Source organism: Streptomyces sp. NPDC052101 (assembly GCF_040680235.1).
Lineage (GTDB): Bacteria > Actinomycetota > Actinomycetes > Streptomycetales > Streptomycetaceae > Streptomyces.
In genome coordinates this window covers 103984-158732 of the sequence record NZ_JBFAWH010000010.1, presented here as the reverse complement: position 1 = coordinate 158732, position 54749 = coordinate 103984, and the positions used below count along the sequence as shown (strand labels likewise).

Annotated in this window: 58 protein-coding genes and 1 pseudogene (2 of these 59 only partly in view); 29 read left to right on the top strand and 30 right to left on the bottom strand. The window is 72.5% G+C overall.

Features of this window, described 5'->3' with window-relative positions; all coding sequences use genetic code 11:
* Window positions 1-844, bottom strand: partial view of an FAD-dependent monooxygenase gene (locus tag AB0L75_RS19690; RefSeq protein ID WP_365182387.1) — the 5' portion only. Its footprint begins 314 nt before the window's first position; 844 of the gene's 1158 nt are visible here — the first part of the coding sequence; the start codon lies at window positions 842-844; the stop codon falls past the left edge of the window.
* 84 nt (window positions 845-928) lie between these two features.
* Between AB0L75_RS19690 and AB0L75_RS19685 the strand changes: the two genes are divergently transcribed.
* Window positions 929-1486 (top strand): TetR family transcriptional regulator C-terminal domain-containing protein, encoded by a 558-nt coding sequence (locus tag AB0L75_RS19685; RefSeq protein ID WP_365182385.1) that lies wholly within the window; start codon window positions 929-931, stop codon window positions 1484-1486.
* A gap of 93 nt (window positions 1487-1579) precedes the next feature.
* On the opposite strand, the gene AB0L75_RS19680 is transcribed toward AB0L75_RS19685, so the two are convergent.
* The 3 genes from AB0L75_RS19680 to AB0L75_RS19670 form a co-directional block, all read right to left on the bottom strand.
* Window positions 1580-2653, bottom strand: coding sequence for an AI-2E family transporter (locus tag AB0L75_RS19680; RefSeq protein WP_365182580.1), 1074 nt, complete (start codon window positions 2651-2653; stop codon window positions 1580-1582).
* A 311-nt stretch (window positions 2654-2964) separates the two neighbouring features.
* On the bottom strand, window positions 2965-3639 hold the full coding sequence (locus AB0L75_RS19675; RefSeq protein ID WP_365182384.1) for a response regulator transcription factor: 675 nt from the start codon (window positions 3637-3639) through the stop codon (window positions 2965-2967).
* Window positions 3636-4862, bottom strand: a complete 1227-nt coding sequence (locus AB0L75_RS19670) for a sensor histidine kinase (RefSeq protein WP_365182383.1) — start codon at window positions 4860-4862, stop codon at window positions 3636-3638. Before AB0L75_RS19670 ends, AB0L75_RS19675 begins: the two co-directional genes overlap by 4 nt.
* Window positions 4863-5145: 283 nt before the next feature.
* Between AB0L75_RS19670 and AB0L75_RS19665 the strand changes: the two genes are divergently transcribed.
* Together AB0L75_RS19665 and AB0L75_RS19660 are read left to right on the top strand one after the other, a co-directional pair.
* Complete coding sequence (locus AB0L75_RS19665) at window positions 5146-5901, top strand: ATP-binding cassette domain-containing protein (protein ID WP_365182381.1); 756 nt, start codon at window positions 5146-5148, stop codon at window positions 5899-5901.
* Between the two features lie 18 nt (window positions 5902-5919).
* Window positions 5920-6660: an ABC transporter permease subunit gene (locus AB0L75_RS19660; RefSeq protein ID WP_365182379.1), complete on the top strand. Its 741-nt coding sequence runs from the start codon at window positions 5920-5922 to the stop codon at window positions 6658-6660.
* Window positions 6661-6764: 104 nt separating this feature from the next.
* Here AB0L75_RS19660 and AB0L75_RS19655 read toward each other — a convergent pair whose 3' ends face one another.
* The 3 genes from AB0L75_RS19655 to AB0L75_RS19645 form a co-directional block, all read right to left on the bottom strand.
* Window positions 6765-7073 (bottom strand): hypothetical protein, encoded by a 309-nt coding sequence (locus tag AB0L75_RS19655; RefSeq protein WP_365182377.1) that lies wholly within the window; start codon window positions 7071-7073, stop codon window positions 6765-6767.
* A 5-nt stretch (window positions 7074-7078) separates the two neighbouring features.
* Window positions 7079-7453: a metalloregulator ArsR/SmtB family transcription factor gene (locus AB0L75_RS19650; RefSeq protein ID WP_365182375.1), complete on the bottom strand. Its 375-nt coding sequence runs from the start codon at window positions 7451-7453 to the stop codon at window positions 7079-7081.
* 321 nt (window positions 7454-7774) lie between these two features.
* Window positions 7775-7918: a hypothetical protein gene (locus AB0L75_RS19645; RefSeq protein WP_365182373.1), complete on the bottom strand. Its 144-nt coding sequence runs from the start codon at window positions 7916-7918 to the stop codon at window positions 7775-7777.
* A gap of 414 nt (window positions 7919-8332) precedes the next feature.
* Between AB0L75_RS19645 and fabV the strand changes: the two genes are divergently transcribed.
* Window positions 8333-9544, top strand: coding sequence for an enoyl-[acyl-carrier-protein] reductase FabV (gene fabV / locus AB0L75_RS19640; RefSeq protein ID WP_365182372.1), 1212 nt, complete (start codon window positions 8333-8335; stop codon window positions 9542-9544).
* A 77-nt stretch (window positions 9545-9621) separates the two neighbouring features.
* Here fabV and AB0L75_RS19635 read toward each other — a convergent pair whose 3' ends face one another.
* Window positions 9622-10074 (bottom strand): DUF2267 domain-containing protein, encoded by a 453-nt coding sequence (locus AB0L75_RS19635; RefSeq protein WP_365182370.1) that lies wholly within the window; start codon window positions 10072-10074, stop codon window positions 9622-9624.
* A gap of 265 nt (window positions 10075-10339) precedes the next feature.
* Between AB0L75_RS19635 and AB0L75_RS19630 the strand changes: the two genes are divergently transcribed.
* From AB0L75_RS19630 to hypE, 8 genes are all read left to right on the top strand, one after another.
* Window positions 10340-11077: an MgtC/SapB family protein gene (locus tag AB0L75_RS19630; RefSeq protein ID WP_365182368.1), complete on the top strand. Its 738-nt coding sequence runs from the start codon at window positions 10340-10342 to the stop codon at window positions 11075-11077.
* A 132-nt stretch (window positions 11078-11209) separates the two neighbouring features.
* Window positions 11210-12919: an enoyl-CoA hydratase-related protein gene (locus AB0L75_RS19625; RefSeq protein ID WP_365182366.1), complete on the top strand. Its 1710-nt coding sequence runs from the start codon at window positions 11210-11212 to the stop codon at window positions 12917-12919.
* The gene (locus AB0L75_RS19620) at window positions 12916-13485 is read left to right on the top strand and encodes a hydrogenase maturation protease (RefSeq protein ID WP_365182364.1); all 570 of its coding nucleotides are present in this window, start codon (window positions 12916-12918) and stop codon (window positions 13483-13485) included. The genes AB0L75_RS19625 and AB0L75_RS19620 overlap by 4 nt, the downstream gene beginning before the upstream one ends.
* Before the next feature lie 73 nt (window positions 13486-13558).
* On the top strand, window positions 13559-14281 hold the full coding sequence (gene hypB, locus AB0L75_RS19615; RefSeq protein WP_365182363.1) for a hydrogenase nickel incorporation protein HypB: 723 nt from the start codon (window positions 13559-13561) through the stop codon (window positions 14279-14281).
* Window positions 14278-16620, top strand: a complete 2343-nt coding sequence (gene hypF / locus AB0L75_RS19610) for a carbamoyltransferase HypF (RefSeq protein WP_365182361.1) — start codon at window positions 14278-14280, stop codon at window positions 16618-16620. The genes hypB and hypF overlap by 4 nt, the downstream gene beginning before the upstream one ends.
* Window positions 16621-16623: 3 nt before the next feature.
* Window positions 16624-16914: a HypC/HybG/HupF family hydrogenase formation chaperone gene (locus tag AB0L75_RS19605; protein WP_365182360.1), complete on the top strand. Its 291-nt coding sequence runs from the start codon at window positions 16624-16626 to the stop codon at window positions 16912-16914.
* On the top strand, window positions 16911-18056 hold the full coding sequence (gene hypD / locus AB0L75_RS19600) for a hydrogenase formation protein HypD (protein ID WP_365182358.1): 1146 nt from the start codon (window positions 16911-16913) through the stop codon (window positions 18054-18056). Before AB0L75_RS19605 ends, hypD begins: the two co-directional genes overlap by 4 nt.
* Complete coding sequence (gene hypE / locus AB0L75_RS19595; RefSeq protein ID WP_365182356.1) at window positions 18049-19122, top strand: hydrogenase expression/formation protein HypE; 1074 nt, start codon at window positions 18049-18051, stop codon at window positions 19120-19122. The genes hypD and hypE overlap by 8 nt, the downstream gene beginning before the upstream one ends.
* A 39-nt stretch (window positions 19123-19161) precedes the next feature.
* On the opposite strand, the gene hypA is transcribed toward hypE, so the two are convergent.
* The 8 genes from hypA to AB0L75_RS19555 all read right to left on the bottom strand — a co-directional run bounded on the left by hypA (window position 19162) and on the right by AB0L75_RS19555 (window position 25488).
* Window positions 19162-19503 carry a hydrogenase maturation nickel metallochaperone HypA gene (gene hypA / locus AB0L75_RS19590; RefSeq protein WP_365182355.1) on the bottom strand — a complete coding sequence of 114 codons (342 nt, stop codon included), beginning with the start codon at window positions 19501-19503 and terminating at the stop codon, window positions 19162-19164.
* 7 nt (window positions 19504-19510) lie between these two features.
* Complete coding sequence (locus AB0L75_RS19585; RefSeq protein ID WP_365182353.1) at window positions 19511-19699, bottom strand: hypothetical protein; 189 nt, start codon at window positions 19697-19699, stop codon at window positions 19511-19513.
* A gap of 19 nt (window positions 19700-19718) precedes the next feature.
* On the bottom strand, window positions 19719-19925 hold the full coding sequence (locus AB0L75_RS19580) for a hypothetical protein (RefSeq protein WP_365182352.1): 207 nt from the start codon (window positions 19923-19925) through the stop codon (window positions 19719-19721).
* A 20-nt stretch (window positions 19926-19945) separates the two neighbouring features.
* Complete coding sequence (locus tag AB0L75_RS19575) at window positions 19946-20536, bottom strand: DUF5947 family protein (RefSeq protein WP_365182350.1); 591 nt, start codon at window positions 20534-20536, stop codon at window positions 19946-19948.
* Window positions 20533-21084 (bottom strand): NifU family protein, encoded by a 552-nt coding sequence (locus AB0L75_RS19570; RefSeq protein ID WP_365182348.1) that lies wholly within the window; start codon window positions 21082-21084, stop codon window positions 20533-20535. Before AB0L75_RS19570 ends, AB0L75_RS19575 begins: the two co-directional genes overlap by 4 nt.
* On the bottom strand, window positions 21077-22870 hold the full coding sequence (locus tag AB0L75_RS19565; protein ID WP_365182347.1) for a nickel-dependent hydrogenase large subunit: 1794 nt from the start codon (window positions 22868-22870) through the stop codon (window positions 21077-21079). The genes AB0L75_RS19570 and AB0L75_RS19565 overlap by 8 nt, the downstream gene beginning before the upstream one ends.
* A gap of 63 nt (window positions 22871-22933) precedes the next feature.
* Window positions 22934-24022 carry a hydrogenase expression protein HypE gene (locus AB0L75_RS19560; protein ID WP_365182345.1) on the bottom strand — a complete coding sequence of 363 codons (1089 nt, stop codon included), beginning with the start codon at window positions 24020-24022 and terminating at the stop codon, window positions 22934-22936.
* A complete protein-coding gene (locus tag AB0L75_RS19555) occupies window positions 24019-25488 on the bottom strand; it encodes a hypothetical protein (protein WP_365182579.1) in 1470 nt (489 codons plus the stop codon). The genes AB0L75_RS19560 and AB0L75_RS19555 overlap by 4 nt, the downstream gene beginning before the upstream one ends.
* A 302-nt stretch (window positions 25489-25790) precedes the next feature.
* Here AB0L75_RS19555 and AB0L75_RS19550 point away from each other — a divergent pair, with 302 nt between their 5' ends.
* Window positions 25791-25994: an antitoxin gene (locus AB0L75_RS19550; RefSeq protein WP_365182343.1), complete on the top strand. Its 204-nt coding sequence runs from the start codon at window positions 25791-25793 to the stop codon at window positions 25992-25994.
* Between the two features lie 46 nt (window positions 25995-26040).
* On the opposite strand, the gene AB0L75_RS19545 is transcribed toward AB0L75_RS19550, so the two are convergent.
* Window positions 26041-26937 (bottom strand): LysR family transcriptional regulator, encoded by an 897-nt coding sequence (locus tag AB0L75_RS19545; RefSeq protein ID WP_365182342.1) that lies wholly within the window; start codon window positions 26935-26937, stop codon window positions 26041-26043.
* 134 nt (window positions 26938-27071) lie between these two features.
* On the opposite strand from AB0L75_RS19545, the gene AB0L75_RS19540 reads away from it, so the two are divergent.
* Window positions 27072-27422 (top strand): DoxX family protein, encoded by a 351-nt coding sequence (locus tag AB0L75_RS19540; RefSeq protein ID WP_365182340.1) that lies wholly within the window; start codon window positions 27072-27074, stop codon window positions 27420-27422.
* 37 nt (window positions 27423-27459) lie between these two features.
* Here the strand turns inward: AB0L75_RS19540 and AB0L75_RS19535 are convergent, their stop codons facing one another.
* Together AB0L75_RS19535 and AB0L75_RS19530 are read right to left on the bottom strand one after the other, a co-directional pair.
* A complete protein-coding gene (locus AB0L75_RS19535; RefSeq protein WP_365182338.1) occupies window positions 27460-28662 on the bottom strand; it encodes a PP2C family protein-serine/threonine phosphatase in 1203 nt (400 codons plus the stop codon).
* Window positions 28659-29774 (bottom strand): FUSC family protein, encoded by a 1116-nt coding sequence (locus AB0L75_RS19530; RefSeq protein WP_365182336.1) that lies wholly within the window; start codon window positions 29772-29774, stop codon window positions 28659-28661. The genes AB0L75_RS19535 and AB0L75_RS19530 overlap by 4 nt, the downstream gene beginning before the upstream one ends.
* Before the next feature lie 331 nt (window positions 29775-30105).
* On the opposite strand from AB0L75_RS19530, the gene AB0L75_RS19525 reads away from it, so the two are divergent.
* Complete coding sequence (locus AB0L75_RS19525; RefSeq protein ID WP_365182334.1) at window positions 30106-31911, top strand: alkaline phosphatase family protein; 1806 nt, start codon at window positions 30106-30108, stop codon at window positions 31909-31911.
* Between the two features lie 174 nt (window positions 31912-32085).
* Here AB0L75_RS19525 and AB0L75_RS19520 read toward each other — a convergent pair whose 3' ends face one another.
* The 3 genes from AB0L75_RS19520 to AB0L75_RS19510 all read right to left on the bottom strand — a co-directional run bounded on the left by AB0L75_RS19520 (window position 32086) and on the right by AB0L75_RS19510 (window position 34360).
* Window positions 32086-32316, bottom strand: coding sequence for a helix-turn-helix transcriptional regulator (locus tag AB0L75_RS19520; protein WP_365182333.1), 231 nt, complete (start codon window positions 32314-32316; stop codon window positions 32086-32088).
* Window positions 32317-32444: 128 nt separating this feature from the next.
* Window positions 32445-33137 carry a response regulator transcription factor gene (locus tag AB0L75_RS19515; RefSeq protein ID WP_365182332.1) on the bottom strand — a complete coding sequence of 231 codons (693 nt, stop codon included), beginning with the start codon at window positions 33135-33137 and terminating at the stop codon, window positions 32445-32447.
* A complete protein-coding gene (locus tag AB0L75_RS19510; RefSeq protein ID WP_365182330.1) occupies window positions 33134-34360 on the bottom strand; it encodes a histidine kinase in 1227 nt (408 codons plus the stop codon). Before AB0L75_RS19510 ends, AB0L75_RS19515 begins: the two co-directional genes overlap by 4 nt.
* Window positions 34361-34497: 137 nt before the next feature.
* On the opposite strand from AB0L75_RS19510, the gene AB0L75_RS19505 reads away from it, so the two are divergent.
* Window positions 34498-36039, top strand: coding sequence for a nitrilase-related carbon-nitrogen hydrolase (locus AB0L75_RS19505; protein WP_365182329.1), 1542 nt, complete (start codon window positions 34498-34500; stop codon window positions 36037-36039).
* Between the two features lie 217 nt (window positions 36040-36256).
* Here the strand turns inward: AB0L75_RS19505 and AB0L75_RS19500 are convergent, their stop codons facing one another.
* A complete protein-coding gene (locus AB0L75_RS19500; RefSeq protein WP_365182327.1) occupies window positions 36257-37054 on the bottom strand; it encodes a serine hydrolase in 798 nt (265 codons plus the stop codon).
* Window positions 37055-37255: 201 nt separating this feature from the next.
* Between AB0L75_RS19500 and AB0L75_RS19495 the strand changes: the two genes are divergently transcribed.
* Both AB0L75_RS19495 and AB0L75_RS19490 read left to right on the top strand, forming a co-directional pair.
* Window positions 37256-38299, top strand: a complete 1044-nt coding sequence (locus tag AB0L75_RS19495) for a permease (RefSeq protein WP_365182325.1) — start codon at window positions 37256-37258, stop codon at window positions 38297-38299.
* Window positions 38296-39057, top strand: coding sequence for a TIGR03943 family protein (locus AB0L75_RS19490; protein WP_365182323.1), 762 nt, complete (start codon window positions 38296-38298; stop codon window positions 39055-39057). Before AB0L75_RS19495 ends, AB0L75_RS19490 begins: the two co-directional genes overlap by 4 nt.
* Here AB0L75_RS19490 and AB0L75_RS19485 read toward each other — a convergent pair.
* Window positions 39044-39535: a pyridoxamine 5'-phosphate oxidase family protein gene (locus AB0L75_RS19485; RefSeq protein WP_365182321.1), complete on the bottom strand. Its 492-nt coding sequence runs from the start codon at window positions 39533-39535 to the stop codon at window positions 39044-39046. The genes AB0L75_RS19490 and AB0L75_RS19485 overlap by 14 nt on opposite strands.
* A gap of 435 nt (window positions 39536-39970) precedes the next feature.
* Here AB0L75_RS19485 and AB0L75_RS19480 point away from each other — a divergent pair, with 435 nt between their 5' ends.
* Entirely contained in the window at window positions 39971-40573 is a 603-nt protein-coding gene (locus tag AB0L75_RS19480; protein WP_365182320.1) for a hypothetical protein, read from the top strand.
* A gap of 503 nt (window positions 40574-41076) precedes the next feature.
* Here AB0L75_RS19480 and AB0L75_RS19475 read toward each other — a convergent pair.
* Window positions 41077-42009 carry a M56 family metallopeptidase gene (locus AB0L75_RS19475; RefSeq protein WP_365182318.1) on the bottom strand — a complete coding sequence of 311 codons (933 nt, stop codon included), beginning with the start codon at window positions 42007-42009 and terminating at the stop codon, window positions 41077-41079.
* A gap of 6 nt (window positions 42010-42015) precedes the next feature.
* Window positions 42016-42399, bottom strand: coding sequence for a BlaI/MecI/CopY family transcriptional regulator (locus AB0L75_RS19470; RefSeq protein ID WP_365182316.1), 384 nt, complete (start codon window positions 42397-42399; stop codon window positions 42016-42018).
* A gap of 172 nt (window positions 42400-42571) precedes the next feature.
* Between AB0L75_RS19470 and AB0L75_RS19465 the strand changes: the two genes are divergently transcribed.
* Entirely contained in the window at window positions 42572-43147 is a 576-nt protein-coding gene (locus AB0L75_RS19465) for a TerD family protein (protein ID WP_365182314.1), read from the top strand.
* Between the two features lie 134 nt (window positions 43148-43281).
* On the opposite strand, the gene AB0L75_RS19460 is transcribed toward AB0L75_RS19465, so the two are convergent.
* Window positions 43282-43548: a GlsB/YeaQ/YmgE family stress response membrane protein gene (locus AB0L75_RS19460; protein ID WP_365182577.1), complete on the bottom strand. Its 267-nt coding sequence runs from the start codon at window positions 43546-43548 to the stop codon at window positions 43282-43284.
* Window positions 43549-43791: 243 nt separating this feature from the next.
* On the opposite strand from AB0L75_RS19460, the pseudogene AB0L75_RS19455 reads away from it, so the two are divergent.
* The 3 genes and pseudogenes from AB0L75_RS19455 to AB0L75_RS19445 all read left to right on the top strand — a co-directional run.
* A pseudogene (locus tag AB0L75_RS19455) lies at window positions 43792-44349 on the top strand (TerD family protein); the annotation flags it as partial.
* Window positions 44350-45080: 731 nt separating this feature from the next.
* The gene (locus tag AB0L75_RS19450; protein ID WP_365182313.1) at window positions 45081-45443 is read left to right on the top strand and encodes a metalloregulator ArsR/SmtB family transcription factor; all 363 of its coding nucleotides are present in this window, start codon (window positions 45081-45083) and stop codon (window positions 45441-45443) included.
* A 266-nt stretch (window positions 45444-45709) separates the two neighbouring features.
* A complete protein-coding gene (locus AB0L75_RS19445; RefSeq protein WP_365182311.1) occupies window positions 45710-47416 on the top strand; it encodes an LCP family protein in 1707 nt (568 codons plus the stop codon).
* Between the two features lie 64 nt (window positions 47417-47480).
* Here AB0L75_RS19445 and AB0L75_RS19440 read toward each other — a convergent pair whose 3' ends face one another.
* The 3 genes from AB0L75_RS19440 to AB0L75_RS19430 all read right to left on the bottom strand — a co-directional run bounded on the left by AB0L75_RS19440 (window position 47481) and on the right by AB0L75_RS19430 (window position 49798).
* The gene (locus tag AB0L75_RS19440; RefSeq protein WP_365182309.1) at window positions 47481-47714 is read right to left on the bottom strand and encodes a hypothetical protein; all 234 of its coding nucleotides are present in this window, start codon (window positions 47712-47714) and stop codon (window positions 47481-47483) included.
* A gap of 143 nt (window positions 47715-47857) precedes the next feature.
* A complete protein-coding gene (locus AB0L75_RS19435; RefSeq protein ID WP_365182307.1) occupies window positions 47858-48727 on the bottom strand; it encodes a class II glutamine amidotransferase in 870 nt (289 codons plus the stop codon).
* A 156-nt stretch (window positions 48728-48883) separates the two neighbouring features.
* Window positions 48884-49798, bottom strand: coding sequence for a TIGR01777 family oxidoreductase (locus AB0L75_RS19430; RefSeq protein ID WP_365182305.1), 915 nt, complete (start codon window positions 49796-49798; stop codon window positions 48884-48886).
* A gap of 140 nt (window positions 49799-49938) precedes the next feature.
* On the opposite strand from AB0L75_RS19430, the gene AB0L75_RS19425 reads away from it, so the two are divergent.
* The 6 genes from AB0L75_RS19425 to asnB form a co-directional block, all read left to right on the top strand.
* Window positions 49939-50640 carry a hypothetical protein gene (locus tag AB0L75_RS19425; RefSeq protein WP_365182303.1) on the top strand — a complete coding sequence of 234 codons (702 nt, stop codon included), beginning with the start codon at window positions 49939-49941 and terminating at the stop codon, window positions 50638-50640.
* Between the two features lie 272 nt (window positions 50641-50912).
* Window positions 50913-51521, top strand: a complete 609-nt coding sequence (locus AB0L75_RS19420; RefSeq protein ID WP_365182301.1) for a sigma-70 family RNA polymerase sigma factor — start codon at window positions 50913-50915, stop codon at window positions 51519-51521.
* A gap of 193 nt (window positions 51522-51714) precedes the next feature.
* Entirely contained in the window at window positions 51715-52788 is a 1074-nt protein-coding gene (locus AB0L75_RS19415; protein ID WP_365182299.1) for an ABC transporter substrate-binding protein, read from the top strand.
* Window positions 52789-52790: 2 nt separating this feature from the next.
* Window positions 52791-53867, top strand: a complete 1077-nt coding sequence (locus AB0L75_RS19410; protein WP_365182297.1) for an iron ABC transporter permease — start codon at window positions 52791-52793, stop codon at window positions 53865-53867.
* Window positions 53864-54667 (top strand): ABC transporter ATP-binding protein, encoded by an 804-nt coding sequence (locus tag AB0L75_RS19405; RefSeq protein WP_365182295.1) that lies wholly within the window; start codon window positions 53864-53866, stop codon window positions 54665-54667. The genes AB0L75_RS19410 and AB0L75_RS19405 overlap by 4 nt, the downstream gene beginning before the upstream one ends.
* Before the next feature lie 42 nt (window positions 54668-54709).
* Window positions 54710-54749: the beginning of an asparagine synthase (glutamine-hydrolyzing) gene (gene asnB, locus AB0L75_RS19400; protein WP_365182293.1), read on the top strand. The gene runs 1787 nt beyond the window's last position; only the first 40 of its 1827 coding nucleotides appear in the window; its start codon is at window positions 54710-54712; the stop codon falls past the right edge of the window.

The following is a 54749-nucleotide window of genomic DNA, read 5'->3' as shown; positions in this document are numbered from 1 at the left end:
CGAGGAGCGCCACCCGCCCCGCGACGAACGACCGCAAGGGGGTGGCCAGTTCATTGATGTCGTGGTGGAGCACGGCTTCCGGCCGGGTGGCGTCCAGCAGCTCGGGGATCGGGTCGTGCCAGCCGCCGAAGCGCCGGCGCAGCATGCCGAGCGGGTCGGCGTGGCGGACGCCGGCCGGCGCGGTGAGCACCGCGTGCCACTCGGCCCGGCCGTCGGCGAAGCCGATGTGCCCGAACTCCGCACCCCCGCCCCAGGTCAGCTCGAAGTCACCACGCAGCCGCAACGGCGATTCGGTGATGGCCCGCAGCACCGTCGAGCCCGCGTACACCGGGCCGGGATGGTCAGGGAAGAGCAGACCGCGCAGTCGACTGCCCACGCCGTCGGCCGCGACGACCAGGTCCGCGTCCAGCACGTCGTCCCCGACCGGTACCCCCACCCGGTCGGGGGTCGTACGGTCCAGTCCCGGCACCGTGACGCCGATGAGCAGGCACTTGGCCGGCAGGGCCTCGCGCAGCAACCGGTGCAGGACCGCCCGCCGGATGCCGACGATCGGTGTACCCAGGGCGCGTTCGAGGGCGGCGCCGTCCATCCGGCCCAGCCAGCCGCCCTCCGGGGTGCGGGTGCCGCCGGTGTACTGCGGACGTGCCGCCGCGCGCACCGCCGCTCCGACGCCGAGTGCATCCAGGGCGCGCAGCCCGTTGGCGTGCAGCGAGATGCCCGCGCCCGCGTCGGCCAGGGTGCCGGCCCGCTCCACCACCCGTACGTCCCAGCCGATCCGGTGCAGCCCGATCGCCGCCGCCAGACCGCCGATGCCACCCCCGACGACCACCGCCGTACCGCCCATTCCGGCCCCCCTTCGAGTCTTCTACATCTGTAGAAGACTCTACAACGAGTTCTCTACAGATGTAGAAGGGGGTAAAAAGAAGGGGTGTCCACAGATCGACGTACTCTCCTCGCCGACGCGGCCATCGTCGTGCTCGCCGACGCCGGGATGCGGGGGCTGACCCATCGCGCGGTGGACCGGGCGGCGCAGCTGCCTCCCGGCACCACGTCCGCCTACTTCCGCACCCGCCAGGCCCTGCTCACCGCTCTGGTCCGGCGGCTGGTGCAGCTCGACCAGGCCGAGCTGCAGGAGATGGGGGGCAGGGTGCCCGTGCCGCGGACGGTGGGTGAACTGGTCGTGGGAATCATTGAGTTGGCCGATGAGCGGCTCACCGGGGACGGTCGGACGCGGTCGCTGGCGCGCTATGCGTGTGCCGTGGAGAGCGTGCGTCATCCCGAGCTGCGCGAGATCCTGGTGCCGCGCGAGAACGTGGGGCGGCGGGCGGTGTGCGACTTCCTCGCCGGGCAGGGCGTCGCCGACGCCGAGGAGCGTACGGTCACGCTGCTGACCTGTGTGGACGGCCTGGTCTTCGACCGGCTCGTGAACGGCGGGGGCGTTCAGGAAGAAGAGGTCCGGGGGCTGGTGGCGGCGGCTCTGCGGTGAGCGGTACGACGGCTGCGGCGGTGCCGCTTCTTGCGGTGCGGCTGTGAGTGGGACCTGTGCGTCAACCCGCTAGCCCGTCAACCGGTCAGCCCGTCACGGAGGCACCGCGCGCAAGGCCCTCAGCACCGCCCAGACGACCGAGACCAGCGGCACGGCCACCACGGCACCGATCACCCCGGCGATGATGCTGCCGGCGATCACCGACACGGCGACGACGAGCGGGTGGAGTCGTACCGCCCAGCTCATCACCAGCGGATGCAGCACATGGCCTTCCAACTGGCCGATCACGACGATCAACGCCAGCACGGCCGCGGCCGTGAGCGGCCCGCGTCCGGCCAGTGCGATGACCGTGGCGACGCCGAGCGCGACCGGCGAGCCCACCAGCGGGACGAACGCGGCGAAGAACTCCAGCAGCGTCAGCGGCAGCGCGAGCGGCACCCGCAGCACGAGCAGGGCGATACCGACGAGCACGGCATTGGTGGCGGCCACGATGATGATGCCGCGCGTGTACCCGGCGAAGGCCCGCCACGCCGCCCGCCCCGCCCGGTCCCACGCCGGACGGGCGCCGCTCGGCAGCAGATCGTCGCGCATCCAGCCCCACAGGCGCTCGCCGGAATGGATGAAGAACACCGAGGAGAACAGCGCGAGCGCGATCCCGGTGACCACCTCTACGACCCGGCTCAGCCCGCTCACGGCGCGGCTGAGCAGGCTGGACCGGTGCGTGGAGAAGTAGTGCGTCACCTGGTTCTCCAGCTCGGACAGCCGGCTCGGGCTCAGCCGGAGCGGCGGCCGCCGCAGCCACTGCTCGATCTGGTGCACCCCGCCGCGGAACTCGCCCGCCAGCCGGGCCGACTCGCCGGCCACCGCGTTGCCCACCAGGGCGAGCAGGGCCAGCAGGAGCAGCAGGCTGCCCACCAGCGTCACGGCGACGCACAGCGGCCGCGGCAGGACCCGGGCGAGCAGGTCCGTCAGCGGGCGCAGTACGGAGGTGACGACCAGCGCGAGGAAGAGCGCCACGGCGATGAGCTGGAAGCTGCCGAGGACGCTGAACACGCCGTAGACGACGATGCCGATGAGGATGAGCCGCCAGGCGTAGGCCGCCCCGACACGCAGCCAGGGCACCACCCACACGGCCGCCGGCACCAGCTCGGGGTGGGGGGCGGCCATGCGTCGTACGGGGTAGGCGGGCCGTCTGCCCGGCATCCGCCCCCGGCGGCCCCGGCCGCCCGGCCCCGCCGTCCGCCGACGCGCATCGCCCACCACCGCTTCCGGCTCCTCTCCGTCACCCCGATGACGGTCGGTCACATGTGAGAACCGTAAGCGCACCTGTCGGTAGGGGCGCGCCGAACGCACCCGCGCGCGGCGTCCCCCGGACGGCGGCGTTTCGGCCCGGGCTCAGCGGCGCCGTTCCGGGCAGGTCGGTTCCGGCTCAGCATGCTTGCGGCGGAAGCCCGCCAGGCGCCCGCCCGGAAGTCTGCTCACAGCGATTCGGCCAGGCCGCTGCGGTGGGCGAAGACGACGAGCTGGGCGCGGTCGCGTGCGCCGACCTTCACCATGGCGCGGTTCACGTGGGTCTTGACGGTGGCGGGGCTGAGCACGAGCTGGGTGGCGATCTCGTCGTTGGACAGGCCGGTCGCCACGAGCGTGGTGATCTGCCGTTCGCGCTCGGTCAGTGCCTCCAGGCCGCGGCGGGCGGCCTCGTCCATCGGCTGCGGCGGGGCGGGGGTGTCGAGGAAGCGGCTGATGAGGGTTCTGGTCGCGGCGGGGGACAGCAGTGCGTCGCCGCGACTGACCGTGCGCACCGCCTGGAGCAGTTCGTCCGCGTCGGCGCTCTTGCCCAGGAAGCCGCTGGCTCCGGCGCGCAGCGCCTCGAAGACGTACTCGTCGATCTCGAAGGTGGTGAGGATCAGGACCTTCACTCCGGCGAGGTCCTCGTCTTCGGTGATCAGGCGGGTCGCCGCGAGGCCGTCCAGGACGGGCATGCGGATGTCCATCAGGACCAGGTCCGCCTGCGCGACTTTGGCCAGTCGTACCGCCTCGCGTCCGTCGCCGGCCTCGCCGACCACCTCCAGGTCCGGCGCCGGTTCGATCAGGGCCTTGAAACCGGTGCGCACCAGGGGCTGGTCGTCGGCGATGACTACGCGGATGGTCACGGGGCGGACTCCTGGGCGAGGTCGAGGGGCTGGTAGGGCAGGTCCGCGGTCACCCGGAAGGCTCCGTCCGTGCGTGGTCCGGCGGTGAAGCGCCCGCCGAGGGCGAGGACCCGCTCGCGCATGCCGACGATGCCGTGCCGACCAGGTGGGAGGGCGCCTGAGGCATGGGTATGCCCGCCAGCTGTGGGCTTGCCTCCCGGGTCGTCGACGGTGATGCGCAGCTCATGGCGGTCGTAGCTCAGCGTCAGGCGTGCCTGCCGTCGGCTGGAGTGCTTGTAGACGTTGGTCAGTGACTCCTGGATCACGCGGTACGCGGTGAGATCGGCCGCGGGTGCCAGGGGTACCGCCGTGCCGTCGACACGGAAGTCGATGTGCAGGCCGGAGGTGTGCAGTGCGGCAAGGAGTTCGTCGAGTCCGTCCAGACCGGGCGCCGGGATCGCGGTGGGGGCGACGGGGTCTCCGGGCTGGCGTAGCAGACTGACCGTGTCGCGCAGTTCCCCCAGAGCCTTGCGGCCGGCGGACCTCACGTGGGCGAGCGCCTCGCTCGCCGCCGCCGTGTCGTTGTGGAGCGCCTGCCCGGCGACGTTGGACTGCACGCTGATGACGGCGAGTTGGTGTCCGACGGCGTCGTGCAGGTCGCGTGCGATGCGCAGCCGTTCCTCGGCGATCCGGCGCCGTGCGTCCTGCTCGCGCTCGCGTTCCGCGCGTACGGCTCGCTGCTCGACCTCGGCGAGGTAGGCGCGGCGATTGCGGGAGGAGTCGCCGGCCGCGATCGCCAGGCCGCCGAGCGCGATGAACGCCAGGTTCTGCGGTCCCAGCAGCGCCGGCCTGTGCACCGCGTGGATGAGAGCGAGCGCGCCCACCGCCGAGGCGCCGAGAACCAGGCCACGCCGACGTTCGACCAGGTCGGCGACTGTGTAGAGGGCGATCAGCGGGGCGAGCAGGATCAGTGCTCCGCTGGTGCCGCCGCTCTCGGCGAGGAACACCTCCGCGGTCGCCGCGCTGACCGCCAGGGTCACCAGCGGGCGACGGCGTCGTCCGGCCAGCACACCGCAGGCGAGCGCGGCGGCGACGAGCGCCACGGTGCGGTTGCCGCCGGGGGCGCCGGAATGCCCGGCGAAGGCAGTCAGCACGGTGGCGGCGAAGACGGCCAGGGCGATCGCCGCGTCCTCCAGATGCGCATGGCGGCGAGCGGCGCGACGCAGGTGGCCGATGGCGTTCATGCCTTCACGATAGGCATGCGCGGCCGGGCTGCCGTCGGCTGTGCGTGGCAGCGGGCACTACCGCGGGTGCGGTACACGGCCGTGCGGGCACCGCGGGCGCGGTAGTCGGGGTTGCCGTGCCGGGGCGACGACACGCGGCGGCCGGGTCGGGAGGGTGGTTGCGGCGCCCGGATGCCGGGCTCCGGCGGCCGACGCATCGATGTCCGGCCGACTCATCGCTGTCAGGAAACGGAGAACCCCCGATGCACCCGACCCATGTGCCCGTCCTTCGCCGGAGGACGCGATGAACGGCGGCATCACGATCGACGGATTGACCAAGCGGTACGGCGCGGTGACCGCCGTCGACCGGCTGACCTTCGACGTGGAGCCCGGGGTGGTCACCGGGTTCCTCGGCCCGAACGGGGCCGGCAAGACCACCACACTGCGCATGCTGCTGGGTTTGGTCACGCCCACCGCGGGCCGGGCCCTGATCGACGGCCGCCGCTACGCCGACCTGAGGGATCCGAGGCGGGTCGTGGGCGCCGTACTGGAGGCGACCGGCTTCCACCCCGGCCGGCGCGGCCTCGACCACCTGCGCATCCTCGCTGGGACCGGCGGCATCTCGCGCTCACGCGTCGAGGAGGTGCTGGAGCGGGTCGGCCTGGCCGACGCGGCGCACCGGCGGGTGGGCGGCTACTCGCTCGGCATGCGTCAGCGGCTGGGCCTGGCATCCGCCCTGCTCGGCGACCCGAAGGTGCTCATCCTCGACGAACCCGCCAACGGCCTGGACCCGGCCGGCATGGCCGACCTGCGGGACCTGTTGCGCGATCTGGCCGGCGAAGGGCGAACGGTGCTCATGTCCAGCCACGTGCTGAGCGAAGTTGCCCAGACCGTGGACCGCGTGGTCATCGTCGCCGGCGGCACGCTGCGCCACGCGGGCCCGCTGAGCGAGCTGACCGGGGCGCAGGGCGAGACGCTCGAAGCCGCCTTCCTCCGGCTCACGTCCGCCCCCGACACCGACCCAGCGACCGGCGCCGGCACGGCGTCCGCCCGACACTGACCGCGAGGAACGAACGCCATGCACACCCTGATCCGCACCGAGGTACTGAAACTGCGCACCGTCCGCAGTCCGTGGCTGCTCCTGGCCGCATCACCCGTGCTGGTGACCGCCGGCGTCAGCGGTCTGGTGGTCTCCGGCACGAAGCCGCTCGACACGGCCGCACAGAGCGGCGCGCTCGCACACGTGGGCCTGACCTCGATCCTCACGCTGGTCTTCGGGATCCTCGCGGTCGCGGGGGAGTACCGGCACAAGACCATCACCGACACCTATCTGAGCACCCCCGCACGCGGCCGCGTCATCGGCACGAAGCTTGTGGTCCACGCCGTGTTCGGCGTGGTGTCCGGGGTGGTGAGCAGCCTCGTCGGCCTCGGTGTCGCAGCCGCTTGGTGGGCGGACAAGGGTGTGTCCTTCGCGTGGACCGACTCGCAGATGTGGACCACGATCGGTGGCGGCATCGCCTGGAACGCGGCCTTCGCGGCCATCGGAGTGGGAGTCGGCGCCTTGGTCCGCAGCCTCGTCGGCGCGGTCGCCGTCGCCCTGGCGTGGGTCGCCCTGGTCGAGGGCATCGTCGGGCAGCTGATCGGCGGCCTCGCCCGCTGGCTGCCGTTCAACGCCGGCCAGGCGCTCGGCGCCGGGGCCAAGGCTATGACGACCGGGAGCCTGCTGCCACGCTGGGGCGGCGGCGCCGTCCTCGCCGTCTACACGCTCGTCTTCGCGGTGCTCGCCGTCACCACGTCCATGCGCCGCGACGTGTCCTGACCTCCCGTCCTGTTTGCCCCGCCCCTGGTGCACCGGGGGGAGCGACCGGCTGTCGCCGAGCGGGGCGGTGGCCGTCTCGCGGTTCCGTTCAGGCAGGCTTCGGGTCAATTGGGTCGATGCCTCTGCCCGGGGCCGTGCGGTCGCTCCTCGTCCGCACGGCCTCCAGCAGGTGGGCGGCATGACGTGTTGCCGCGGTGGCGGTGGATCGCGGTGATGACAGCGGTGGCCAACAGCACCGCGGCGGCAGCGATCAGCCACGGACTGGACAGCCAGGCGCCGAGACCGGCAAGCGCACCGGCGGCGACAAGCGTGGGCCCCGCGCAGCAGAGGACCACCAGCAGGGCGGCGCCGATCCAGGCGACGGTTGCGCGACTGCCGGAGCGCCGCTGGTGCGGGGAGTGGGTGATGGGCATGCTGCTCAGCCCTGGCTGTCGGGGATGCGTGGGCAGCAGTCGAGGGCGGCGGCGTTGTCCGCTGCCAGGGAGCGGGCCAGGACGACGAGGTCGGCCACGCGTGGGTCGCCGACGGAGTAGCGCAGTTTGCGGCCGTCGCGTCGGGCAGTGACGTAGCCGCAGTCGACCAGGCAGGACAGATGGACCGAGATCCGCGGCTGGGAGATGCCGGCGTGCGCGACGCACTCGGCGGAGGTGCGCTCCCCGGCCAGGATGAACTCCAGCAGCTTCAGCCGCGTGGGGTCGCCGAGGGCGCGGAAGAACCGGGCGGTGGTCTCCAGGTGCGTGCATGAGACGGCCGCAGCGGTCTCCTGTGCGACAGGAACAGAGCTTTGGGGCACCGGGATCCTCCTCACCTCTGGAGCTATTCGCCTACCCGCATAGCATGGACTGCGCTGACCTATTCGGCAATACGAATAGCTGGTCCGGGCGAGACCGACATGCGGTGAGGAGGCGGCACATGAGGACGGAATCGGGTTTTGACCTGGCAGTCGTCGGTTCAGCAACTCGGTGAGAGGTTCCAGTTCCGCGATGGCCTTGGCGGAGACGGACGCGGCGACGACCGGCTGCGGGGAGTTGACCGCCGTACAAAGGGCTCCGTGAACACGCCGGCCGGGTTCAAGTCGAACCGGGCCGCCCAGGCCGGGACGTGAACGTCCCTCCTACAGCAGGCCGACGTTGGTGAGTGGGACGTTCCAGTCGTCGCTCCCCATATGGCCATGGCCGTCCTGAGCTGCGGCCGGTACCACGAACTGCATCAGCCCGGCGACGACAACGGCCAAGACGGCGACGACACGACGCTTCACAGTTCCTCCTCGTGGACGACGGTACCGACCACCCTGCTCCGAGCCGGCAGCTCCCGACCACCCAGCCACGCCGCCCATCCTCTGGATTCAGCCGCTCGGTGGTGGTGCCGGGTGATCTCGACGCCGGTGGAGCCGGCCGCTTCCAGGCCCGTGCGGTATGCGGCCGGTCCCGGCGACCTCGACCGACGACAACACCATGTTCCAACCGCGGACTCACAGTGCGTGGCGTCGAATAGGCCCCGGCCCCACAGTGCATCGGCCGCAGGCGGCACGTGGTGGGAAGTACCAAGATCGCGACGGCATTGTTGTGCCGGACGAGACCGCTGTCCGCGCCTGCGGCCTTGAAGACTTGCAGGACACGACGGACCCCGGTGGTCGTCGTGTCCTGCTCGGGCCAGCCAAAGGATCTTTCTCGTGGACCAGCGCGTGATCTCGCCCCGAAACCGTGGTTTCCTCTTTCTCGACTCCCATCCGGCCGGCTGCCGCGAGCTGGTGAACGCCATGTGGCGGGACATCCCGGCTCCCAGGGCGGAACCCGAAGGCGACGGACCGGTTGCCGTGGTCATCGGCTCGTCGGCCGGGTACGGCCTGGCCGCCACGCTCGCCGGGCTCAAGCGCGCGGGCATCCGCGGTATCGGAGTCTGCTTCGAAAAGGCACCCAGTGCGCGGCGCACGGCCACCGCCGGCTGGTACCGCACCGCGGCCATCGCGGAGCTTGCCCGCGCGGCAGGCCGGGACATGGTCTTCCTCAACGGGGACGCGTTCTCCGACGCGATGAAGAACCAGGTCGCCGACCTGCTCCAGAAGCGCTTCCAGGGGCGCCTGGACTACCTCATCTACTCGGTCGCCGCTCCCCGCCGCACCGATCCCGACACCGGAGTCACCTACGCCTCGGCCCTCAAGCCCATCGGCATGGCCAATCGCACCAAGACGCTCGTCTTCGACGCGGACGGCAGCCCCGATGTCCGTGAGGTCGAGACGGAACCCGCCGCAGGAGACGACATCGAACAGACCGTGGCAGTGATGGGCGGCACCGACTGGGAGCGCTGGATCGATCACCTCGCGGCACGCGACCTGCTCGCCGACGGATTCACCACCGCCGCCCTCAGCTACATCGGTTCACCTCTGACCGCTGCGATCTACCGCCAGGGCACCATCGGCGCAGCCAAAGCCCACGTGGAAGCCACTGCTCGCGCTCTCGACGAACGCCTGGCCCACCTCGTCGGCGGACGTGCCGTGACCTCGGTCAACGGCGCCGCCGTCACCCAGTCCTCCACCGCCGTCCCCGGCATCGCCCTCTACACCGGACTGCTGCGCGGCGTGCTCGGCGACAGCCTCGTCCCTGCGACGGATCAGTCGGCCGATCTATGGGACCAACTCACCGGCACCACCGCGCTGATGCTCGACGACGAGGGCCGTGTGCGCCTCGACCGCTGGGAAATCGCCGATGAGGTGCAGCAAGCCGTCGCCGAACGCTGGGACAGGGCGACCACCGACACCATCGGCGACCTCGCCGATCTCGACTGGTTCCGAGGCGAGGTGCAGCGCCTGTACGGCTTTGCCGTGCCCGCCGTCGACTACACCGCCCCGATCGACACCGACACGCCGTGGCCCGACACAGCCTGAGCACTCGCCGGTCGGGCCCGGCCGTAGGCGCGTCCCAGCGGCCCGTCCGCCCCCGGCCTCGGCTCCCCGTCCGCCGCTCAGACCTGTCGGCCCCCGCCGCGCGGGCCCTCGGCGTTCTCGGTCGCCCGGCCCACCGGCAGCAGGTCTCGGATGTCCGCGGGCAGGGCCTCGGCCATCCGCTCGGTCAGCTCCGGGGCGAGCGCGGCGTCGAGCACCTCCAGTACGGCCGCGGCCTCCCGCAGGGCGGTGTCCTCGTCGGTGCCCACCCGGCCGGCGATGCGCCCGGCGAAGACGGTCAGCCCGAACCGCTCGCCCGAGGTGCCGGAATCGACCGCGGTCGACGCGTCCGCCGCCTCCCGCATCGCCGCCGCCATGTCCGGCGGCAGCTGGGCGGCCACATGCCGGGCCAGCCCGGACGGCAGCCGCTCCGACAGGGTGCTCACGACCGCGTGTGCGGCCCGTTCGGCCGAAACCCGGTCCGGCAGTTGGGCCAGCGCCTGCACCTTTCCGATCATCTCGTCGTGCCGCATGAGGCCGCTCCCTTCCTCACGAAGTCCTGACGGTGGGAGACGGTGGGACACGTCCCTCGCCGCGAGCAGGTGCGCGCCTCGGACCCGCCGACGACGCCGGCTCCGGTATCAGCATCGGCCATGGCCTCCCCCGGCGCCCGCCGAGTACCCCATCGCCCCTGCCGGTACCGGGCTCCGGGGGGAATCGCCGTCCCGTCGCGGGGTAGGCGTGGGCAGCGGAATCATGGAACGACCCGGACCGGGCGGAGCGACATGCGAGGTGTGCATGACAGGAGCGGGGTTCGCGGCACCGTTGTGGGACGTGCACAACGGCCAGGGAGTGCGGCAGCTGGCCGAGCTGGGGCTGGCGCTGCTGCTGTCCAGCCTGATCGGCTGGGAGCGTGCGGCCCAGCAGAAGAGCGCCGGACTGCGCACGCACACGCTGGTCGGCATCGCGAGCGCGCTGATGATGGAGGTGTCCCAGCACGGGTTCACGGCGGTGCTCGGGCTGGAGAACGTCTCCTTCGACCCCTCCCGGGTGGCGGCGCAGATCGTGTCCGGCATCGGCTTCATCGGCGGCGGTCTGATCTTCGTACGGCGGGATGTCGTACGGGGTCTGACGACGGCCGCCACCATCTGGCTGACCTGCGCGGTCGGCATGGCCTGCGGTGGCGGGCTGCCGATCCTCGCGCTGGCGGTGACCGCCCTGCACTTCCTCGTGGTGCGGGGCTATCCGCTCTTCACGTCCCGGCTGATCCCCGAAACGGCCGCCGCCGGCTTCGAGGCCCGGCTGACCTACCGCACCGGGGCGGCGCTGCTGCCCCGCCTGATGGAGACGTGCACCCGGCGCGGCTTCCGGATCGTGCAGGTCAGGGTCGAACGGCTGCCCGGCCGCGCGGACGACGCGGCCCGGGTGCTGCTCGGGCTGGAGGGTGCCGAGGATCCGACGGCGCTGGCATCGGAGCTGTTCCAGGAGGACGGTGTCCTCGACGTCGAGGTGAGCGCCGCGGCGGACGACGAATGACGAAGAGCGGCGACTTACGGTATGAGGGCCCCGTGCCATGCGATTCGGATGGCGGACGGGACTTCACGGACGCGGCCGAATCGGCGCGGCGGTGCTTCACGCCACCCCGGCCAGCGACGACGATGCCGTGTCATGGACATTTTGCTCGTCGCCAGTGCGTTCAACAGCCTCTCCCAGCGTGTGTACGCCGAACTGTCGGACCTGGGGCACCGCGTGGACGTCGTGCTCGCCTCGCAGGGCGATGACCGGATCCGGGCCGCCGTACACGAGGTGCGGCCGGAACTGGTCATCGCGCCGATGCTCAGGACGGCTCTGCCCGAGGACGTGTGGCGCGCACACACCTGCCTGATCGTGCATCCGGGGCCGCCCGGTGACCGCGGGCCGTCCTCGCTGGACTGGGCCGTCGCCGAACGGGCACCGCAGTGGGGTGTGACGGTCCTGCAGGCGGAGGCGGCGATGGACGCGGGCGCGATCTGGGCGGCGGAGCCGTTCCCCGTGCCGGCCGTCGGCAAGAGCGACCTGTACCGCAACGAGGTCTCCGACGCCGCGGTCGCGGCCGTCCGCACCGCCGTACGGCGCTATGCCGAAGGCGCCTACAAACCCCGGCCGCAGACCGACGCATCGATCAGCGTGGTCTGGCGGGACGCCTTCCGGCAGGAGCGGCGGCGTATCGACTGGCAGCGGGACGACACCGAAACGGTCCTGCGAAAGCTCCGCGGCGCCGACTCGCAGCCGGGTGTCCGGGACGAACTCCTCGGCCGGGAGGTGTTCCTGCACGGCGGACACCCCGAGGACCGGCTGCGCGGCCGCCCCGGCGAACTCCTCGCCCGGCGGGCGGGCGGCGTCTGCCGGGCCACCCGCGACGGCGCCATCTGGATCCCGGAACTGCGCCCCCGCAAGAACTCCGGCGACCCCGCGCCGTTCCGCCGCCCGGCCGCGTCCGTGCTCGCCGCCTGGGAACCCGGGCTCGAACTCCCGGAATCCGAAGCCCCGTTGGAACTGCCGGCCGACCGGCACACCTGGACCGACATCCGCTACCGGCAGCACGGCGACACCGGCTTCCTCGGCTTCTCCTTCCCCGGTGGCGCCATGAGCACCGACCAGTGCCGCCGGCTGCTCGCCGCGTACCAGTACGCGCTCTCCCGGCCCACCCGTGTCCTCGTGCTCGGCGGGGCCCGCGACTTCTTCTCCAACGGCATCCACCTGAACGTCATCGAGGCGGCCGCCGATCCGGCCCAGGAGTCGTGGATCAACCTGGACGCCATGGACGACCTGGTGGAGGCAGTGCTGCGCACCACCGACCGGCTGGTGGTGGCCGCGCTCGCCGGCAACGCGGCGGCCGGCGGCGCCATGCTCGCCCTCGCCGCCGACGAGGTGTGGTGCCGCACCGGTGCTGTCCTCAACCCGCACTACCGGCGCATGGGCCTGTACGGCTCGGAGTTCTGGACGTACAGCCTGCCCCGCCGTGTCGGACCGGAGCACGGCCACCGGCTGACCACCGAGGCCCTTCCCCTGAGCGCCGCCTCCGCCGAGCGGCTGGGGCTCGTGGACCGGCTCGTACCGGCCACGACCGGCGGTTTCCCGGCCCGGGTCGAGCGGCTGGCGGCCGAACTCGCCGCCGCACCCGGTCTGGACCGGCGGATCGCCGACAAGGCCGCCGCCCGCGCCGCGGACGAACGCGAACGGCCCCTCGCCGCCTACCGCGAGGCCGAACTGGCCCGTATGCACGCCATCTTCTTCGACCCGCGGGCCTCCTACCACGCCCTGCGCTCGGCGTTCGTGCGCAAGACACCGTCCGGTTCGGCCCGGCCCCTGACCATGCCCGAGGGAGACCTCCGTTGACGCCCCGCCTGCTGGTGGCCGGCGTCGGCAACATCTTCCTCGCCGACGACGCCTTCGGCCCCGAGGTGATCCGCGCCCTCGACCGGCGCCCGCTGCCGCCCGAGGTGCGCGTCCACGACTACGGCATCCGGGGCATGGACCTCGCCTACGCCCTGCTCGACGGATACGACACCGTCGTCCTGGTCGACACCGCGCGACGCGGCCACCGCCCCGGCACCCTCTGCCTGATCGAGGCCGAACCGCCGGACGCCGGCGTGGTGCCCGAGGCCCACGGCATGGACCCGGCGAAGGTGCTCGCCCTGGCCGCACACCTCGGCGAGGACGAGCCCCTGCCCCACGTCCTCGTCCTGGCCTGCGAGCCGGAGGTGCTGCCGGCCGGCGACGAGGACCTGCTGCCGGGGCTCAGCACACCGGTCCGGGAGGCCGTCGGCCGGGCCGTGGACGCGCTGCACACGCTGATCCCGGCTCTGCTCGCCGACCCGGCCGCGGCCGCACCCCCGTTGGGCCACCCGATGGAATCCGGGCCCGCGCACCCGGCTGCGCTGCCCGGTACGGCGGCCCGCTGAGCGGAAGATCGGTGGGGCCCGGGCCCGGGCGACCCGCCCCGGACCCCATCGCCGTATCCGAGGAGCAGCGCCCATGTGCCGGTCCGACGTCAAGCAGGCCGTCCTGGCCAAGAACGACGATCTGGCCGCGGAGCTGCGCGGCGACCTCGCGCGGCAGGGCGTGACCGTGGTCAACCTGCTGTCCAGCCCCGGCAGCGGAAAGACCGAACTGCTCGGCCGGGTCCTGGCCCGCGCGGTGGAACAGGGCGTCCCGGTGGCCGCGCTCACCGCGGACCTGGCCACCGAGAACGACGCCGTACGACTCGCCCGCTCCGGCGCCCCCGTCCAGCAGCTGCTCACCGACGGGCTGTGCCACCTGGAGGCCCGGCAGGTCCGGGCCCGGCTGATCGGCTGGCTGCCGGTGGAGACCCGCGTGCTCTTCGTGGAGAACGTCGGCAATCTCGTCTGCCCGGCCGCGTACGACCTCGGCGAGACCCTGCGGGTCGTGCTCATGGCGGTCACCGAGGGCGAGGACAAACCGCTGAAGTACCCGACCGCGTTCGGCTCCGCCCATCTGGTCGTGATCACCAAGTCCGACCTCGCCGATCCGGCCGGTTTCGACGAGAGCGCCTTCCGGACGAACGTGCACCGGGTCAATCCGGGCGTGCGGATCGTACGGTCCTGCGCCCGCACCGGCTCCGGCGTCGGCACCCTCCTGGACCGCGCCCTCGCCGCCCGGGACGGCACCCTCCACCGGCCGCCCCTCGCACCGCATCCGCACGGCCACCACCACACCGCCGGCGCTCCCGCCGTATGACCGCCCCCGCCACCGGCCTGGTGCGCCGTCGGCTGACCGTACGGGGGACCGTGCAGGGAGTCGGATTCCGGCCGTATGTGCACCGCCTGGCCGCCGGGCTGGGCCTGGCCGGGTTCGTCGGCAACACCGGCGACGGCGTGATCGTCGAGGTCGAGGGCCCGGCGGACGAGGTAGGCCGCTTCTGCGACGCATTGACCGAACAGGCGCCGCCGCTGGCCGTCGTGCACGGCGTCACCGGCGAGTACCTGCCCGCCACCGGCGACACCGGCCCCTTCGTGATCCGCTCCACGGAGCGGGCCGAGGGCCGCACCCAGCTTCCGCCGGACACCGCGACCTGCGCCGACTGCCTGCGCGACCTGTCCGATCCGACCGACCGCCGGCACCGCCACCCCTTCGTCACCTGCACCCACTGCGGCCCGCGCTTCACCATCGCCACCGGGATGCCGTACGACCGCGAGGCCACCACCATGGCCGCCTTCCCGATGTGTCCGTCCTGCTCCCGGGAGTACGGCGACCCCGTCGACCGGCGCTTCCACGCCCAGCCGGTCGCCTGCCCCGACTGCGGCCCCCGGCTCACCCTGATCCCCGCCCTGGGCGGCCTCCGCGCGGCACGGGACGCGAACGCCCTCGCCACGGCCCGGGCACTGCTGGCCGCCGGCCGGATCGTCGCCGTCAAGGGCGTCGGCGGCTACCACCTGGCCTGCGACGCCACTGATGCCCAGGCCGTCGCCACGCTGCGCGAGCGCAAGGAACGCGGCGGCAAGGCCTTCGCGGTGATGTGCGCGGACCTCTCCACCGCCGAGCGGATCGCGCTCCTCTCCGCCGCCGAACGGGCCGCGCTGACCAGCGCCCGGCGCCCCATCGTGCTGCTCCGCAGACGCACCCCGGCCGACGGCCCGCGCCTCGCCGACCAGGTCTGCCCGGGCAGCCCGCATGTGGGCCTCATGCTGCCCTACACGCCGGTGCACACCCTGCTGTTCGGGCTGCCCGGCGATCCGCCCGGCCCCCGGCTGCTGGTGATGACGAGCGGCAACCGCTCCGGCGAACCCATCGTCACCGACGACGCCGAGGCCCTGACCCGGCTCGCCGGACTGGCCGACGCCTGGCTCGCCCACGACCGGCCCATCGCCTCACCGTGCGACGACTCCCTGCTGCGGATCCGCCCGGACGGCACCGAGCAGGTCCTCAGACGTTCCCGCGGCTACGTCCCCCGCCCGCTGCGGCTCCCGGTCGCGGTGCCGCCGGTGCTCGCGGCCGGCGGCGACCTGAAGAACGTCCTGTGCCTGGCCGAGGGCGACCAGGCCTGGTTCGGGCCGCACATCGGTGACATGGGAGACCTGACGGCCCTGCGGGCCGCGGAGCGGGCCGAACGGCACCTGACGCGGCTGACCGGGGTCAGCCCCCGGCTGGTGGCCGCCGACCGGCACCCCGGCTACCACTCGACGCGCTGGGCCCGCCGCCGGGCCGCGCGGATCCCCCTGCGGCTGGTCCAGCACCACCACGCCCACATCGCCTCCGCGATGGCCGAGCACGGCCTCGACGGCACCACCCCGGTGATCGGCGTCGCCTTCGACGGCACCGGACACGGTGACGATGCCACCGTGTGGGGCGGCGAGATCCTGCTCGCCGACTACACCGGCTACCGCCGCTTCGCCCATCTGACCCCCGCCCCGCTGCCCGGCGCGGACGCCGGAGTGGCCAACCCCTGCCGGCTGGCGCTGGCCCGGCTGTGGGCGGCCGGACTGCCCTGGGAGCCGGACCTGCCGAGCGTCATGGCCTGCACGGAGACCGAACGCGCCGTGCTGCGGCAACAGCTGACCCGGCAGGTGGCCTGCGTCCCGACCTCCAGCATGGGGCGCCTCTTCGACGCCGTGTCGTCGCTGGCCGGGGTGTGCCATCGCGCCGGGTACGAGGCGCAGGCCGCGATGGAGCTGGAGGCGGCGGCGCTGCAGGCCGGGGACGCGGACACCACGGCGTACCCCTTCGGCCTCACCGGCGCGGGCACTGCCGGCTGCGACCCCGCGCCGATGCTGAGCGCCCTGCTCGCGGACCGGCGGCGCGGCACCCCCGCACCTGTGCTGGCCGCCCGCTTCCACCGGGGCGTCGCCCGGGCCGTCGCCGAGATCTGCGGGCGCGCCCGCACGCAGACCGGCCTGACCACCGTCGCGCTCACCGGAGGCGTCTTCGCCAACGCCCTGCTGGAGGAGGAGACCTCCGCGCTGCTCACCGGAGCGGGGTTCACGGTCCTGAGGCACCGCGAAGTCCCCCCGAACGACGGAGGGTTGGCGCTCGGTCAGCTCATGGTCGCGGGATCAGCGAACAACCACGAGACGGAGTGACCCATGTGTCTGGCAGTGCCCGGCAAGGTCGTGTCCATCGACCATCGCGCCGACCCCATGACCGGGCTGATCGACTTCGGCGGAGTGCGCAAACAGGCGTGCTTGGAGTATCTGCCCGACGTCCGGGTGGGGGAGTACGTCATCGTCCACGTCGGCTTCGCCCTGCAGCGCCTGGACGAGGAGTCGGCCCGGGCGTCCCTGGAGCTGTTCGGGCAACTGGGGCTGCTGGAAGAGGAGTTCGGGGACGCCTGGGAGCAGGCGGCCCGGCAGGAGAACGGGAGTGAGGCCCGGTGAAGTACATCGACGAGTTCAACGACCCGGACCTGGCGCACCGGCTGCTGGACGAGATCCGCGCCACGGTCACCCGCCCCTGGGCGCTGATGGAGGTGTGCGGCGGCCAGACCCACTCCATCATCCGTCACGGCATCGACCAACTCCTGCCGGACGAGGTCGAGTTGATCCACGGCCCCGGCTGCCCCGTGTGTGTCACCCCGCTCGACGTCATCGACAAGGCCCTGGAGATCGCCGCCCGCCCCGAGGTGGTCTTCTGTTCCTTCGGGGACATGCTGCGGGTGCCCGGCACCGACCGTGACCTGTTCCGGGTCAAGGGCGAGGGCGGTGATGTGCGCGTGGTGTACTCACCGCTGGACGCGCTCGACCTCGCCCGCAAGAACCCGGACCGCCAGGTCGTGTTCTTCGCCATCGGCTTCGAGACGACCGCCCCCGCCAACGCCATGGCCGTCCACCAGGCCCGCCGACTGGGCCTGGACAACTTCAGCCTGCTGGTCTCCCACGTCCGGGTCCCACCCGCGATCGATGCCATCATGACGGCGCCGGAATGCCGGGTGCAGGGCTTCCTCGCCGCCGGGCACGTGTGCAGCGTGATGGGCACCGCCGAGTACCCGGAGCTGGCGGAGAGGCACCGGGTGCCCATCGTCGTGACCGGGTTCGAGCCACTGGACATCCTGGAAGGCATCCGGCGCGCCGTCCACCAGCTGGAGCGCGGCGAGCACCGGGTGGAGAACGCCTACCCGCGCGCCGTACGCGAGCAGGGCAACCCGGCGGCCCTGAGCATGCTGGAGGAGGTCTTCGAGGTCACCGACCGCAACTGGCGCGGCATCGGCCGCATCCCCGCCAGCGGCTGGCGGCTGTCCGAGGCCTACCGGGCCCACGACGCCGAACACCGCTTCGACGTCACCGGCATCCGCACCGAGGAGCCCGCCGTGTGCCGGGCCGGCGAGGTGCTGCAGGGGCTGATCAAGCCGACCGAGTGCGAGGCCTTCGGGAGTGCCTGCACCCCGCGCACCCCGCTCGGCGCCACCATGGTCTCCAGCGAGGGCGCCTGCGCCGCCTACTACCTGTACCGCCGGATGACCGACGACCCGGCACAGCGTGGATCGCGCATCCCGCGGGAGGAGCTGAACTCCGTTGGCTGACCTGGCAACCGAAGCGGCCGTGGACCCCGCGAACTGGACCTGCCCCGCCCCCCTGCGCGACCAGCCGGTCGTCGTCATGGGCCACGGCGGGGGCGGCGCCCTGTCCGCGGAACTGATCGAGCAGGTCTTCGCCCCCGCCTACGGCAACCCCACCCTGGCCGCCCTCACCGACTCGGCCGTCCTCGACCTCGGCGGCGCCCGGCTGGCCTTCTCCACCGACTCCTACGTCGTACGGCCGCTGTTCTTCCCCGGCGGCAGCCTCGGCGACCTCGCCGTCAACGGCACCGTGAACGACCTGGCGATGAGCGGCGCCCGGCCCGCCTACCTGTCCACCGCCTTCGTCCTGGAGGAGGGCGTGGCGCTGGACGTCGTCGGCCGGGTCGCCCACGCCATCGGCGCGGCGGCCGAAGCCGCAGGCGTCACCATCGTCACCGGCGACACCAAGGTGGTCGAGTCCGGACACGGCGACGGCATCTACGTCACCACCGCCGGCGTCGGCCTGGTGCCCGACGGCGTCGACATCCGCCCGCAGCGCGCCCGGCCGGGCGACACCGTCATCGTCAGCGGACCCATCGGGCTGCACGGCGTGGCCGTCATGAGCGTCCGCGAGGGCCTGGAGTTCGGCGTCGAGATCACCTCCGACACCGCCCCCCTGGCGAACCTCGTGGCGGCCATGCTGGCGGTCACCCGGGACATCCATGTCCTGCGCGACCCGACCCGGGGCGGGCTCGGCGCCTCCCTGAACGAGATCGCCCGCGCCTCCGGCACCGGAGTCCGGCTGCGCGAGCGGGCCGTCCCGGTCCCCGACGAGGTCGCGAACGCCTGCGGCTTCCTCGGCCTGGACCCGCTGTACGTCGCCAACGAGGGCCGGCTCGTCGCCTTCGTACCCCCGCGGCACGCCGAGGCGGTGCTGGCGGCGATGCGCGCCCACCCGCAGGGCGGCGGGGCGGCGATCATCGGGGAGTGCGTCGAGGACCACCCGGGCATGGTGGTAGTCGCCACCGCACTCGGCGGCACCCGGGTGGTGGACCTGCCGCTCGGGGAGCAGCTGCCCAGGATCTGCTGAGCGGCCCCTCGGCCCCGCCCCTCAGGCCGGGGCCGGGGGTCACCCTTCGACGCCCGAGATCTCCAGCTCCCGGCCGCTGCGCAGCTCCTGCGAGGGCCGGTCGCACGACGGGCACCAGAAGAACGGCGGCATGCCGACCGCGAACTCCTCCGTGCACCCGCCGCACCAGGCCAGCGCCGGAACCTGTTCCACGACCAGCCGGGCCCCGGCCAGCGCCGTGCCGTCGCGGGCCACCTCGAAGGCGAAGTGCAGCGCGTCCGGCACGACACCGGCCAGCTCGCCGACGCGGACGGTCACCGCGGTCACACGGTCCGCCCCGTCCGCGCGGGCGATCTCCTCGGCCTGTTCCACGATCGCGGTCGCGATCGACAACTCGTGCACCGGCGGCTCACGGATACCGGCGGCTCGCGCGCAGCCCACCGGTCATCCGGTAGATGCGCAACTCCCGCATGATGCCCGGAAGTTCCTTGACGAACAGGGCGGCGCAGAGGCTGCCGACGACCGCGACCTGCGCCACGAGCAGCTGCCGTCCCGTCATTCCCGCCCGCGCGGTCCTGCTTCTCCTGCCCATGTTCATGGCTTCACTTCCTGCTCTCTCATCCTGGTGAGATGTTCGGCATGCCGTGCACCAGGGCGTCATGCCGCTTGGAGTGGATACCGGTGGACCGGCGCGCGTCGGAGGTGCCGTCCGTGTGGTGTCCGGGCTGATGCTTGTACGGGCCCTGGTTGCCCTGATGCAGTCCCCGCACGTGGGACGGTGTGTCGGGCTTGGCCTGGGGGCGGCCCACTCGGATGCTGCCCATGTCGGTTCTCCTTCCGGGTCTCACGACCGCTCGGTCAGCTCCCTGAAGAACTGTTCTACGGCCGACCAGACCCGGCCGCCACCGGAAAGGCCCCGCCACTCGCGGCGGACCAGGGCGATCATCCGGTAGCAGTCGTCGACCGGCACGATCCAGTGTTCGTCGAGGCCGCGCACCGTGTTCACCAGCAGCGCCTCCACATCGGGTACCACCGACGCGAGCGGCGGACACAGCACGGCCAGCCGCCGCCAGGCCGCCGCGTCCACCTCCCAGCGCATGGCACCGGCGGGGCTCGGGCCCTGCGCGGTGACCGTGCCGTCCCGGTGCGGCACGAAGAACACCAGCCCCACCGGCACGCCCAGCACCGCGGTGTCCACGGACGGCAGCCGGACCCGGCGCCGCGGCACGGACCGGTAGCGGCCCGCCTCCTCCGCGGCGAACAGCACCGAGCAGGCATGGCAGACGCACCGCAGCTCGGCGGCGCCGGTGTCGTAGAGGTGCGGGTGGCCGTCCGCGAGGACGGCGGCGCACAGCTCGCAGCGTTCGGTCCCGGCCGCCGTCGCGCGGTCCGCCGCGGAGCGGATGACCCGGGCCAGCGCCCCGTCCATGGTCACCCCGCTCCCTGCGGCACGGTCCGGCGTCCGATCGTGCTCAGTGGTACGAATGCCGGTGCCGCCGTGCGTTCGACCTGCGCTGTCTCCACCGCGGTCAGCTCCGGAGCGACGGCCAGTACCGCCGCCCGGACTGCCTCGGCGACGTCGGCGGAGCCGGCGCCGCACCCGGAACCGCACCCGCCGCCGGAACTCAGCCGCACCCGCGCCACCTGCCCCTCGACCCCGGCCCACTCCAGGTCACCGCCGCGCTCGCGCACCGCGGGCCGCAGCTTCTCCACCGCACGGGCGGCCCGGCGCTCCGGTGCCTGGGGGTGGATCCCGTGCAGGACCAGCAGATGCCCGGTCAGCTCGTCCTCGGCGAGCCGCTCCCGCAGCGCCTCGTCGGCGCCGTCCAGCACCCGGGCGAGCGCCTCGCCGTACACCTCCGTCAGCAGCCGCAGCGCCTCCAGGGCCGGGCCGGGCATGACCTCCAGCCCCGCCAGGACCTCGTCGAGCCGGGCGAGCCGCGCCTCCACCGCCGGGTCGGGCAGCCGTACGGCGTCAGCCATGGTTCGCCCCGTACGTGGGCGAGTGCACCGTGGTCAGGGTCTTGCCCTTGCCCATGTACATGTGGACACCGCAGGGCAGACAGGGGTCGAAGCTGCGCACGGTGCGCATGATGTCGACGCCTTTGAAGTCGTCCGGCCCGTTCTCCTCGAAGACCGGCTGGCCCTGGACGGCGTCCTCGTAGGGGCCCGGGGTGCCGTAGATGTCGCGGGGGCTGGCGTTCCATGGGGTGGGCGGGTACGGGTGGTAGTTGGCGATCTTCTTGTCCCGGATCACCAGATGGTGGGAGAGGACACCGCGCACCGCCTCGTGGAAGCCGCAGCCGATCGACTCGTCGGGCACCTCGAAGTTCTCGAACACCTTGGTGTCGCCGCTCCTGAGCATTCCCATGGCCTCCTCCAGGAACTGCAGGGCCATGGCTGCGGCGTAGGCGATGAAGTACGGCCGGGCGCGGTCCCGTTCGAGGGTGTTGCTCCACTTCGGGATGCGCCACTCCAGGGTCGTCTCCGGCAGCTTCTCGCCCTTGGGCAGGGTGATGCGGACACTGCCGCCGGTCGCCTTGACGTACGGCGTGTCGACCAGGCCGCTCAGCGCGGTCGACCACAGCCGGGCGAGCGGGCCGCCACCCGTGTCCAGGGCGAGGTGATCGCCGGTCTCCGGGTGGTACCAGCGCGGGCTCATCACCCAGCTGTAGTTGCCGTCGAAGTCCCGCTTCTGCGGCACCGGCACCGTGGTCTGGTTCCACGGGTGGCGCATGTCGACGGGGTTGCCGAGCGGGTCGTGGGTGACGAAGGGGTCCTCGTTCACCCAGTCCTCGTAGAAGGAGCTGCCCAGCATGACGCGCAACCCGAGGTTGATGTCGATCAGGTTGTTGGTGACCAGCTCACCGTCCACGATGACGCCCGGGGTGACGTACATCGCCCGGCCCCACTCGTTCATCGTCGCGTAGCGGTAGTCGACCACGTCCGGGTTCTGGAAGGCGCCCCAGCAGCCCAGCAGGACACGGCGCTTGCCGACCTCCTCGTAGCCCGGCAGCGCCTCGTAGAAGAAGTCGAAGACGTCGTCGTTCATCGCCACCGCCTTCTTGATGAAGTCGATGACGCGCATCAGCCGGCTCAGGTAGTCGGTGAAGGTGTTCGGCTGCGGCATCGTGCCGACCCCGCCCGGATACATTGTGGACGGATGGACGTGCCGCCCCTCCATCAGGCAGAACATCTCCCGGGTGATCCGGCTGACCTTCAGCGCCTCCTTGTAGACCTCGCCCTCGAAGGGGTTGAAGGCCTTCATGATGTCGGCGACGGTGCGGTAGCCGTGGACGTCCCCGCGGGGTGCGTCGGTGCGTTCTGCGCGGGCCAGGACACCGGGGTTGGTGGCCTTGACCATCGCCTCGCAGAAGTCCACGAAGACCAGGTTGTCCTGGAAGATCGTGTGGTCGAAGATGTACTCGGCGGCCTCGCCGAGGTTGGTGATGTGCTCGGCCAGCTTCGGCGGTTTGACGCCGTACGCCATCTGCTGGGCGTAGTTGGAGCAGGTGGTGTGGTTGTCGCCGCAGATACCGCAGATCCGCGAGGTGATGAAACCCGCGTCACGCGGGTCCTTGCCCTTCATGAACACCGAATAGCCGCGGAAGAGGGACGAGGTGCTGTGGCACTCCACGACTTCCCGGTTGGCGAAGTCGATCTTCGTGTAGATGCCCAGGTTGCCGATGATCCGGGTGATCGGATCCCAGGACATGTCGACGAGCTGGGCGGGCTTGCGTTTGGTGGACCGGGACTCGGTGGTCGTCATCTGCGGTGCTGCCCCTTGCTGTTCGGGTCGTCAGGATCGGTGGCGGGAGGGGGTGGGCCGAGGTCAGGCACGCCAGTGCGGGTCGTAGCCGCTGGTGAGGGTGCGCTTGTTGTGGCGCCACTTGGGCTCGTGGTTGACCACGTCGTTGGTCAGGCCGCGCAGCCGGCGGATGACGGCTCCGTACGGCTTGACGAGCATGGTCGACAGCGTGCCGCCCGGGGGTTCGTCCATGAACGGCATGAAGGCGTCGGGGAAGCTGGGCATCGTGCAGCCGATGCAGATACCGCCGACGTTCGGGCAGCCGCCGATGCCGGCCATCCAGCCGCGCTTGGGCACGTTGCAGTTGACGACCGGACCCCAGCAGCCCACCTTCACCTGGCACTTGGGGGAGTTGTAGTCCTTCGCGAAGTCGGCCTGCTCGTAGTACGCGGCCCGGTCGCAGCCCTCGTGGACGGTCTTCCCGAACAGCCACTGCGGACGCAGCATGTGGTCCAGCGGCGGTGGGGGAGCGGCACCGGCCGCGTGCTGGAGCACCCAGACGAGGGTCTCCATGAAGTTCTCCGGCTGGATGGGGCAGCCGGGCACGTTGACCACCGGCAGCCCCGACCGCGCCCTGAACTGCCAGCCCAGGTAGTCCGCGAGGCCCATGCAGCCGGTGGGGTTGCCGGCCATGGCGTGGATGCCGCCGAACGTCGCACAGGTCCCGGCGGCCACCACCGCCCAGGCCCTGGGCGCGAGTTGGTCGATCCACCAGTTGATGGTCTGCGGCTCGCCGGTCTCGGGGTCGTTGCCGAACGACGTCCAGTAGCCGTCGCCCTCGATGATGTTCTGGTTCGGGATCGAGCCCTCGATCACCAGGATGAACGGCTCCAGCTCGCCGCGGGCCGCCGCCCGGTACGGGGCGAGGAAGTCCTCGCCGCCCAGGCTCGGCGAGAGCACCTTGTTGACCAGGTTCACCTTCGGCAGGCCCGGGATGAGGCCGAGGACCACGTCCTCGATGGACGGCTGTCCCGCGGCGGTCAGCGACACGGTGTCGCCGTCGCAGCTCATGCCCTCCGAGATCCACAGGATGGTGATCTCGTCGAAGCCCTGCCGTGCCCCCTCGCCGCCGGGTTCGCCGCGGACTTCGGTGGTACCGCTCTGTCTGCTCATGTCTGCGGCCTCCGTCGCAGTCGGTCGTGGGCCTCGCCGGCGGGGGCCGGCGGGCCCGGGGGCGCGAGGGGTTCGACCTCCTCGGGCCGGAAGTAGTGGAAACGGCCGTACCAGCCGTGCAGTTCGGCGGCGGGATCGTCGTCGACCGTGACGGCGAGCCGCACGCTGCCGTCGACGTCGTGGAAGACCGCGGCGACCCGCGCGCTCCGCCCGGCGAGGAACATGTCCTGGGCGTCGGTGCCGCGCAGGTGCGGGCGCAGCCGCACCGGGCTGCCGGCACCGACGGGCACCCCGGCCACGAGGACCGTGTCGGTCGTCGGGGACAGCCCGTCGTCGCCGCCCTCCTGCCACCAGGCGGGCCGGGCGCTCTCGCGTGGAGCGGCAGGCGTCAGGGAACGGATCGCGCCGTGCAGCCGCTCGAAGACCTCCCGGGGCATCGAGTCGACCCGGTCGACGATCCGCGCGGCCCGCGGATCGGTGGCCCGGGCCTCCGCCTTCTCCTCGTCGGTCAGCAGCATCGTGCGCAGCGTGAGGATCTCGTCGATCTCCGCCGCGTCGTGCAGATCGCCGGGACTCTCCGGCGCCACCTGCGGCCGGTCCGGAAGGATGATCGGAGCGGAGAGCATGACCGGGCCCGTCGCGCACTCCTGAGGTGCGCCGCCGAGAACCGGAAACGTGAACGCGTTCCGGCAGCCCCGTGCGTGCTCCGCCAGATCCTCGGGCGGATCGATCAGGGACACGAACTCCACGCCGTCCCCGCCGACGAGGGTGTGCGTGGCGATCAGCGCCTCCCGCAGCGCCTCGCCGCGCGGAGCCCGGGGATCGGCCGCGGCACCGGTGTTCTCGGTGCGCACCCGCAGCCGGTACAGCCCCGGCGCGAGCGGCTCCGCCACGGCCGTCGTCTCGGCCCGCACCTCCCGGCGCCGCCGCACCGTCCGCCCCGCACCACCCGGCAGCTCCTCGGCCTCGACGCCCGCGGCCGCGCCCGCCTGGGCGGTACGACCGCCACGCACCAGCTCCTCCAGCGGCAGCACCAGCTCGGTCTCGCGCGCCACCGCCTCCTCGAACGACAGATGTACGGCGCCGTCGGCCGTCCGCAGCGACTCGACCGGGCGGCGCCGGCCGTCCCGGTCGACCGCCTCGACCTGCTTGTCCTGCATCTGCAGATACCGCACCCGCACCCGTACGACCGCAGCCGCGTGCGTGGCCCGCAACAGGCACTCGGTCCGCTGGTACCAGGAGTCCGCGGAGCCGGAGATCCCCGGCGCGACCGGCCCGTCCCGCTCCACCCAGTCACGGGGCAGCAGCACGCCGAACTGCCAGCGGACCCGGTTCTTCGGCGAGGACCGGCGGTACGGGTAGAGCAGGTAGCCCTCGTAGAGCACGGCGTCCGCGACGGCCCCGACCTGCTCGAAAGCGCCGTACGACACGACGTCGCGGTACGACACCACGTCGGCGAACGGCATGACGTCGCCGCCGTCCAGCACGGCGGGCGGCGCGGTGCCGCCCTCGCCGGCTCCAACCGACATGCCGCCTCCTCGTCATCGGTCCAGCGGCAGACTCCTTCCACCACGCTCACACCCCTCACGGCCCCTCGCCCCTCCGGCGCATCACGATTGCGCCGGCCAGGGGACAACGAACCGTTCTCCCGCGCTCCGGACACCACCCCCGAGTGCTTCGGGCACCACCTGCAGCCGCCTTTCCCGCCACCGCACGCGTGGCACCATGGCCAGGGTCCGCGCAGGCAGCCGAGGGAGAGGGACCGGACATGTTCGACGCCCTGAAGAACCTGAAGGACAAGGCCGAGGACATCGCCGAGGAGCACGGGGACAAGATCGCCGAGGGGCTGGAGAAGGCCGGCGACCTCATCGACGACCGGACCGGGGGCAAGCACAGCGACACCATCGACAAGGCCGTCGACAAGGCGCAGGACCTCGTCGAGAAGCTGGGCGAGAACGGTGCCCAGCACTGACCCGCCCGGCCCGGGCAGGTCCGGCCGAGGTGCCCGGCGTCCCGGTTCACGAAGGCCGTGCGAGGTCCAGACAGCAGCGGACGAAGTCCTGTACGGCCGCAGTGCCGTCGTCTGCGGGTGACCAGGCCACGCCCACCCGCGTCGGGCTCACTCCCGTGACGGGGCGGTAGACGACGCCGGGGCGGGCGTAGAACCGGGCGGCGGACTCGGGCGCGAGGGCGATGCCGTATCCGTTGGCGATGGCGCTCAGCCAGTCGTCGGGCTGTTCGGTGACCGCGCCGACGCGGACCGCGCGGCCCTCGCGCTCGTCGGCGGCCAGCCAGTGGTCGCGCCATGCGCCGGTCTCCTCGGGCGCGGCGACGAACGGCTCGTCCCACAGCTCGCGGAAGGCGATCTCGGCCCGTCCCGCGAGCGGATGCCCGCTCGGCAGCGCCACCCATCGCGCCTCGCTGAACAGCACCTCCACACGCAGTGCCGCCTGACCGGGGAAGGGCAGCCGCAGCAGCGCCGCGTCCACGTCACCGTCGGCAAGGCCCGCGCTCGGGTTGGTCCAGGCCGCCTGTCGCAGTTCGACGCGCCACCCGGGCCGCCGCCGGGCGAACTCGGCGACGATCTCCCGCGTCGCCTCATTGGCCGCGCTCGCCACGAAGCCCACGCGCAGGACCCGCGCGGCCTGCCGGCCGGTGGCCTTCGTGGCGCGCAGGGCGTCGTCCCAGGCGGCGAGCACCGCCGGGGCCCGGCGGGCTAGTTCACGGCCCGCGTCCGTCGGGGCCATGCCGGCGCGCGAGCGGTCGAAGAGCCGTACCCCGAGCTGGGTCTCCAGCTGCCGGATCTGTTTGGTCAGGGCCGGCTGGGAGACGAACACGCGCTCGGCGGCGCGGGTGAGGCTGCCCTCCTCGGCGACGGCGAGGAACGAACGCAGCAGACGTGTGTCGACATCCATTCCAGAAGGTTATAGATGCTGGTATTGGACGTCACGCCGACCGTCCGGAGAAGGTGGAGTCACCCCAGGGCCCACCTGGGAGTCACCCGTGGAACCACCCTTGGAACCACTCCCTTCGCGGAAGGTCTGCCGCCATGGAACTCGCCTGTGTGACCGTCACCTGCGCCGCCGTCCTGGCCAACGCGGGCATCGCGGCGGCCGACCTCGCGAAGGCGCCGTTCGTTCTGGCCAACTCGGCCGAGGTCGGTGTGGCGCCCACCTGGCTCCCCTCGCTGGCGCTGCTGAAGGCGGCCGGAGCGGCCGGGCTGCTCCTCGGACTGCTCGGCCTGCGCCCGCTGGGGATCGCGGCCGGTGTCGGCCTGGTGCTGTTCTACCTGGGGGCGCTGACCGCGCATGTGCGGGCGCGGGTGTTCCACAACATCGCGTTCCCGGGCCTCTTCCTCGCCCTGGCCGCGGGTGCCCTGGTCCTGACGGCGATCCGGTGACCACGGGCCGGGCCGAGGGAGAGGCCCCGGAGTCCGCTCACGGAAGGCGTTCCAGGGCGACCAGGGCCGCGTCGTCGTCGAGGTCGCCGCGCACATGCCGCACGAGGTCGCGGCGCAGCGCCGCCACCATCGCCTCCAGCGGACGTGCGGCGTGTGCGTGCACCTGCGCGGCCAGGTCGTGGAAGCGGCCCCGGCGGTCGCGGGCCTCGATGAACCCGTCGGTGTACAGCACCAGCCGGTCGCCCGGGACGAACGGCACGGTCTGGGCGACGGGCCGCGCCGCCAGCAGGTCGCCCAGACCGAGTGGTGCGCCGGGCTGGTCCGGCTCGTACGGCCGCGTCTCGCCCGCGTGGACGAGATACGGCTCGGGATGGCCGCAGTGCACGATGCGGGCCACGGGCTCGCCGGGCGGGAACTCCACGAGGAGCGCCGTGGCGAACCGCTCCGTGAACAGGGCGCCCGTGCCGCCCTGGTGCTGTACGTCCGGTGAGCTGTCGAGCGCGGCGATGTGCCGGCGGGCCCGCTCGTCGAGTTGCTCCGCCACCTTCGTCAACGAAGGATCCCGGTACGCCAGTTCGCGGAACGCGCCGAGCAGGGTGGCCGAGGCGCCCACGGCCTGCAGCCCCTTGCCCCGTACGTCACCGATCACGATCCGCATGCCGTACGGCGTGCACAGCGCCTCGTAGAAGTCGCCGCCGATCCGCGCCTCCGACTCGGCCGGCAGATACACACCGCTCAGGGCGAGCGGGCCGATCCGCGGGGGGAGGGGGTGCATGAGGGCGCGCTGGGCGGTCTCGGCGACGGAGCGGATCCGGTGCAGCTGCCGTTCCCGGCGCTGGCGCAGGGCGCACGCGGCCAGCGAGGTGAGTCCGACCACGAACAGGCTGCCCAGGGCGACGTTCGAGTCCGGGTGCCCCCAGCTGCCCGCGTCCCACTGGAGCAGCGCCGCGGTCACGAGCACGGTGAGGGCGAGCACCGCCGTCGCCCACCACGGGAGCAGTACGGCGGCGAGCACCGGGACGGCGGCCAGCACCGGTGAGACGTGCAGCCAGTCCGGGGTCAGCACGTCGGTCGCGGTGACGACCGCCGTGAGCAGCACGGGGGCCGAGGCCAGCAGGAGCGCGCGGGAGCCGGCGCGGCGGTTCCAGGGCGCCAGGGGGCGTCCCGCCGGCTTTCGGCGCGCGGAGGCGGCGGTGTGTCCGGTGGGGGTGTTCTGAAGATCGGTGGTGTGAGGAGTCATCGTCGTGGTGAGGGCCGTAGCGGGTCGAGGAGCCGGTGGGAACGGGCGGTCGGAGTGGGCGCGGGCGCCGACAGACAGGTCAGGGCCGACTCCAGCGGGCGCAGGAGACGCCGGTCCGGGGCGGCCCGCTCCGGTGCTGCCCGGTCGGGGGGACCGCTGCCGGGCGCGCCGAGCCGGGCGAGGGCCTGCCGGGCGGCGGGCAGGGCCGGGTGCGGCCGGCCGCCGCGGCAGGAGTAGGCGCACAGGGCGGTCGTACGCAGCAGGCGGGCGTACGGCTGCGCGAACGCGGTGCCGGGCCGCTCCCCCTCGGCGGCCCCGGGGTGGGTGTCCAGGAGCCGGCCCGTCGCGCCCACCTGCCCGGCCACGTCGCTCAGTGTGCGCAGCACCCGGTGGTCCAGGTGCCAGCGGCGGCGCCGGGCGGTCGGCCGGACGTTCCAGCGCATGCTCTCGTGTGCCTCGTCCACGGCGGTGCGGGCGCGGGACAGTGCCGAGTCGAGGTCGTCCTCCCAGGCCGGGCCGAGGACGTTCCGCGGCCGCTCGTGGCGCAGGACCGCGTCGGCCAGGCCTTCGAGGTGCCGGGCGATCAGCAGCCGCAGGTCCTCCAGCGCCCGCTCGGCGGACCGTACCCGCACGCTGGGGAACAGCAGCATGCTGCACGCCAGCCCGAAGGCGATGCCCAGCACGATCTCCGCGAGGTGGGTGGCCAGCTCGCCGGGGTGGCGGCCGCGGACCAGGGCGAAGGTGATCAGGGCGGTCGTCGGCACGTGCAGGCCGTAGTGACCGAGGAACCCGTGCCGGGCCAGCAGCACGGAGGCGAAGACGACGACAGCGAGGCCCGCCATGCCGGGTCCGGCGTACAGCGCGCCGGGTACGGCGACGAGAACGCCGAGCAGGCATCCGGCGGCGTAGCGGGCGGCGGCGGAGACCGTGGCCACCACCGTCGTCTCGACGATGAGGAGGGCCGCGATGGCGCCCGCGTAGGGCTCGCCGGTGTGCAGCAGCAGCGTGCAGGTCTGCCAGGTCAGCCCGGCCGCCACCGTCGCACGCGCGGCCTCGGCGCCGCCCGCCTGTCCGATCCGCCCCAGCAGAGCGGGCAATCGTGCGCTGTGCATCTCTGGTCCGTCCCCTTTCGCGGCAGATCCCACTTCGGCCGAGCGAGGTCGCCCAGGATAAACGGACAAATGGGCCAATTGCCAAATAAGGAATTTGTAGGAATGGCCGTCTCCCGTCCCGATGCGGGACGAGTGCGCCCGCGCGGCGCAGACGCTCGGGTCCACTTACTGACCGGAGGTTCGCTGGCCGCTAACTTGTCTGGTCAAGTTTGGTCGTGGTTCTTCCGCTCGACAGTGGCGGCCACTACTCATGTCCCGTTCGTTGTGCACAGTCAGGCCGTGAGGCCCTAGCCCTTCACGGCATCCTCACCAACGGGACGAGGTACCACGTATGCGACTGCGCTGGAGATCCCTCGGCGGGCTTCTCGCCCTCCACGGCGCACTGATCGTCGCCGCTCCCGGCACCGCCCATGCGGCCGGGAGCAGCGCCAACCTGATCGTCAACGGCGATGCGGAAAGCGGTGGTTACTGCACCGGCGACTGGGCGGCGGCCACCACGGTGCCCGGCTGGACCACCGAGGCCGGCGGTCCGAACGTCATGTGCCACTCCGTCGCCTCCTTCGGGCTGCCCAGCGACGGCAAGACGCCCGGCAAGGCCTTCTTCGCGCCCGGCAACTTCGGTGACGGCGCGATGAGCCAGACCGTGGACGTCTCCTCCGCGGCCTCGGCCATCGACGGCGGCGGGGTGCACTACAACCTCTCCGGCTGGCTCGGCGGCTGGACCACCTACGGCGGCAATGTCGCCGTCAGCCTGCACTTCCACGACGGCAGCGGGCGCCCCGTCGGCGCCACCGCCAAGCTCCCCACCGTGTCCGCGAGCGACCGGGGCCTGGCCACCAAGTTCCTCTCGCGCAGCTCCACCGGCGCGGTCCCGTCCGGCACCCGGTCCATCCAGGTCGAGGTGCAGTTCCTGTCGACGAGCAGCGAGACGGGCTACCTCGACAACCTCTCCCTGACCCTGGACACCCCGGTCACCGCGCCCGCCCCGCTGACCCCGCCCGTCTCCCAGGTCCCGGGCTATGACCACGTGTTCATGGTCATGATGGAGAACACCGACTACTCCCAGGTCATGAACGACCCGGCGGACACGCCGTACATGCACAGCCTGATGTCGCAGGGCGCCACCCTCACCGACTTCCACGGCATCTACCACCCGAGCGACGAGAACTACCTCGCCATCGCGGGCGGTGACACCTACACCAAGGGCGCCACGTACTTCCCCAACATCAACTCTCCCGAGCGCAACCTCGGCGACACCATCGAGGAGGCCGGCAAGACCTGGAAGGCCTACGAGCAGGGCATGGGCACCCCCTGCAACACCAAGAACAACAACGACAGTTACTACGAGCCCGACGACGCGCCCTTCATCAACTACACCGACATCAGCGGCAACGCCTCCCGCTGCGCGGCCCATCTGTTCGACACCACCCAGCTGACCACCGACCTGAAGTCCGCCGCCACCACCCCGGACTTCTCCTGGATCGCCGCCGACGACTACTACGACGGCGAGGCCTCCGGCAACGGCAACGCCACCAGCCTCAAGACACAGGACGGCTGGCTGAAGCAGACCCTCGCCCCGGTCCTGTCCTCCCCGGCCTGGACCCAGCAGCGCTCGCTGCTCGTCCTGACCTGGGACGAGAGCAGCGGCGAGGCGTACAACCACATCGCCACCACCGTCGTCGGTTCCCAGGGCACCGTCCCGGCCGGCACCAGCAGCCCGCTGCACTACGACCACTACGGCATCGGCCGCACCATAGAAGACGCGCTCGGCCTGCCGGGGCTCACCGCCAACGACACCTACGCGACGCCGCTCAACGCCGCGTTCGCGCCGTCCACCGCGACCAAGCCGACGCTCACCGGCGACCTGAACGCGGTCGCGAGCGGCGGCAATGTCACCTTCCGCTACTCGGTGCCCTCGGCGGACCAGGCCAGCGCCAAGAACTGGATCGGCATCTACCCGGCGGGCGTCACCCCCGGCAAGCAGTCCTCGCTCGCCTGGTCCTACGCCCCCAACGCCAGCGGCGCCCTCACCTTCTCCACCGGCAAACTCAGCAGCCCGGGGACGTACGACGTGTACTACCTCGCCAATGACGGCTACTCGGTGCTGGCCGGACCGTTCCCCCTGACCGTCGGCTGATCGCAGACGAGGGGCACCGGGCCCGCACGCCGCCGCCGGCGGAACAGCCCACGGATCCTCACCCCGTGCCGGCTGAATCCTCCGCCGTCTCCACGCGGCCGGCGCGTGGGCCCGGTGGCCGTACTCGAAGCGGTCACCCGGTGGCCCGGCGGGTTCCGCGGACGGGCCTGTCGGTCACAGGCCCAGGGAGATGGCCATGCGGGTCAGCTCGGCCGTGTTGGTGATGTTGAGCTTGGCCCGGATGCGGCGCAGATAGGCGTCCACGGTGTGGGTGGACAGGCCCATGTGGCGAGCGGTCTGGAGATAGGTGCGGCCGGCGGCGATGTGCCGGAGCGTCTCCCGCTCGCGCGGAGCCAGCGCGGGGGCGGGGGCCTCGGTGTGCGGCGTGGCGAGAGTGGCGCTCATGGTGCTGTCCTCCGGCGAGGTGTCTGACCGTTTAGGGCGATTTGCCCTTGTTGCTCCAGATTGATTGCCGGACGTCATCGCCCTGTCCGCCGACTGTCACAGGCGTGTCACAGGGAAGGGGAAATGGTTTACACCACGTCGGGACCGGGTCCGGCGAGACCGGCCCGATGGGCGAACAGGGCGGCCTGGACCCGGTTTTCGAGGCCCAGCCGGGTCAGGATGCGGTTGACCCGGCTCTTCACGGTCGCCTCGCTGAGCCCGAGGTCCGCGGCGATCCGTGCGTTGGACAGCCCCCGCGCGACCAGCACGAGGACCTGGATCTCGCGCTCGGTGAGCATGCCGACCTCCGGTGCCGGCGCCGGCGTGGGGGAGAGAAGGGCGGGCGGCAGCGCGGTGACGGTGTCGATCAGACGCCGGGTGACGCTCGGGGCGAGCACGGACTCGCCGTCGGCCGCGGCACGGATGGCCTCGGCGAGCTGATCGGGCCTGCTGTTCTTCAACAGAAAGCCGACGGCCCCGGCGCGCAGCGCCGCGTGCACATACTCGTCCAGGTCGAAGGTGGTCAGCACCAGCACCCGTGGCACCGGCCCAGGACCGGGCCACTCCCGGACGATCCGCCGGGTCGCCTCGACGCCGGTCGTGCCTGGCATCCGTACGTCCATCAGCACCACGTCCGGCCGTAGCTCCAGGGCCCGGGCGACGGCCTGCTCGCCGTCGCCCGCCTCCCCGACGACCGACAGGCCGTCCCGGCGGTCGACGACGAGACGCAGCGCGGTCCGCACGATCTCCTGGTCGTCCACGACGAGCACGCGTACGTTCATCCGTCCCCCCGCGCCGGGCCTGGCTCCCGCCCGGACAGTACGGCGCGCAGCCGCCAGCCGCCGTCCGGACGAGGTCCGGCGTCGAGTTCGCCGTCGAAGGCCGCCACCCGTTCCCGCATGCCGACGAGCCCGCGTCCGGCTCCGGGCACCGGACGGTGGTCCGGGGCCGGCGCGTCGTTCTCCACCTCGACCGTGAGGCGCGTCGCGTCCCCGCGTACGGCGATCCGTACGCCGACCGGGCCGGCGTGCTTGACCGCGTTGGTCAGGGCCTCCTGGACGACCCGGTAGGCCGAGACCTGCATCCCGGCCGGCAGCGCGTCGCCGGCGGGTGTCTCGCAGACACAGGTGACGCGGCACCCCGCCGAGGTCGCGACTTCGACGAGCAGGCCGAGGTGGTCCAGGGACGGCTCGGGTGCGAGGTCGCGTTCGCCGAAGGACAGCAGCCCGAGCAGCCTCCGCATCTCGGTGAGCGCCGTGTCGGCGGTCCCCGCGATCAGACCGACACCGTGCGCGGCCTCGGCCGGGTCGGGCGGGCGGGAGGTCAGCACGTCCTCGGCGGCGCGTGCCTGGAGAGCGATGGCACTCACGTGGTGGGCGACGACGTCGTGCAGGTCGCGGGCGATCCGGGCCCGCTCGGTCAGCACGGCCTGCCGGGCGTTCAGCTCCTGTTCGGCCGCGAGCCGTCTGTTGAGTGCGCGCAGGCGTTCCGCGTCGGCGTCGATCCGGCGCCGCCCGTACCCCAGCAGCCAGGCCAGGGCGAAGAAGAACGCGAACGTCGTGACACTGATCGGCTCCAGCGAGCCGAGCCGGGGCGGCTCCCAGTTACCGGTCAGGGCGTCCGTGACCGCGGCGATGGCGAGAGCGGACAGGGTGAGCGGCGCGCTCGCCGACGCCGGCGCGTGCCGGGCCACGGCGTAGACGCCGAGCATCAGCAGGAACGGCCCGGGGACCTTCTCCGGGATCGGGCCGAGCGCCTGGAAGAGGACGTACAGCGCGGTCATCGCGACGAGGGCGGTCCGCGGACGCGTGCGCCGCCACAGCAGCGGCACGGTCTGCGCGCCCCACAGCGCCACACCCCAGCCCGGCGACCGCGGGATCCGGTCCAGCACCGTGGCCATGTCGACCAGGGTGAGGCCGCCGACCCACAGCGCGTCCGTCAGACGGGGGCGGTCGGCGAGCCAGCGCCGGGCGGCTCGGGGCAGGGTGTTCACCTGGGTGGTCATCTCGGTCCGTCAGGCTAGACGACGCCCAGGACAGGGCGGATCCTCCGCCGGGCGCGCATCGAAAGATGCGTCACCGCGCCCAGGATCGGCACCTGGCCCGAGGCGCCGCCGGAGCGGCCCGCCCTAGCGTCCAGGACATGACGAACACAGCCGTACCGGCACCGCCCCACCCGACGGCGCAACCCACCGAGCGCCCGGCACGCACGCACCGGCACACATGGCTCCTGCTGCTGCTCGGCACCGGGGCGATGCTCCTCGCGGTCGGCGGCCGCTGGGACATCGCGGCCGCCGCCTGGATCTTCCCTGTCCTGCTGTTGCGCTTCACCCGGCTGAGCCGCGCCTGGTCCGGAGCGCTGTGGATCTGGCTGGCGCATCTCGGGGCCGCCGTCTTCTGGGTCCAGGAGTCGGCGATCGGCTTCAACGCCGTGGTGCTCGCCGGGGCCCTGGCCCTGGGCGCCCTGCAGACGCTGCCCTTCCTTGCCGATCGGCTGCTGGCACACCGGCTGCCACCGGCGACGGCCGCCCTGGTCTTCCCGGCCGGTGTCGCCGCCGCCGAGTTCCTGATCACCCTGCTGTCCCCGTTCGGCACGGCCTACGGCTCTCTGGCCGTCACCCAGCACGCGAACCTGCCCCTCCTCCAGGTCGTCTCGGTCACCGGCCCCTGGGGCATCGGCTTCCTCATCGGGTACGTCACGAGCACGGCCAACCGCATCTGGGACCGCCCGTCCTGGCGCGGCGGCGTCGTCTGCACCGCCGTCCTGCTGAGCGTCCTGCTCGCCGGAGGCGCCCGGCTGGCCTTCTCCCCGCCCCAGGGCACGACCGTGCGGATCGCCGGCGTCAGTCCGGCCCGCACCGTGACCGAGCGGCTGCAGACCACGCTCGACCGGTTCGCCGACGGGCCGGGCGGCGTCGCCGGGGCCCCCGCCGCGGCGGTGCGGCCCGCGATGACCGCGGTGGAGGACGACCTGCTCGCCGCGACCCGCCGCGAGGCCGCCGCCGGCGCGAAGATCGTGATCTGGCCCGAGAACGCCGTCAGGACCCAGGAGTCGCAGGAGTCCGCAGCCGTCGCCGCCGCTCGGGCACAGGCCCGCCGCTCGGGCATTTACCTGGAGATCGGAGTCCGCGTCTACAGCACCACCGCGCCCGCCTACGGCCGGGACGAGGCGATCCTCATCGACCCCCGCGGCACCGTGCTCTGGACCTATCAGAAGGCCCACCCCATCCCCGGTTCCGAGCGGTACAAGCCCGGTGACGGCCATGTGCCGGTCGTCCGCACCCCGTACGGCCGGCTCGCCGACGTCATCTGCTACGACGCCGACTTCCCGGCCCTGATGCGCACGCGCGCCGACATCATGTTCGTGCCCGCGCACGACTGGAAGGAGTACGGCGCCGCGCACACCGACAAGGCCGCCCTGGCCGCCGTGGAGGGCGGCTACTCCCTGATCCGTCAGGACGCGGAGGGCGTGTCGGCCGCGTACGACGACCAGGGCCACGTCCTCGCCACCGCCGACTACTTCACGACCGCCCGGCAGACCATGGTCGCCTACGTCCCCGTGCGGGGTGGCACCACGATCTACGACCGCATCGGCGACACCTTCGCCTGGCTCTGCCTGGCCGCGCCGGCGGCGCTCACCGCCACCGCCGCCGTCCGCTCCCGCCACCGGGCGGTGGGCCGGTGAGGAGGGGGCGACCGGTGGGCCGGTAAGGACGGGGGCGGGCGATGGGGCGGTGATGAGGGGAGGGGCGTGGGCCGGTGATGTGGGAGGCGGGCGGTGGGCCGGTGAGGACCGGGAGGGTCGCGGGCGGTGATGAGGGGGTGCGGTGGGCCGGTGACGAGGGGCGGGCGCTGGGCTGGTGACGACGGGGCGGGCCGTGGGTCGGTGGTGCCGGGGTGGTCTACGTGACGGCCTGGCGGGCCGTCCGCTCCACCAGCGAGACCCCGTCGTTCATTGAGGTGCTGCCGTTCGACAGGACCGCGACGAGATACCGGTGTCCCTTCACGGTGACCCGGCCGACGCTGTTGACGTCCCAGAGGCCGGAGGTGTTGCGCTGCAGCCAGCCGTTCTTCAGGGCCCGCGGGGAGCCGGAGGCGCCGACGGCCGAGACTCCCCAGGTCTGCTCGGGGACGACACGGCCCATGAGGGTGCGGATGTAGGACCGGGACTGTGCGGTCAGCGCGGTGGAGCCGGACTCCTCCGTCGTCGCGCCGTCGAACACGGCCCTGAGCAGCCGTATCTGGTCGCTCGCCGTCGTCCGGGTCAGCCCCCACCTGCCGTCGGGCCCGCCCGTGGTCGAGGTCAGCCCGAGCCGCTTGTTGGTCGCCGCCAGCCCGGGGGCCCGACCGATCTCCCGCCAGAGCGCGTCGGCCGCCGTGTTGTCGCTGCGCTCGATCATCGGCTCGGCATGGCCGCGCTCCTCGGCGGTGAGCTGCCGACCGGTGTCCTGTGCCTTGAGCAGCAGCGCCGCGAGGATGTCGACCTTGACGATGCTGGCGGTGTCGTACGCGCTGTCCGCTCCGTGCACCACGGGGGTGCGGCCGTCGCCGTCCAGGTCGAGCACGGCCGCCGTGGCGTGCGGGGCGGCGGCCGCGGCCGGTGCCGGGTGCACCGTGCCGGCCGAGAGGAGGGCGGCGACCGAGGCCAGAAGGACGCCGGTCCTTGTGCGTGCCGTGGAGGGGGAGAGGCGTGACGACATGGGCCGAACGTAGACAAGACCTGCTCCGCGCGAAGTGGCAGCCGTCACCTTCGCTCCTGGTGAGGGCGAATTGTGAGAAGAGCCACCGGCGCCACCAATGGGCGTATCGCGATTCATGGGTTGGTCGTGCGGCGGCGTGTACGCACGGCCGGACCGCATGGCTCGCTTATCGTCGGCCAGACACCGACATCCGGAGTGATAATGGAAAAAACGGATGAAATGGTTGGTGTGGCCGAGGGCGTGGCGGTCGCGCCCGTCGGTTCGCCGCCGCTGCGCCGCATCCGGCCATGGCGGCTCGGCGCCGCCCTCGCGCTCACGGCCAGCGCCGCGGCCGTACTCCTCCTCCTCGGCGGCGCGCGGTGGCTGAACCAGCCTGCCGTCCAGGCCTGGCGCACCGTCTGCCTCGCCATCACCGTCCAGGCACTCCCCTTCCTCCTGCTCGGCACCGCCCTGTCCGGCGCCATCAACGCCTTCGTGCCGGCCGAGCTGTTCACCAGGATCCTGCCCAAGCGGGCCGCCCTCGCCGTGCCGGTCGCGGGCGCCGCGGGCGCGGTGCTGCCGGGCTGTGAGTGCGCCTCGGTCCCGGTCGCCAACAGCCTGATCCGACGGGGTGTCACCCCGGCCGCCGCCTTCGCCTTCCTGCTCTCCGCGCCCGCCATCAACCCCGTCGTGCTGACCGCCACCGCCGTCGCCTTCCCCGGCAACCCCGCGATGGTCGTCGCCCGGCTGGTCGCCTCCCTCGCCACGGCGGCCGTGATGGGCTGGCTCTGGCTCTGGCTGGGCAAGGAGAGGTGGCTACGGCCCGTCCTGCGCCACCAGCACACCGGCCACCGGCACGGCCGCAGCCGCTGGAACGAGTTCCGGCTCGGCTTCCAGCACGACTTCCTGCACGCCGGAGGCTTCCTCGTGCTCGGCGCCATGGCCGCAGCCACCTTCAACGTCGCCGTGCCGCGCTCCGTCCTCGACACCTTCTCCGGCTCACCCTGGCTGTCGGTGCTCTTCCTGGCCGGGCTCGCCGTGCTGCTCGCGGTGTGCTCCGAGGCCGACGCCTTCGTCGCCGCCTCGCTCACCGGGTTCTCGCCGACCGCTCGGCTCGCGTTCATGGTGGTCGGCCCGATGGTCGACCTGAAGCTGATCGCCCTTCAGGCGGGCACCTTCGGACGGGCCTTCGCCTGGCGGTTCTGCACGGCCACCACCGTCGTGGCGGTCGCCGCGAGCGTCCTGATCGGAGGCGGTCTGCTGTGAAACGCCCTGCCCAGAGCGTCCTGCTGACCCTGACCGCCCTCGGCCTGCTGCACGCGGCCCTGTTCACCGACACGTATCTGCGCTACGTCAAGGCAGGCCTGCGACCGCTGCTGATCGTCTCCGGTGTCGTCCTGCTGCTGCTCGGCCTGGCCGCGGCGGCCGTACGCGGTGAACAGCGGCACGCGCACCACGACGACCACGAACCAGGCGACGACCTCGACCACGCGCACGGGCACGACCACTCCGGCGCCCCGCGCATCGCCTGGCTGCTGTTCCTCCCGGCGGTCAGCCTGCTCTGCTACGCGCCGCCCGCCCTGGGCGCGTACACGGCGGCACGCTCCAGCGCCAAGCCGGTGGCGGTGCAGAGGACGGGATTCGCCCCGCTGCCCGCGACCTCACCGCTGCCACTGACCCTCACCGACTTCACCAAGCGCGTCCAGCAGGACCGCAGCCGCGCCGTCAACGGCCGCATCGTCCAGCTCACGGGCTTCGCCACCCCGGCGGAGGACGACGACGGCTGGTACCTGACCCGCATCATCTTCACGTGCTGCGCGGCCGACTCACAGACCGTCAAGATCCGTGTGTACGGCACCGAGGCGCCACCCGCGAACACCTGGCTCGCGGTGACCGGCACCTGGCATCCCGAGGGCACCCTCGGCACGAAGACCGCGCAGGCGGCCCTCGACATCAAGGGCACCCGCGAGATCGCCCAGCCGGTGAACGCCTACACCGACGACCTGCCGCTCACGCCGTCCTAGCCGTCGTACCGGACCGATCGCGTCCCGCCCGGCGCGGCGCATCCGACCCCTCGGTCAGGAGCACGCCCGTGACCAGGCAGGGGCGGATGCGCACGGCGTGGTCCATGTCCTCGTGCGGCGCCCAGGGCGTGAGCAGCGTCCGGACCCGGGCCAGGTCCGCGGGATCGGTGACGAGCCGGGCACGGCCCGTGACGACGACGCTCCAGCCGAGGTGCGTCTCCGGATCGATCGCGTCGGCCTCGTAGGCGACGACCACGCCCTCGCCGCCGTCCTGCCGGGTGCGCGCGGTCAGCGCCGCGCCCTCATGGGTGCGGATGACGATGTCGCCGTCGTCCAGGACATGGCTGACCGGACGGACGGTGGGCAGCGCCTGCCGGGTGAAGACGATCCTCCCCAGCCGCACGGTGCCCAGCAGCCGCAGCGCCTCGACGGGGTCGAGGTCGATGCGCCGGTGCGCGTGCTCGTCGTCACGGGTCATGGCCGGCTTCATTCACTGGCTTCATTCGCTGGCTTCGTTCGTGGGTGCGTGTCCGACTCCTCGCCGGTTCCGGACCCCGGGCGCGCGGTACCCCGCCGGGGGCGGAGCGGCACCGCGGGGGAATCGGTGCCGCTCCTGATCCCCACTGTCGCGCATCCCACGCCGTCCACCCAGTGCCCTTCGGCCCTCGGCCGCGGGGCCGGATGTCCCGACCTCGCTGGTCGGCAGGGGTACGGCACCAGGTCGCCGGCACCCGCTGCGGCACTCACCCCGCCACAAGCCGGAATGAGGTGCACGATGGTGTCGTGACACTCGACGGCCGGGTTCGGGAGACCGCCCCGTCCCCGCTCGTCGCCCGCCCGGCGTGAGCCTGCCCGGCGCGGCGGACGTGGAGTGTGCGGCGAAGCCGCCGGTGCGCGAGAGGAGGCGGTGACGATGAACCGGACACCTCCCACGACGATCACCCGGGTGCGGCTGTGGCGCTGGCGACGCAATCAGCTCAGGCGGCACAGCGATGTCGTCGAGGCCTGGATCGTCCTCGCGACCTGGGTGCTGGCCGTCCTCGGCGGCGCCGTCGCCGGACTCGCGGCCGCCCAGAGCGCCGACGCGGCGTTCTCCGCCCGGCAGGCCCGGGTGCACGCCGTGTCCGCCGTGCTCACCGGCAGCGCGGCGACTACCCCGACCTCCGGGAGCGGCTACGACGACGGCCGGGTGTGGGCCACCGTGCGCTGGACGGACACCCACGGCGCCGTGCACACCGACCGGACCAAGGTCCAGCCCGGCGCGCCCGCCGGATCCCAGGTGACCGTGTGGACCGACCCCGCCGGCCACGTGGTCTCCGCGCCCGTCACCGGCGCCGCCGCCGACCTGCAGGCGGCCCTGACCGGCGCGCTCGTCGCCCCCTCGGCAGGGGCGGCCGTCTGGGGCGCGGGTTGGCTGGTCCGCACCCGGCTGATCCGGAGGCGCATGGCCGAGTGGGACGAGGAGTGGAAGCAGATAGGGCCCCGGTGGGGGAACCTCAGCGGCGGACGAGGCTGAGGGCGGAAGCTGAGGGCGGGAAGGGCCACCCGCTTCTCGCGGATCCGGATTGCGCGGTGCACGGCACTGAGGCCGCTTCCCCGCGTCTGTTCTCGGTCCTTCCCGCCACTACCAGCACACCACGGAAACCGCCGTACCACCAGGCCGGGCGCGTCGTCGTACGACGCCGTCCGCCGGTTCGTACAGCCTCCGGGTCGCTCCCGGGCGTCCAGTTCATGATCAGCCGACCGGCAGGCGACGACAGCTAGCGGCGGCTCGCCCTGACCGCGGACAGCACGGCCGACCTCGTGGCGCACGGCGACCTGGCCGAGGGAAAGTGAACCGGGCTTCCGCCGCGCGGTGTGCCGGACCCACACCGTGGCGAGGTATCCGCCGACCCCGGCGGTCAGCAGCCAAGCGCACAGAACGAAGACCCCCATATGTCCCGTTCCCCCCTGTCCTGGTGCGGTCGGGCCCGGTGACGGCGTCAGAGCCGTGTGGCTCGGCTCCTCGCCGACCGGCCGTCAGAGCGGGGTCGCCGCGTGCAGCAGGAGCAGGAGAGTGAGCGCGGAGTTGGCCGAGAACATCGCGGAGAGGGCGGCACCGGCGGCCGCGGTCCACAGCGCCAGGCCCACCGTCGTGAAGACGGACGGCCAGGCGCGTCCGGTCGGCGCCGGACCGAGGAGCGCGGCGACCCGGCGGGGGAGCGGTCCGGGCGCGGCCAGCGCGGCGAGCGAGGGCGCGGGTGCGGCGCGGGAGACGAGCGCGGCGGTGCCGATCGCGCGGGCGACGGCCTTGCGGCTGCCGACGGCCCGGGCCGCCTCCTCGTCCGCCCAGCGCTCCGCCGTGTAGGCGACCGCCGTCCGCAGAGGCCGCAGGAACGGGTTGGCGCAGGCGGCGAGTTGGACGAGCAGCAGATGCCGGTGGTGGCGGGCGGCGAGATGGGCGCGCTCGTGCGCGAACAGCGCACGGCGCTCGCGGGACGGGAGGCAGTCGAGCATCCCCGAGGACACCACGATCCGCTCGCGCGGGCCGCCCGGCAGGGCGTAGGCGTACGGCGTGGCGTCGGGCAGCACCGCCACCTGGGTGTGCGGGAGCCCGCGCAGCGCCGCGTGGGCGCGTCGCCGTACCCGGTGGTGCCGCAGCAGGGTGCGGGCGCAGGTCGCCACGACCGCGAGCAGTGCCGGGATCGCGGCCTTTCCGGCCACCTCGTGCCGGGGCACGCTCTCGCGCACCTCGGGGTCCGACCAGCCGTCCGGCAAGGGATTGCCGGGCAGTTGGGCGGTGCCGACGACCATCAGCAGCACCAGACACACCGTGCTGCACAGCGCCATCACCGTGGCGACGCCGGTCAGCAGCACGGTGGCGTTGCGCGGATGCAGACGCTGCTCGGCCAGGCGCGCGATGGGCCAGGCCGTGAGCGGCAGGACCAGAGGGAGGAAGACGAAGATTCCCATGTGTGCTCAGTCCTCGTCGGCGGCCTGGTCCAGCAGTTCGCGCAGCAGCCGCTCGTCGCCCTCCGGCAGCGCGGTGATGAAACTCGCCAGCACCGCCCGGCGGTCCTGCTCGCCGTCCAGGACCTTGCGCATCTTCAGCGCGGCGAGACCCGCCTCGTCGGCGGCGGGCAGCCACACGAACGACCGGCCCTCGCGCCTGCGGGTGACGGCGTTCTTCGCCAGCAGGCGCGCGAGGACCGTCATCACGGTCGTGTACGCGAGGCCGGCCGCCAGGTGCTCCCGCACCCAGCCCGCGGTCACCGGCGCCCCCGCCTCGTGCAGCGCCGCGAGCACCCGTGTCTCCAGCGCACCCTGCGCCCTGCGCCGGCGGCGCGCATCGGGCTCCGTCACCCGCTGCCTCCCTTCTGCCGAGCCTCGCCTCTCTGCCGGGCCCCGCCTCAACCTCTCGTGCCGGAGGAACGTCACATCGTACAGAGCGGACACCCGTAACTTCTACAGTGTTGTAGATTCGAGAGGGGTCCGGGACACGGATCCGAACCGATCGTGTGTGGAGGGACGAACCATGGGTGTTTCCCTGTCCAAGGGCGGCAATGTGTCGCTGAGCAAGGAGGCCCCCGGCCTGAGCGCGGTGGTCGTGGGCCTGGGCTGGGACGTGCGGACCACCACGGGCGCCGACTTCGACCTCGACGCCTCCGCCCTGCTGCTGAACGGCGGGGGCAAGGTCGTCTCCGACCGTCACTTCGTCTTCTACAACAACCTCACCAGCCCGGACGGTTCCGTCGAGCACACGGGTGACAACCTCACCGGCGAGGGTGAGGGGGACGACGAGGCCATCAAGGTGAACCTCGCCGCCGTACCCGCCGAGGTCGACCGGATCGTCTTCCCGGTGTCCATCCACGACGCCGACGCACGCGGCCAGAGCTTCGGCCAGGTGCGCAACGCGTTCATCCGCGTCGTCAACCAGTCCGGCGGCGCCGAACTCGCCCGCTACGACCTCTCGGAGGACGCCTCGACCGAGACGGCGATGGTCTTCGGCGAGCTGTACCGGGCCGGCGCCGAGTGGAAGTTCCGAGCCGTCGGCCAGGGCTACGCCTCCGGACTCGCGGGCATCGCGGGCGACTTCGGCGTCAACGTCTGACGCGACACGGCCCGGGACCGCCTGCAGGGCGACTCGTCCACCGGCCCTGGGCAAGCCCGCCGCGCAGTGGTCGCTCCAGGCTCTGCTTCCCGGGCCCGCCGCTCCTCGGTGGGCGGCGGGCCCGGGAAGCGGGGTCAGTCGCGGGAGTTGCCGAACAGGACGCGGTAACCGATGAGCAGCACCAGGGAGCCGCCGATCGCCGCGCCCCAGGTGTAGAGGTCGAAGAAGTGCTTCTCCACCGGGCGGTCGAGGAAGCGGGCGGAGAGCCAGCCGCCGAGGAAGGCGCCGGCGACGCCGATCAGGGTGGTGCCGATCAGGCCGCCCGGGTCGCGGCCGGGCAGCAGCACCTTGGCGATGGCTCCGGCGAGCAGGCCGAGGATGATCCAGCCGATGATGCCCACGGTGTTGTCCTTCGGTCGGGTCGGGATCCAGGCCGGTGCGCCGGTCGCCGACACTTGGGAGTGCCTGTTTGCCCAAGCCTAGGGGTGGTTGGGTCACTCCAGGCAGGGGACTCCGGCCCCCGGTGATGAGCCGTAGAGGTTCTGCTACATGATTAAGACCTTGCGCAACTGGGGAACTGAAGAGGGCCCAGAAGCGTCGATCATGATGAACGCGGTAAGTGTGAGCGTCTGCGGAGGACGTGGATGAGTGTGTCCCTGACCAAGGGCGGCAATGTGTCGCTGAGCAAGCAGGCCCCGGGGCTGACCATGGTGACGGTCGGGCTGGGCTGGCAGGCGAACACCGGGTGCGACCTGGACGCCAGCGCGCTGCTGTGCGACCAGTCGGGCAAGGTGCTGTCCGACGAGCACTTCGTCTTCTTCAACAACCTGAGCAGCCCCGACGGTTCGGTCCGCCATCTGGGCGGCGGCGGCCCCGTGGACGGCGACGACCAGCGGATCCAGATCGACCTGACCAGGATCCCGGACCGGGCCGAGAAGATCGTCTTCCTGGTGTCCCTCTACGGGAGCGCGGGCCACGGCCAGTCCTTCGGCCAGGTGCGCCGGGCGCACATCCGCGTCCTCGACCAGGACAGCGGCGTCGAGCTGGCCCGCTACGCCCTCGCGTCCGGCGGCCTGTCGACGGAGACCGCGCTGGTCTTCGGCGAGCTGTACCGGCACGGCGCGGAGTGGAAGTTCCGCGCGGTCGGCCAGGGTTACGCCTCGGGGCTCGTCGGCATCGCCACGGACTACGGAGTCGCCGTGCTGCACGAGGAGCCTTCGGCGCCGAGCCCGCCCCCGGTCCCTGCCGCGCCGCCGGCCGCCGGTATGTCCAAGCCGCCCGCTCCGCAGAACCCGCCGGTCGCCGCACCACTGGCCCCGGCGTTCACCACATCTCCACAACCCACCACTGGGAGTTCCACTGTGACCTGCTTCTTCGACCCCAACCACGGCCCGGGCGCCACGACCGTGACCTGGTCCCCGCAGTGGGGCGTGCCTCGGCCGGTCCAGGTCTGCGGTGCCTGCGCGCAGCGCGTGCAGACCACGGCACCGCCGTTCTACACCCCGCCCCAGCAGGGCTATCCGCAGCCCGTGGCGCAGGGCTATCCGCAGCAGGGTTACCCACAGCAGGGCTACCCGCAGCAGGGGTACGCACAGCCGTACGGGGAGCACGACCACCAGCAGGGCGGCGGCCGGCGCTTCGGTACGGGCGCGCTCATCGGCGCCGGCGCGGCCGGCCTCATCGGCGGCGCGCTGCTCAACGAGGCGTTCGACGACGACGAGCCCGAGGTCGTCGTCAACAACTACTACGAGGACTGAGTCCTCTCCCACCCCTTCTTCTCCCACCCCTTCTTCTCCCGCCCCTCCCGCTCTCCCCCCTTCCACTCTCGCCCCTTCCGCGGACCGTCGTGCGCGCCCGGGCGCCGGAACCGGCCGCCTACACTGGGTGGGCGCGTGTGTGTCGGCAGTGACGCGGGCGGGGACGGGAGAAGACTGTGACGGAGAACGCCGCCGGCTTCGAGGACCCGTCTGCCGAAGTGCTGGCAGAAGCCGCCGCGGCGTTCGGTCTGCTCGCCTCCTCCGCCCGGCTGCATCTGATGTGGGCCCTGTCGCAGGGGGAGAGCGATGTCACACATCTCGCCGGACGGGTGGGCGGCGCGCTGCCCGCGGTCAGTCAGCACCTGACGAAGCTGAAGCTGGCCGGACTCGTCCGCTCCCGCCGCGAGGGCCGGCGGCAGGTGTACTACATCGGCGACCCCGACGTCGTGACCCTGGTCCGGGTCATGGTGGGCCAGCTGACCACGCGCTCACGGCACGCCGCCACTCCCGCCCACGCCCTGCGCCGGGCCGGCGGCTGAGCACTGCGTTCTTATATCCCGTTCTTATATATGGCGCGTAGACTCCCGCTCCCGTACCGGCCCGGCTCCGCACAGCGGTTCCATGACATGCCTCACCTGTGAATCGTGTGTGTATCCGTGCTGTTCGGGACGCAGGTTTGTTAGATTGCGCAATTACGCAAGCAAGGCGGAGCGACACGCTCCGCTCGCCCGTACATCGCCGCGCGGGCCGGGCCGTACACCCCACGGCCAGGTCTGACGGGCCCGACCGTTCATGGGAGTGGGAGATGAGCGACCCGTGGGACGGGCCCTCCGGGCAGGCCACGCGCAGCCGTAACGCGCGGGTACCCGGACAGCGAGCGGCCGAGCCCGACGGGGCGCGTCCATCGGGCGGCCGGGCTGCGGCCCGGGCGGCTGCCCGTGCGCGCGGCGGCAAGCGGGGGCGCCGGACCCGCCAGACGGGCCGCACCCGGAAGGTGCTGAAGATCATCGGAATCAGCCTGTCGGTCATCATCATGGTCACGGCCGGTGCGGGCTGGTGGTTCTACGAGCACCTGAACGGCAACATCCACAGCGTCGCGCTCGACGGCAAGGGCGGCAGCGAGAAGGCCGACGCCTTCGGCCGCACCCCGATCAACATCCTGGTCATGGGCTCGGACGGGCGTACCAGCGCGGAAGACTGCAAGCTGGGCGGCGGCTGTTCGAAGACTGGCGTGCAGACCGGCAGCAACGCGGACGTGGAGATGGTGCTGCACATATCCGCCGACCGCTCCAACGCGACGGTGATGAGCATCCCCCGTGACACCATGACTCGGGTCCCGGCGTGCCAGGACAGTGAGTCGAGCCAGTCGACGTCCGGCTACTACGGGCAGATCAACAGCGCACTGCAGTACGGCCCCGCCTGCCAGGTGGCCACCGTCCACCAGCTCACCGGCATCCCCATCGACCACTTCGTCAAGCTCGACTTCTCCGGCGTCGTGAAGATGTCCGACGCGGTCGGCGGCGTCTCCGTGTGTGTCAACGACAACGTCTACGACACCTACTCGCATCTGAAGCTGTCCAAGGGCGACCACACGCTCAAGGGCGAGGCGGCGCTGGAGTTCGTCCGCTCCCGGCACGGCTTCGGCGACGGCAGCGACCTCGGCCGTACGACGACCCAGCACATCTTCCTCAGCGCGATGATCCGCAAGTTCAAGAGCGCGGGCACCCTCACCGACCCCACCGCGGTGTACGGTCTGGCCGATGCCGCGACCAAGGCGCTGACCGTGGACGACGGCCTGGGCACCGTGCGGAAGCTGATCTCGCTGGCCTCGGACGTGAACAAGGTGCCCACGAAGCGGATGACGTTCACGACGATGCAGACGGCCGCCGACCCGAACAACAAGGACCGCCTGGTCGTGGGCGCGGGTGCCAAGACCCTGTTCTCCACCATCGCCAACGACCAGTCGCTGACCACCGGCTCCGGTGACAAGTCCGCGGCGGCCTCGGCGACCGCGAAGGCCACCGCCCCGGCCGTGCCGGCGGCGCGGATCGCGGTCACGGTCGAGAACGGCACCTCGGTCACCGGCCGCGCCTCGGACATCGCGTCCGCGCTGACCGACCAGGGCTTCAGCTCCGCCACGACCACGGCGAACGCGCCGAGCCCGGCGGCGACGACCACGCTGAGCTACGGCACCGACCAGAAGCCGGAGGCACAGACGGTCGCCAAGGCGCTCGGCCTGTCCTCCTCGCACCTGAAGCAGGGCACCGGCACGGGCCTGACCCTGGTGATCGGCAGCGACTGGAACAGCGGCTCCAGCTTCCCGGGCGGCAACTCCTCGCCCGCACCGGCCGACACCCACGCCGCGGTCGGCGGCGCACACGCCTCCACCGCCGATCAGGCCAAGACCTGCGCCAAGGTCAGCCCCTATCGGACCGTCACTGTCGACGGCGTCTCCATGACCCCGGCCCAGGCCTACGCGGCGGCGCGCGGCAAGCCCGACTCCGACGCCTGACCGGCGGGGGCGGATTCGGCGCACCGGTCGTCCAGTCGCCGACCCGGCCGAGCCCGCCCGCCGGTCAGGGGCTGGCTACGTCGAAGCCGTACCGCAGGGGCTCGGTGGTGACCGCGTAGTCCCGGCGGTACAGGTACACCGCCTCGGCGCGGATGCCGCCGGGCGGTGCGGCCTCGATCGGGCAGGGGCAGGTCACCTGGATCACGCGCGGCCGGTCGGAGACCTTCATCCGCACCCCGTCCGCCGGCCCGCCGTCGAGCACGGCGGTCTCCCAACCCGTCACTTCGGTAGTCTCCACGACGGAAAGTTTAAGGCTTGCGCAAGTCTTGAGGTCGTGAGGCGGGTCACTGCCGGGCGTACGGCGTCGATTCGGCTCGACCGAGCAACTGATCGCGTACGCAAGGAGGCTGAGGTCCCCGCTGTCGAGGGCCTGCGTCGCCGTCACGCGGGCCGTTGGGAGGCCGCCGCTTCGGGACGCAGGTCGGACAGGGTGAGCGGGTGGGCCGGTGGATCGGGCAGGGCGACGCGGGAGGTCACCTCGTGTTCGGGGCCGACATGGAGCAGCTCGCCCGGCCGGATGAGCTGCCAGTGCGGGCTCTCGTCCATGCGCTCGCTGGCCACGACGACGGAGGCGACGTCGCCCAGATGCGCCGAGCGCACCCGCAGACGACCGCCCCGGCCGGTGTGGTCCAGATGCCGCGCTCCCTGGTGGCCGCCGGCCGGGCGCCGCAGGACATACAGCTCGTGAGTGGCGGGATAGCGCAGGGCCCACAGTTCTCGCGCGGTGACGAGGACGATGTTCAGCGCGTACAGGGGCAGGTTCGCGGCGACCCAGCGGGCCGCGGACGCGATGCCTGCGGACACGTCCCCGCCGTGCGCCGCGGTCTCCCGGGTCACCAGGGCGAAGAAGCGCTCGGAGTCGGTGTCGCCGTGCACCAGTGAGCGGTCCTCGCCCAGGTGGCGGTCGAGCCGGTCGAGCCCCTCGATCACACCGTTGTGCGCGAACAGCCGCCCGTGCAGCTCGAAGGGGTGGGTGTTGCTGACGTCCAGCCCGCCGGTGGAGGCGTACCGGATGTGCGCGAGGAAGGTGGCCGACTCCACCTCCCGGGCCTCCTGGGCGAAGGCGCGGTCCTCGTAGGCGGCGATCGGCGCCTTGTGCACCTCCGGAGTGCCGTCCGCGTCGAAGTACCCGAGCCCGGTGCCGTCCGGTTCGCGGTGACTCTGCGCGCTGAGACTGTCGGGGGCGTCCAGCAGCCAGAACGTGGCGTGCGTGCGGATCGGGGAGCTGATCAGCCCGAACAGTCGGCACACGGCAACCTCCCAGTCACCCGTACTCGCCCGGCCCGGTCCCCGGGCACCCGGACGACCATCGTCGCGCGCGGCGGCCGTTCCCGCACCCGTCGCGACCGACGGCCCGCGACCCTGCGCCCGGGCCGGCTGCGGCACTCGGCCCCGCCGCGGACTTCCTCAACCGGCCGGTCGCAGCACCGAGTCGAGTGCTGCGCCGATCGTCGGGTGCGCGAAGGAGAACCCGGCCTGGCGCAGGGCGGTCGGTACGACGCGTGCGCTGCACGTGATGCTCGCGGCGAACTCGCCGAGCGCCACGCGCAGCGCGAAGGCGGGGACGGCGGCGAACGCCGGGCGGTGCAGGGCACGGCTCAGTGCCCGGGTCACCTCGCGGTTGGTGAGCGGCTCGGGGGCCGTGAAGTTCACGGGACCGGAGAGTTCCTCGGTACCCAGGGCGAAGCGGAGCGCCGCGATGTGGTCCGTCAGGGAGATGAACGGCCAGTACTGGTCGCCGGAACCGAGCCGGCCACCCAGACCGAGGCGGAACAGCGGGAACAGACGCCCGAAGGCGCCGCCCTTGGCGGACACGACCAGGCCGGTGCGCGGGTGCACCACACGGATGCCTGCCTGCCGGGCCGGGTCGGCCGCCGCCTCCCAGTCGACGCAGACGCAGGACAGGAAGTCGTTTCCGGCGGGCTCGCTCTCGTCGACGGTCCGTTCGCCGGTGTCGCCGTAGTAGCCGGTCGCGGACGCGGACAGCAGGACGCGCGGCGGCGCGGCGGACGCGGCGCAGGCGCGGGCGATCGTGTCGGTGCCCCGTACCCGGCTGTCGCGGATCTGCCGCTTGTAGGCGGCGGTCCACCGCTTGTCGCCGACTCCCGCGCCGGCCAGGTGGACGACGGCGTCGACGCCGTCCAGCGCGCCGGGCTCGACGCGGCCCGCGACCGGATCCCAGTGCGCGGACGCGCTGCCGTCCCGAGGGGCGGTGGCGGACCGATCGCGGACGAGGCGGACGACCTGGTGGCCGTCCGCGAGGAGCGAGCGGGTGAGAGCGGAGCCGATGAGTCCGGTGGACCCGGTGATCGCGACGCGCATGGCGTCCTCCCGAAAAGCGCTGTGCGTTCCTGTGGTTCAAATTTGAATCATGGCGCACGATACACGGGTTGCTTGTAGGTTCAAGTAAAGGCTCGTCCCGGCATGTGACGGCGGGAGCCGGGATGCGAGGATGGGTCGCCATGACAGCAGGGTGGGGTTCTCGCACGGTTCGGGCCGCGGTGTTCGCGGCCGTCTGTGTCGTGCTCGCCGCCCTGGGCCACGTCCTGATGTCCGGCGGGGACGTGCCCGCCTGGGCGTTGGCCGCCGGCCTCGCCGCCACCGGCGGGGTGGGCTGGTGCCTGACGGGCCGTGAACGCGGGCCACTCCTGATCGTTCCGCTCGTGGTCGCCACCCAGGCGGCTCTCCACTCGGCGTTCTCCTTCGCCCAGTCGGCGTCCGGGACCGCCCCGCCCATGGTGTCCGGCCATATGGGTATGGCCATGGACATGGGGTCGATGTCGATGGGCTCTATGGGCTCCACGGGCTCCATGCACATGGGGCACATGGGGCACATGGGGCACGCATCCATGAGTTCCCTGCCGCACATGGGGCATTCCCTGGGCGGCGACGCGATGTCGTTCGGGATGACGGCCGCCCACCTGCTGGCCGCGCTCCTCACCGGGCTCTGGCTGGCATACGGCGAACAGGCCGCCTTCCGGATCCTGCGGGCCGTGGCCGGATGGCTGGCGGCGCCGCTGCGGCTCGTGCTGGCCCTTCCGGTCGCCGACGAGCGTCCGGACCAGCGGCTGCGCCGGCCCCGTTCCGACCGGGCGCCGAGCCTCGACCTCCTCATCCACACGATCACCTCACGCGGGCCGCCCGAGGGGACCGCTGTCGCCTGAAGACAGCCGGTATCCCGAGGCCGCCCCTGTGCGCCTCGGGCCACGGTCGTACGTCCGCGCACGCGCCGTAGCACCTCTGTGCCGTAGCACCGTCCTGCCACACCCACCTGTGTGCAGCACGCACACGTCGCCGCGCACCGTGTGCCGTCGCGCTCCCGCCGCAGCCCCCGCGCTGAGGTGCCGCGCGCCGTAGGGCCGTCCCCTCACTCACCGGACCGTTCGCGCTCAGCCGCGCCCCGGTCCGGACACGGTTGACCCGAGAAGGACACCAGGTGATCACTCCTGTCCTGCCCGCAGCACGGACCGCATGCGACCCGGCGGCATCCCCCGACGAGTCGATAACCGCGTGGGCGCTCGCCGCCCGTGGCGGCGACGCGGACGCGGTCGAGCACTTCGTGCGCGCCCTGCACCGCGACGTCCAGCGCTATGTCGCCCACCTCTGCACCGATCCCCAGGCGGTCGACGACCTCGCGCAGGACACCTTCCTGCGCGCCATCAGCAGCCTGCACCGCTTCGAGGGCCGCTCCTCGGCACGCGCCTGGCTGCTGTCCATCGCGCGCCGCGCGGTGATCGACAGCTACCGGTACGCCGCAGCGCGGCCCCGGCTGTCCGACGTACCGGACTGGCGGCTCGCGGTCGAGTCGGCCCAGCCGCGGGGCCTGCCCGGATTCGACGACGGCGTCGCCCTGCTGGATCTGCTGGCCTGTCTGCCGGACGAGCGCCGGGAGGCGTTCGTCCTCACCCAGCTGCTCGGCCTGCCCTACGCCGAGGCCGCCGAGGTCAGCGCCTGTCCCGTCGGCACGGTCCGCTCCCGGGTGGCCCGCGCCCGGGCGACGTTGATGGACCTGCTCGACGATGGGGGCACCTCCCACGCCCTTTAGGCAGTGGGGGAAGTGCGGCCCGCCGCCGCGCCGGCGGCCTGAGCCGCACGGAGGGTGGCGCCCGTCGTACGCGACCGGCGCCACCCTCCGAGCCGGATCACCGGTGCACGGGAACTCCCGGCACGTCCGGGCCGACTACTGGACCGGGTGACGGAGGTTCACCCGTGTACCGAGTGGATCCGGGAGTTGTTCGATGCGTTCTCGTGTGTGGGGTGGTACGGCGGCCGCCGTACTGGGCGCCCTGCTGGTGACGGGCTGCGGCGGCGGTGCGAAGGAGGGCACCGCGCCCGACAGCCGGGGGGCGGCCGCATCCGGCGCCCACCCGGTGACCGTGACCGACTGCGCCGGAGCCACGACCACCTTCGCCAAGGCCCCCGCCAGGATCGTCACCAGCAACGCCGCCGGCCTGGAACTGCTGTTGCGGCTGGGCGCGGGGAACCGGGTGATCGGCACCGGGTTCCCGCCCGGCAAGGGCACACTGCCCGGCGCCCTCGACGCGCAGGCGCGCAAGGTCCCGGTGCTCAGCCGGAGCGTCATCCCCAAGGAGAAGCTGCTCGGCTCCGGCGCCGACCTCTACCTCGACACCTTCGCCGCCATGGACGCCATGGGCGGCGGCGGGATGGGCGGCAGCCCGACCGAGGAGGAGTTCAAGGCGGCCGGCATCAAGCACGTCTACCTGAAGTCCACCGCCTGCGCCGCGCAGAACAAGAAACCGGTCACCGACCTGTCGGCCGTCGAGGCGGACATCACCTCCCTCGGCGCGGTCACCGGCACGACCGCGCGGGCGAAGGAACTCGTCGCCGGTATGCGGAAGAAGGTCGACGCGGTCCGCAAGGCGGTCGGGAGCACCTCACCGAGCAGCCGTCCGACGTACTTCTTCTTCGACTACGACGCCGGGACCAAGCAGCCCACCGTCGTCTGCAACCGGCAGATCGCCAACGCCGTGATCACCCTGGCGGGCGCCCGCAACGTCTTCGCCGACTGCGACGGCGACTTCCGGCAGGTCGGCTGGGAGGACGTCATCGCCGAGAACCCCGACTGGATCCAGCTCGGCGTGCGCGACCGGGGCGGCGCGGCCGCGAACGAGAAGGCCTTCGACGAGGCCGAACACTGGCTGAGGACCAACCCGGCCACCAAGGGCCTGAAAGCCGTCAAGGCGGGCCACTTCCTGCGGATCGGCTCCGAGCGGACCACCATCGCCGGAGTCGAGAACGCCGACACCGTACGGGAGATCGCCCGCACCCTCCACCCCGGCAAGGTCGACTAGCCGTGCGTTCCGTCCTGTCGCGGCGCACGGACACGGCTGCCGACGACGGTGCGCGCACGCTACCCGCCGGGCCCCTGCTGCTGATCCTGGGCATCCTCCTGCTGGCGGCGCTGACGGCGGCCGTGGCCTGGGGGTCGACGTCCATTCCGCCCGCCGAGGTGTGGCACGTGGTCGGACGCAGACTCTCCGGTGCGGCGCCGCGGCCCGGCACCGACGACCTGATCGTCTGGCAGCTCCGGCTGCCCCGCGCGCTGCTCGCCGCGCTCGTCGGCGCGGGGCTCGGCCTGGTCGGAACGGCGGTGCAGGCACTGGTGCGCAACCCGCTCGCCGATCCCTACCTGCTGGGCATCTCCAACGGCGCCTCGCTCGGCGCCGTCGCCGCCCTCGTGCTCGGCCTCGGCACCGGCGGCGCACTGGGCCTCGGGCTGTCCGGAGCGGCCTTCGCCGGAGCGCTGGCCACCTTCGCCCTGGTGTGGGCGGTGGCCGCCCGGCGCGGCGGGTTCGCGCCGCTGCGCCTGGTGCTGGCCGGGGTCGCCATCGGCCAGTTCCTGTCCGGCTTCACCAGCTACCTGGTGCTGCGGGCCGGGGACGAGCAGCAGACCCACAGCGTGCTGTTCTGGCTCATGGGCAGCCTCGGCGGGGCGAACTGGGACCTCCTTGCCGTCCCGGCCGTCGCCGTACCCGCCGCCTGGCTCTGCCTGCAGGCCCGCGCCCGCGGCCTGAACGCCCTGCTGATGGGCGACGAGACGGCGGCCGGCCTCGGGATCGACGTCGGCCGGCTGCGCCGCGAACTGTTCGCGGTGACCAGCGTGCTCACCGGCGTCCTGGTCGCCGTCTCCGGGGCGATCGCGTTCGTCGCGCTGATGGTGCCGCACGTGGGCCGGCTGCTGGTCGGCGGCGACCACCGGCGGCTGCTGCCCGTCTCCGCGCTGGGCGGGGCGCTGCTGCTCGTGGTGGTCGACATCGTCTGCCGTACGGCCATGGACGCACAGGAGCTGCCGGTCGGGGTGGTCACCTCCCTGCTGGGGGCTCCCGCCCTGCTGTATCTGCTGGACCGGCGCCTGGGGAGCGACAGTTGAGGATCGAGATCGAGGACCTGCGGGTGGCGTACGCGGGCCGTACGGTCGTGACGGGCGCGCATCTGGTGGCGGCCGAGGGCGAGATCACGGGCCTCGTCGGCCCGAACGGCAGCGGCAAGTCCACCCTGCTGCGCACGGTGTACCGGCACCTGAGACCGACGGCCGGCCGGGTGCTGCTGGCCGGGACCGACATCCGTGCGCTGTCACCGGCCCGGTCCGCCCGGCATGTCGCCGCACTGCCCCAAGAGCGCGGCAGCGACTTCGAACTGACGGTACGTGAGGTCGTCGCCATGGGCCGCACACCGTACAAGCGGGCGTTCGCGGGGGAGGACGCCGGCGACCGGGACGTCGTCGCCCGCGCGCTCGCCGACGTCGGCATGGACGGTCAGGCCGGCCGCCGCTTCATCGCCCTCTCCGGCGGCGAACGCCAACGCGTGCTGCTGGCCCGGGCGTTCGCGCAGGAACCGGACGTCCTCGTGCTGGACGAGCCCACCAACCACCTCGACATCCGGCACCAGGTCGAACTTCTCGCCCTGCTGCGCACCCGCCGCCGTACGACCCTGGTGTCGCTGCACGACCTCAATGCCGCCGCGTCCGTCTGCGACCGGCTCCATGTGCTGCACACCGGGGCCGTGGTCGCCTCCGGACCGCCCCGCGAGGTGCTCACACCGCCACTGCTGGCCGAGGTGTTCGGGGTGCGCGCGGCCGTGGTCGACCACCCGCTCACCGGCGACCCGCTGATCGCCTTCGACCACCGGACGCTGGCTCGGCCGACGAGCGGCGCACCGACTCCCCGGTGACACCACCGACACCGTTCCCCTCCCGCTGATCCAGGAGTTCCCATGTGCGGAATCACCGGCTGGGCGTCCTTCCACGGCGACG

Excerpts from the sequence above, each read along its gene's own strand:
- AB0L75_RS19550 (WP_365182343.1), top strand. The coding sequence starts at position 25,791 with ATGTTCGACGCCCTGAAGAACCTGAAGGACAAGGCCGAGGACATCGCC.
- AB0L75_RS19585 (WP_365182353.1), bottom strand. The coding sequence starts at position 19,699 with ATGAACATGGGCAGGAGAAGCAGGACCGCGCGGGCGGGAATGACGGGA.
- AB0L75_RS19680 (WP_365182580.1), bottom strand. The coding sequence starts at position 2,653 with ATGGCCGCCCCCCACCCCGAGCTGGTGCCGGCGGCCGTGTGGGTGGTG.
- AB0L75_RS19560 (WP_365182345.1), bottom strand. The coding sequence starts at position 24,022 with ATGAGCAGACAGAGCGGTACCACCGAAGTCCGCGGCGAACCCGGCGGC.
- AB0L75_RS19535 (WP_365182338.1), bottom strand. The coding sequence starts at position 28,662 with ATGACTCCTCACACCACCGATCTTCAGAACACCCCCACCGGACACACC.
- AB0L75_RS19635 (WP_365182370.1), bottom strand. The coding sequence starts at position 10,074 with ATGCGGCACGACGAGATGATCGGAAAGGTGCAGGCGCTGGCCCAACTG.
- AB0L75_RS19605 (WP_365182360.1), top strand. The coding sequence starts at position 16,624 with ATGTGTCTGGCAGTGCCCGGCAAGGTCGTGTCCATCGACCATCGCGCC.
- AB0L75_RS19660 (WP_365182379.1), top strand. The coding sequence starts at position 5,920 with ATGCACACCCTGATCCGCACCGAGGTACTGAAACTGCGCACCGTCCGC.
- AB0L75_RS19480 (WP_365182320.1), top strand. The coding sequence starts at position 39,971 with ATGAACCGGACACCTCCCACGACGATCACCCGGGTGCGGCTGTGGCGC.
- AB0L75_RS19625 (WP_365182366.1), top strand. The coding sequence starts at position 11,210 with ATGGACATTTTGCTCGTCGCCAGTGCGTTCAACAGCCTCTCCCAGCGT.
- AB0L75_RS19580 (WP_365182352.1), bottom strand. The coding sequence starts at position 19,925 with ATGGGCAGCATCCGAGTGGGCCGCCCCCAGGCCAAGCCCGACACACCG.
- AB0L75_RS19465 (WP_365182314.1), top strand. The coding sequence starts at position 42,572 with ATGGGTGTTTCCCTGTCCAAGGGCGGCAATGTGTCGCTGAGCAAGGAG.
- AB0L75_RS19430 (WP_365182305.1), bottom strand. The coding sequence starts at position 49,798 with ATGCGCGTCGCGATCACCGGGTCCACCGGACTCATCGGCTCCGCTCTC.
- AB0L75_RS19475 (WP_365182318.1), bottom strand. The coding sequence starts at position 42,009 with ATGGGAATCTTCGTCTTCCTCCCTCTGGTCCTGCCGCTCACGGCCTGG.
- AB0L75_RS19500 (WP_365182327.1), bottom strand. The coding sequence starts at position 37,054 with ATGTCGTCACGCCTCTCCCCCTCCACGGCACGCACAAGGACCGGCGTC.
- AB0L75_RS19505 (WP_365182329.1), top strand. The coding sequence starts at position 34,498 with ATGACGAACACAGCCGTACCGGCACCGCCCCACCCGACGGCGCAACCC.
- AB0L75_RS19570 (WP_365182348.1), bottom strand. The coding sequence starts at position 21,084 with ATGGCTGACGCCGTACGGCTGCCCGACCCGGCGGTGGAGGCGCGGCTC.
- AB0L75_RS19525 (WP_365182334.1), top strand. The coding sequence starts at position 30,106 with ATGCGACTGCGCTGGAGATCCCTCGGCGGGCTTCTCGCCCTCCACGGC.
- AB0L75_RS19530 (WP_365182336.1), bottom strand. The coding sequence starts at position 29,774 with ATGCACAGCGCACGATTGCCCGCTCTGCTGGGGCGGATCGGACAGGCG.
- AB0L75_RS19665 (WP_365182381.1), top strand. The coding sequence starts at position 5,146 with ATGAACGGCGGCATCACGATCGACGGATTGACCAAGCGGTACGGCGCG.
- AB0L75_RS19630 (WP_365182368.1), top strand. The coding sequence starts at position 10,340 with ATGACAGGAGCGGGGTTCGCGGCACCGTTGTGGGACGTGCACAACGGC.
- AB0L75_RS19485 (WP_365182321.1), bottom strand. The coding sequence starts at position 39,535 with ATGACCCGTGACGACGAGCACGCGCACCGGCGCATCGACCTCGACCCC.
- AB0L75_RS19565 (WP_365182347.1), bottom strand. The coding sequence starts at position 22,870 with ATGACGACCACCGAGTCCCGGTCCACCAAACGCAAGCCCGCCCAGCTC.
- AB0L75_RS19445 (WP_365182311.1), top strand. The coding sequence starts at position 45,710 with ATGAGCGACCCGTGGGACGGGCCCTCCGGGCAGGCCACGCGCAGCCGT.
- AB0L75_RS19655 (WP_365182377.1), bottom strand. The coding sequence starts at position 7,073 with ATGCCCATCACCCACTCCCCGCACCAGCGGCGCTCCGGCAGTCGCGCA.
- AB0L75_RS19515 (WP_365182332.1), bottom strand. The coding sequence starts at position 33,137 with ATGAACGTACGCGTGCTCGTCGTGGACGACCAGGAGATCGTGCGGACC.
- hypB (WP_365182363.1), top strand. The coding sequence starts at position 13,559 with ATGTGCCGGTCCGACGTCAAGCAGGCCGTCCTGGCCAAGAACGACGAT.
- AB0L75_RS19510 (WP_365182330.1), bottom strand. The coding sequence starts at position 34,360 with ATGACCACCCAGGTGAACACCCTGCCCCGAGCCGCCCGGCGCTGGCTC.
- AB0L75_RS19495 (WP_365182325.1), top strand. The coding sequence starts at position 37,256 with ATGGAAAAAACGGATGAAATGGTTGGTGTGGCCGAGGGCGTGGCGGTC.
- AB0L75_RS19670 (WP_365182383.1), bottom strand. The coding sequence starts at position 4,862 with ATGAACGCCATCGGCCACCTGCGTCGCGCCGCTCGCCGCCATGCGCAT.
- AB0L75_RS19415 (WP_365182299.1), top strand. The coding sequence starts at position 51,715 with ATGCGTTCTCGTGTGTGGGGTGGTACGGCGGCCGCCGTACTGGGCGCC.
- AB0L75_RS19520 (WP_365182333.1), bottom strand. The coding sequence starts at position 32,316 with ATGAGCGCCACTCTCGCCACGCCGCACACCGAGGCCCCCGCCCCCGCG.
- AB0L75_RS19540 (WP_365182340.1), top strand. The coding sequence starts at position 27,072 with ATGGAACTCGCCTGTGTGACCGTCACCTGCGCCGCCGTCCTGGCCAAC.
- AB0L75_RS19425 (WP_365182303.1), top strand. The coding sequence starts at position 49,939 with ATGACAGCAGGGTGGGGTTCTCGCACGGTTCGGGCCGCGGTGTTCGCG.
- hypF (WP_365182361.1), top strand. The coding sequence starts at position 14,278 with ATGACCGCCCCCGCCACCGGCCTGGTGCGCCGTCGGCTGACCGTACGG.
- AB0L75_RS19555 (WP_365182579.1), bottom strand. The coding sequence starts at position 25,488 with ATGCCGTTCGCCGACGTGGTGTCGTACCGCGACGTCGTGTCGTACGGC.
- AB0L75_RS19545 (WP_365182342.1), bottom strand. The coding sequence starts at position 26,937 with ATGGATGTCGACACACGTCTGCTGCGTTCGTTCCTCGCCGTCGCCGAG.